The organism is Halomonas sp. BL6, from assembly GCF_006228115.1.
Classification (GTDB): domain Bacteria; phylum Pseudomonadota; class Gammaproteobacteria; order Pseudomonadales; family Halomonadaceae; genus Vreelandella; species Vreelandella piezotolerans.
Genome location: NZ_VDGL01000003.1, coordinates 573,433 through 629,667, shown reverse-complemented (window position 1 = coordinate 629,667; position 56,235 = coordinate 573,433). Strand labels below are relative to the sequence as shown.

The following is a 56,235-nucleotide window of genomic DNA, read 5'->3' as shown; positions in this document are numbered from 1 at the left end:
GTTGGCCGTTGCTGAGCGTAATGACCAGCGGGCTGCCTTGCGGGGCGTTATTAACACTCGCGCTGACGGTGATCGGCTCGCCTTCGGTGACGGCGCTCGGGGCGCTCAGCGTGATGGTGGTAGCGTCGGCGTCATCGTTGATGGTGACCGCGGCGGTGGCGTCACTGTCGAGGGCTTCGTAGTTGCCGCCTTCGGCGCTTTCGATGCTCAGGTTCAGCGTGTCGGTGCCTTGCTGGTAGACATCGTCAGCACGGCTCTCGAAGGTAACACTGCCGGTGGTCTCGCCCACGGCGATGGTGATCTGTTGGCCGTTGCTGAGCGTAATGACCAGCGGGCTGCCTTGCGGGGCGTTATTAACACTCGCGCTGACGGTGATCGGCTCGCCTTCGGTGACGGTTTCCGGAACGGTCAATGTAATGGTGGTGATGTCATTATCATCGCTAACGATCACATTGGCTTCAGAGGTGGTATCGATAGTGTCATATCCGCCTCCCGTGGTCGTATCAATGCCAATCGCAATTGATCCATCACCCTGCAAGTAAGCATCATCTGGACGGCTCTCGAACGTAACGCTGCCGGTGGTCTCACCAATGGCAATAGTGATCTGCTGCCCGTTGCTGAGCGTAATCACTAGCGGGCTGCCTTGTGGTGCAACACTGACAGTGGCAGTTATCGTAATCTGCTGACCTTCTGTCACCTGCTGAGGAGCCGTCAAAATAATCTCAACGTCAGCACCGGGCTCTGGAGCAGGGGTGGGAACAGTCACATCCTCCCCATCGTCAGCCGCAACGGCCCCACCATCAAATTCAACGAATTCGGCGCCTTCTAAGCCGCCTTCTGTACTAAAGCTAAGGGGGTCGGTCTCTTCGGCGATACGGGCAACACGTACGAAGCTGTTGCCACCACCGCCGCCACCGCCGGCACCCGCACCTGCGGCTGTCGCGTCTAGGATATCGAGCAGGTCACCATCTTCGTCATCGAGCGCGGCGAGGAGTGCCTCTAGATCGTCATCTTGCGCACTGGCATCGGTGGCGACGATCAAATCGCTGACAAGGTCCGGCGTGACCGCCACTTCCTGGCCGCCTTCGACGACGTTGGCTCCCGTGCCGTCAGCAAAGTCGAGTTCGACACGGCCGTCGGCAGAGGTAATGAGCGTTTCACCTTCTTGAAGGACATCCCCGATACGCAATTCGCGTAGGTTGCCGTCTTCGTCACGCGCCCATGCTTGACCTGTAATCGCGATAACCGTTGCCGTCGCCATGTGTCACTCCTCACTCGTTGTAGGTTGCCGCCCGCTAGTACGTTGGGACTAGATAGATCGGTGGCATATACAGCGAGATTAGGAGGGTATGGAACAAAAAAGTATTGTACCGATGGACAAAAAAACGAGGCCCTTTAGACCTCGTGGTGGTAAACGTATATATGGGAGATTGTCACGTTTTCGGCAGTCGAGCTACATATCTGCCTGCTCTGCTACTGGCGCTAATTTGAGGATCAATTGCAACCGATCACGCACCTCCAACTTCTTGAAAATAGCACTCAAATGCGCTTTCACCGTTCGCTCGGTGATATCCAACTGGCGGGCCGCTTCCTTGTTGGTAGCACCGCGCGCAACCGCGAGTGCAACACCGCGCTCTCGCTCGGTCAGCAGCCCTAAGTAATCGCTATGCTGGTAGCGGTCATGATCAACACGCTGCTGAAGAGCCTTGAACGTACCGCCAAGTACTTTAGCCAGTAACTCTTGACCTACCCAGACTCCCTGGTTCGTAACGACCAGCGCCACTTGGTTGAGCACATCGGCGGCGGCCAGAGTGTGCACATAGCCTCTTGCGCCCAGATCCAGTGCACTAAGCGCTTCTCGGTCATCAGGGGTGTAGCTAAGCACCACGACAATGGCACCCTGTTCGACTAATTTAGGCAGTAGTGAGGGCCAGCTCTCGACGGTCGTCGAGAGCCAAGCGAGATCGTTGGGTGATATCTGATGCTCGTAGGTGGCTGGCGTCGAAGCCCCTACATTCTGGAACGCTTTTTTCCACCGCGCCTTTAAACTGCCATCTGTTGTGATAAACCAGTGTTTCATCAGCGCTCCCCCATGGAATCTCGCCACGCCCTTAAAACAGGTTTCAGCATAAACTGCATCACCGTTCGCTTACCGGTGACGATATCGACCTGCGCCGTCATGCCCGGTATTACCTGCAGCCGGTCGGCTACGTTTTCATTCTCTAAGCTGCGCACTCGCACCAGATAAAACGTGTTGCCGTCATCATCGGTGATAGTATCGGCACTGATGTGCTCAAGCTCTGCCTGTAGACCGCCGTAGATGGCATAGTCGTAGGCGGTGAGCTTGATGGTGGCTGGCTGGCCTGGGTGAAGGAAGGCGATGTCTTGAGGCGCAATCCGTGCTTCCACGAGCAGTTGATCATCGGTAGGCACGATTTCCACCACTTCCTGGCCAGGCTGGGCAACACCGCCAATGGTATTGATGTGAATACGCTGCACGATGCCATCCACCGGCGAGCGAATTTCCGTCAGTCGCACTCTATCCTGAAGCCCCGTGCCAGACTGCTGTAGTGCGTTGAGCTCGCCCAGCGCTTGCGCGAGGTCGTTACGCCACTCGCTTCGACGCTCGGCATCCAGCTCTCGCAGCTGCGTTTGCGCCTCCTCGACGGCTGCTTGCAGGCGAGCAACCGCCGCATCGGCCTGACTCCTCTCACCAGATGCTCGTGAAACTTCCCGCTGTAAACGCAGCACCTCGACTTCAGAAACCGCTCCCGAGGCCAGCAGTGGCCGCGTCAGGTTCAGCTCCTGGCTGGCCATGCTAGCCTCACGCGCAGCGGTATCCCGTCGTGACTCTGCCTCACGCAACTCCTGCTCGCGCTGGCGAACGCGATCTTCTAACACGTTCTTTTGCTCGCGCAGCTCTTCGCGTCGGCTCTCGTATACCTCACGCTCTTGCATGACGATGTTGGGCACTTCCTGGCGTAGCTCTTCGGAGGGCTCGAAAGCCGTACCGGTCGCCAGCGCACGCAGACGTTCAGCGCGGGCTTCCAGAGCGAATCGCTGGGCGCGATTTTCACGAAAATCCGAGACGAACCGGGTCGGGTCTATCTGCATCAGCACCTCACCGGCGCTCACCATCTGCCCCTCCCGCACCATAATCTGTTCGATCACCCCGCCGTCAAAGGACTGGATACGCTGAAGTTGGCTGGCAGGAATCACCCGTCCAGACCCGCGGGTCACTTCATCAATAGCGGCAAAGTAAGACCATATCAGCAGCGCCACGATCGCCAACAGAACCGTATAAAGAAACAGCCGCGCCCGAATGGGCTCTTGCTGCATTCGCGCCCAGTCGGTGTCGCTCGCCCAGTCACGATTGAGGTGCGCGGAGGTCACTCGTTTGGCAAACAGGCGATCCATAAAGGGTCGAAACGGTTTTTGGCCCTTTTCAGAGAAGCGCCCAATCGCTTCAAAGCCTTTTTGTTCGGATGTCGAGGAGGATTTACGCGCCATTACGAAGCCCTCCCGATTTGGCCTTTGCGCAGCGCTTCCACCACGGTATCCCGCGGACCGTCGGCGACGACTTTACCTGCATCCATGACGATGATGCGATCCACCAGAGAGAGTAGCGAGGTACGATGCGTTACGACGAGAATGGTTTTGCCTGCTGCGACGTTTTTTAGATTGGCTTTGAACGTCTCTTCACTGGCGTTATCCATAGAGCTGGTAGGCTCGTCCAGTAATAAGATGGGCGGGTCTTGAACCAACGCGCGGGCAATGGCAACCGACTGTTTCTGCCCACCCGATAGCGCTTGGCCGCGCTCGCCTACCTGCAGATCGACGCCATGAGGATGGCTGTTGACCAAGCTTTCCAGCCCCGCTAGCTCGATGGCCCGCAGCAGCGCATCGTCATCCACTCGGTCACTACCACCCCCTGCCACGATATTGTCACGCAGCGAGCCTGAAAATAGGCTGACATCCTGAGGCACATAGCCTATGTGGCGGCGTAGTTGTAACGGGTCGAGCTGACGAATATCGACATTATCGACCAGCACCGCCCCGGCGGTGGGCTGATAAAAACCTAGCACGAGTTTATTGAGCGACGATTTTCCACAGCCAATGCGCCCCAGGAGCGCCACTTTTTCGCCCGCTTTGACCGTGACAGAGACATCCTTCAAGGCGTCGCGCTCTTCATTGGGATAGCGTAACGTCACTTTTTCAAGGCGAATATTGCCTGCAAAGCTGGGCTTTTCTACGTACGCCTTGCCTTCGTGCCGCTCTACCTTTTTATTCATGACCGCATTCAATGACTCTAATGCGGTGGAGGATTGATGATACTGAGCCAGCAGTGCGGCGGCTTGGCTGATAGGCGCCATGGCTCGCGAAGAGAGCATATAGGCAGCGATCAGGCCACCCTGAGTCAGATTCCCCTGGATGATTTGATACACCCCGACGATGATGACGCAAACGGCCACGCTATGCTGTGCCCACTGAGCGACGTTAGAGACCGACGTGCTGACCATTTTCAATTGCGCGCCGGTCTTGGATAGAAAGGCCGACGCTTTTTCCCAATGACGCTGGATGCGACTTTCGGCCCGTAACGCTTTGACGTTTTCCAACTGGGAGATGGACTCGACCAAGAGCGAGTTACGCTGCGCGCCGACCTCCCAGGTCGTTTGCGAAAGTTCGTGGAGCTTTCCTTGAGCCGCCAAGGCGTAGAGCAATACGAATACGATCCCAACCAGTACAGGGAGCACGAGCCAGGGGTTGATCAGCGCAATAATGGCGGCAAACATAAGCACGAACGGTAAGTCCACGATGCCTAGGATGGTTGCAGAACCGATAAAGGCACGCACTGATTCGAACGACTGAAGCGTGGAGGTGAAGGACCCCGTCGAGGCGGGCCGCTCTTCCAAACGCAGCCCCAGTGATTTGGCCATGATACTTGATGAGAGCTTGACGTCTGCCCGGCTGGCGGCCAAGTCGACAAAGCTGCTTCGCATTAGCCTTAGGGCCAAGTCGAAGCAGAGAACGATAAAAATACCGACGGCGAGCACCCAAAGCGTTTCTGTTGCTTGGTTAGGCACGACACGATCGTAAACATTGAGAACGAATAGGGGCATGGCGATGGCGAATACGTTAATCGCCACCGACCCCAGAACGATATCGCGGTAAAGCCGACGATTTTCACGAATAACGCCCCAAAACCAGTGCTGGTCACGGCGTTTTTTAACGCCCGGCTCGGATGCGTTATCAGCTAAAAACTTTGGGCGAACGTAAATAGCCTCGCCACTATAACCCGCGTAAAGCTCGTCGAGAGAAATGTCGACGTCCGACTCTGAGAGTTCGGGAAAAATGACGCGGGCTCTTTTCTGCTTAAGATCCAGCCCCAACAAGACACAGGCTCGGCCGGGTTCGAGCAGAAGAATCACCGGGAATAGCGCTGGATTCAGTCCAGACAGCCGACTTTTAGTAATTCTAGCCGTCAAACCCGCCCGTGAGGCAGCTCGCCCAAACACCGAGGGCGTCAATTTGCCCTGTTCCAACGGCAGGCCTGCCCGAAGTGCTTCCGATGACACTTCATGTTGATGAAAAGAAGCGATTACCTTGAGGCACTCAAGCAGCTCATCACGCCCCTCTAGTTCATTGGGGCTGATTTCATCCGATCGCGAATGGGGAGCCTCCGCCCTACTCAGGTTTGGTTGTGTCACAAAGACCTCATTACCCTAAAACGCATTAAGCGACTCGTATTACACACCCAATGGGTAGTGCTTGCCTGCCGCCCTGCGCGGCAGGCTCAGAGGATGGCTAGTTACTCATAGACGCTTGATGCTAACCATTGGTGACAAAGGCATCACCATACCCCATTCGTTGTAGCGTTTGCTGTAGCGCCTGAGCATCACTGAACGAGGCCACCGGCCCCAGTTGAACGCGATAATTTCCCGCCGACGCATACACCCGTGACTGGCTCGTTAGCTGCTCTCCTAACTCAACGCTTAACTGTTGAGCGCGCTCAGCGGCACTTAGCGAGGCGACTTGAATGTAGAGACTGCTCTCGATGGCCTCAGGCTCAACCGCTGCGTTGGCGTACACAGGCGCATCGATTGGCATCACGACTGGCTCACTCGGCTCGTTGTAGGCGGTGGTGAGCGTGTCGCTGGACAACGACGAAGCGGAAATGCCACGGGTGAAATCTTCCAGAGTGAAGCCACGCGGGCCATCGGTAGCGCAGGCCATCTCAGGGTCTTGCGCTAAATCTTCGTAGCCCAACTCTGCCAAGGTGGGAATGTCTTCACGGACGACTTCCAGCGTTTGCATGAGCTGCCCCATGGCGGCCAGCGTCCGCGCCTGGGCCAGTGTCAGGTCGAATTCCGCATTGGCATAGGCGCGGCTGGCCTCGAAGTACTCATTCTCACTGTCCAGCACGTCCAAAAGGGTGCGCTGGCCAATATCGAACTGCTGCTGATAAGCGCCACGCACGCGGTCGATGGATTGGCGGTGGTCGTTGAGATAGCGCAACTGCTCATTAAGACGCTGCGTATCGTTGTAGGCGATTTGGGTCGTCTGACGGACATTGGTACACGCCACTTCACGCTGATTGACGGCCTGCTCGATGCGCGTCGTGGCCGCTTCGAACGCGGCGCTGTCAGAACCACCGCGATAGAGGTTCATGCTTGCCACGAGCTGAATGCTATGCTCATCGCTGCGACCAGCGATCGAGTCGTCTTGGTTATTGGTACCGGTACGGCCTTGAATATCCAGACGTGGCATGAAGGCAGCACGAGCGGCATTTTGCTCAGCACGCTGAACGGCGATGTTCTCAATGGCCGCATGGAAATCGGGATTGCCCTCAAAGGCCATTCGCACTGCTTCACTGACATCGCTGGGTAGCTCGTCGGCCAGCGAGGGTGCAGGCGACATATTTTGCGGTGGTAGCTCACCGACGATCCGCTGGTAACGTGCCGTCACATCATGCAGGTTCGAAGCTTCGGTCATCAAATTGGATTCGGCCAGCGCCAAACGACCGCTGATTTGCTCCAGATCCACTCCACGCCCAGCACCAGACAGTGCACGCTCTTCGATCTGGGAGAAAACACGCTGGTGTTCGCGATAGTTATCTTGCGCCAAGCGGACCATTTCTCGGAATCGCAAGACATCTAGATAGGTTTCAAACGCTTCCAGCGCTACCGTTTCGCTGGCCCCCAGCAACTCGAAGTAAGCGATGAGGCGCGTACGATCCAAGCGCTCTACTTCGCTGCGTGTCGCAAAGCCATCGAATACCATTTGCGTCAGGGTGAGCTCGGCAAAGTCACTGCTGTAACTGCCACGTCCATCGTTTTGCTGGTCTTGGCGCCCCACCCCGGCCGTCACGTCGATCGACGGCAGGTAGTTACCCTGAGCCACGCGCACATCACTTCCCGCCGCGCTAAAATTGTTCCAAGCTGCATTGACCTGCGGGTTACTCACGATCGTTTGCTGAATTGTGGTATTGAGATCGGTCATACCAGGCGCGTACAGCGTAGAAGGCAGCTGCTGGGCAAGCGCCGTCAGCGGTAAACAGGCAAGCGTGGTCAGTGTCCAGGGTCGGACAGCGCGCTGAAGTGAGAGAGGTGTGCGTTTCGTTGTAACGTTGTCTTTCATGGCCAGAGATCCCTAATGAACGTTTTCGCTACCGATGAGCAAGTCGCCTTTCCTTCGTAACAACGCACGACGCATTGTCACCCCCTGGGCTGCTTACCCCGACTAAAAACTGCCAGATCAACATGAAGCTGGCTATCGTCGCTGGTGATATTGTCTTAGTTAAATCACCCTAACGGGATGATATTAGCTTAAATTAATCGTATTAGCGGCAGTGACAAGCTATAAAAACAAAAGTCACAAAAATTTACAATAAGCGGCCAAAAAAACACACTACAGCGCTGGCTCACGCCGTGCTTGGGGAATCTGTTGAATCGCCAACCCGCACAGAATCAGTATTAAACCCACTAAGGTAGACAGCCGCATTGGCTCACCGACGACCAAGAACAGCAGCAAAAGGGAGACAGGCGGCGACAAGAAGATCAGATTAGAGACCTTGGCAGTTCGTGAAACGCTCTGCACGGCCATTTGCCAAAGCACGAACGCAACGCCCATTTCGAAGAGGCCGACATACGCACCAGCCCCAAGCGCAGACCACCCGTGCCACTGCAGGCCAGGGCCAAAAAGTAACAATAGTGTTAAAACAGGTAACCCAACACTGAAATTCTGCCACTGCCCTACCAACGGCTGCCGCGCGTCTTTCGCATTGAGCAGCCAGTAAAGCGCCCATACCAGTGTCGATGCCAACGCGAAAACGACCCCCAAAGGATCTTCGAAAGCAACGTTGAAGACCTCTCCTCGGGTAGCAATGACCCAAACGCCGCTGTAAGCCACCAAACCAGCCCCTACATCCGAGCGGGTGAGACGATGTCCCAGCAGCGGCACTGCCAAAAAAGCCATTGCCAGTGCCCATGTATAGTTGAGCGCCATGGCCTCTTGGCCAGGTAGCCGGTCATAGGCAGCAAATAGCAACAAGTAGTAAGCCACGGGGTTCATTAACCCAGCCCAAAGCGCCGTCCCCCACCCCCAGCGTAGCGCAACGCGCATATGCCCTTGCTTGACGACAATGGCACCCATTAGCGTCCAGGACACCAGAGCGGACAACCACATGAGTTCAAGCGGGCTCATCCAGGCCAGGGCGACTTTGAATGCCGTCGCCACGGTCGACCAAAGCGCGACGGCGCCCAAGCCATACAGTACTGCCTGCTGATCTTGCGTCATCGGTCGATATGCCCCAGGTCTTGGGCAGGATCGATCTGGTCGCGCACCTGCTGTTTGAGCGTTTTAATGTCGGGAAACCCACCATCTCGCTTACGCTCCCAGAGAAGCGAGTCATCACACCAGATCTCGAAAGTACCGCCGTGAGAGGGTGAGAGCGCGACTTCTGTCAACTGCTCACCAAACGTAGAGAGAAGTTCTTGCGCATACCAAGCGCTGCGTAGCAGCCACTGACACTGTGTGCAGTAGCGAATATGAATGCGGGCCATTGTGCAAATCCTTATCGATCGGTTCCTTTTACTGCGCAGCGGCGCTGACTAACCCCTTTTGCCAGCATTATGTGGCATCCTGAGGGTATTCTGTCATCTTGTATGAGTAAACCGCCAAGGAACCGATGATGGCCCAACCGGATGTTTCACAAACGCAGCTTTATGAGTGGCTTACTGGCGATGACGACAGCCGGATGTGCGACGACATTCCTGACGGCGCTTGTCAGGAACAGCCGCGCAACTTTTTTCTTCACCTGTTGGCATCGCTGGGCAATAAACTCGCCGACGAACTCTCGAGCGCTCGTCTGGTCCTGCCCTGGCTGCTGGGCATCATCGGCGCACCGGTCTGGATGGTGGGGTTACTCGTTCCCATCCGCGAGGCAGGCGCCCTGCTCCCCCAACTGTTCATCGCCGGCTTCATTCGTTTGAAGCCCCAGCGTAAATGGGTGTGGGTCGCGGGGGCCACACTTCAGGCCGTGGCCGCCGCCCTGTTAGCACTGCTTGCCTTGATCGGCCACGGAGCACTTGGCGGCGGGCTGGTGCTGGCCGTACTCGTCATGCTGTCATTAGCGCGCGGACTCTCGTCAATTGCTACGAAAGACGTGCTCGGCAAAACCATTGCCAAACGCCGCCGCGGTACGCTGATGGGTTGGAGTGGCAGCATCGCCGGTGCCGCCACGCTCATAGCCGGGGGTGTCTTAGTCCTCTTTGGCGACCGTCCCGGGAATATTGCCTTAGCCATTCTGCTAAGCGTGGCCGCAGCGGGGTGGCTGATCAACGCGCTGTGCGCTGCGCGCATCAAAGAGGTGCCAGGCGCCGTGGAAGGCGGTGAAAACGCCTGGGATAGCATCAAACTCGGCATGTCTCTGATGCGCGAAGACACTACGTTTCTTCACTTCAACGTGGCGCGTGCGCTGCTGCTCTCTAGCGCGCTCGCCCTGCCCTACCTGGCACTGCTGGGGCAGCAGCAAAGTGGCACCGAGCTAGGCGGGCTGGGCATTTTGGTAGTGGTGTCGGGATTGGCCGCGATGGTGGCAAGCCCCATCTGGGGAAAAAGAGCGGACCGCTCCAGCCGTCGGGTCATGCGCGACGCGGCCATCGGAACGGCTATGTGTTGCCTGCTGGCAGCTCTGATTGCCTGGTTGCCAGGCAGTTGGACGCAGAGCGTGCTGCCTTATGCGGGTGTCTACGCTCTATTGGTGGTGGTTCACCACGGCGTGCGCTTGGGGCGCAAAACGTATTTGGTCGACATCGCTAACCAAGACAATAGAGCGCTATACGTTGCGCTTTCCAATACCTTTACTGGTGTGCTAATGCTCATCGTTGGTGGCATGATTGGCGCATTGGCACAGTGGTTAGGCAGCGCTATGCTGCTGGTGATTTTGGCGTTGATAGCCCTCGGCGCCATGCTTAGCGCGCACCGACTCCCCGAAGCGGAGTGATATTGCCGATTGCAAAGCCGATCGACGCTCGCCATGATGGTCAGCAAATCACGGTGGCTAGCTGTTTTTTTGCTATCCTATTTTTGTTTGATGGTGTTAAAGACGGCATCGTCCTGCACTAAAGAGCGCCCCGCGCTGACGCACAGCGCCATGGCGGAGAAAGACGAGAAGCAACAGGAACCCATTGATGAAACGATCTCCCTTGATAAGCCCGGAGTTACTCGAACGCATTGTTGACGCTTCTGAAGATGGCATTGTCGTTGCAGAGCAGGAAGGTGACGAAAACATTCTGATTTACGTGAACAAAGGCTTCGAGCGTTTGACGGGCTACAGTGCAGACGAAATCCTCTATCGCGACTGCCGCTTTCTACAAAACGAAGATCGCGATCAGGATGCGCTCATGTCGATACGTGAGGCGCTGCAGGATGGCCGACCCTCCCGCGAAGTGCTACGTAACTACCGTAAAGATGGCACGATGTTTTGGAACGAACTCTCCATCACCCCGGTATACGATGAAGCCGATAAGCTGATGTACTACATCGGGGTGCAAAAGGACGTAACGGAGCGTGTCGAAGCGCAGCTAGCCCTGGCAGAATTGAAAAAGCAGCAGGAGCACGCAGAGTAACGTCTCACTGTCATCGCACCGACAAGAATAAGTAATACTCAGACGATTAGAGACCGCTCCCACGCCACAATCATGACACATGCGTCAAAAACGCTTGAACTTCCAACCCAGTGGCGCTATATAGCGCCTAGGCGCTTAATGAGCGTTAGGCGCTTTTTACGCATTTTCCTATAGCGTAAGAAGCCGTTGTGATGCCGGTGCGCCGGCTTGGGTTGGAGGGCATACCATGAGCCGTGACCCCTTAAATCGTGACACCTATACCAACGACGGTCTTGACGCAGACGATTTCGATACTGTGGATGCCGTCAACGACGACCACTACGGTAAAAGCAAACCCAGTAAAGCGGATACCCTGCGTGCACGTCGCCAAGTAGAAGCGTGGCTGGAAGAGCGTCGCCTGCAGCGGGCGATCGAAGACGACTGGGACGAAGAAGAGTAATGACGACCCGGAGGGCACCTAGACGTGCCCTTCTTTTTGGGCGCCTCTTGCAACGCGGGTTTACTGGCCTTTAGCCGCGCTGGGCACTATCATCTGTGCACCAAGCCAGCCTCTTGCTGGTCTCGCTTTTACTACAACCTAACGGATTTCCATGGCGCAATACGTATTCACCATGAACCGGGTCGGCAAAGTCGTGCCGCCCAAAAAGCAAATTCTCAAGGATATTTCGCTCTCGTTCTTCCCCGGCGCCAAAATTGGCGTGCTGGGTTTGAACGGTGCCGGTAAATCCACGCTGCTGCGCATTATGGCCGGTGTCGATAAAGAGTTTGAAGGTGAAGCTCGTCCGATGCCCGGTATCAATGTGGGCTATTTGCCCCAGGAGCCGCAGCTAGATGACGAGAAAAACGTCCGTGATACCGTCGAAGAAGCGCTGGGTGCCATCAAAGAAGCACAGGAAAAGCTCGATGCGGTATACGCCGCTTACGCTGAACCTGACGCGGACTTCGATGCCCTCGCCAGCGAGCAAGCACGTTTAGAGAACATCATCGAAGCGGCAGACGCGCATAATATCGAGCGCAAACTAGAAGTGGCCGCCGAAGCCCTACGCCTGCCGCCGTGGGAGGCCAAAGTCGGCAACCTCTCTGGCGGTGAGCGTCGCCGTGTGGCGCTCTGTCGTCTGCTGCTCTCCAGCCCTGACATGCTGTTACTCGACGAGCCCACCAACCACCTGGATGCAGAGTCCGTGGCTTGGCTGGAGCGCTTTTTGCACGACTACAATGGCACCGTCGTGGCAATCACCCACGACCGCTACTTCTTGGACAACGTTGCGGGCTGGATTCTCGAGCTTGACCGTGGGCAGGGCATTCCATTCGAAGGCAACTACTCCCAGTGGCTGGAGCAGAAAGAGCAGCGCCTGACCCAAGAGGCGAAGCAAGAAGCGTCTCGTCAGAAAGCCATCAAGCAAGAGCTCGAATGGGTGCGCAGCAATGCCAAAGGCCGCCAGGCGAAGAGTAAAGCGCGCCTTAACCGCTTCGAAGAAATGCAGTCTGGCGACTTCCAGAAGCGTAACGAGACCAACGAGATCTACATTCCGCCTGGCCCGCGCCTGGGTGACAAGGTGATCGAGTTCCACAACGTCACCAAGCGCTTCGACGACAAGCTGCTCTACCAAGACCTCTCCTTCACCATCCCCCCTGGCGCCATCGTCGGGATCGTGGGTGGTAACGGCGCGGGTAAATCGACGCTGTTCAAGCTGGTCACCGGTAAAGAACAGCCGGATGCCGGTGAGGTGGTGATCGGTGAAACCGTCGACATCGCTTACGTCGAGCAGTTGCGCGATGCGCTAGACGATAAACAGACCGTTTGGGAAGCCGTGTCAGACGGGCAGGACATTCTCAATATCAACGGCTATGAAGTCTCCTCACGCGCCTACGTGGGCCGTTTCAACTTCAAGGGCAACGACCAACAAAAACGTTTGGATGAGCTGTCCGGCGGTGAGCGGGGTCGCCTGCAGCTAGCGCAGACCCTGAAACAGGGGGCTAACGTACTGTTGCTGGATGAGCCCTCGAATGACCTGGACATCGAAACGCTGCGCGCTCTGGAAGAGGCGTTGCTCGCCTTCCCCGGCTGCGCGATGGTGATCTCTCACGACCGTTGGTTCCTGGATCGTATCGCCACGCACATTTTGGCGTTCGAAGGTGATTCCGAAGTGGTGTTCTTCGACGGTAACTACACCGAGTACGAAGAGGACCACAAAAAACGCGTCGGTAACGACACGCCGAAGCGCATGAAGTACAAGCGTATCGACGCCTAACGTCGTGCTCCTCGGTGCAAAAAGCCCTGCTCATGCAGGGCTTTTTTTATGACGATGGGAACGTGTCTGACGAATGTCTCATCCCGCGGGCCAAGTAAACTCACGCCCGCCCAGTAGATGCATATGAATATGATAGACGGTCTGCCCACCCATCTCATTGCAGTTCATCACCACTCGATAACCGTCTTCCGCGAAGCCTTGTTGTTTGGCGAGCTGTGCCGCGGTGTGCTGTAAGCGACCTACGAGCGCCACGTCGTCTGCTTCGATATCGTTTAGCGTTGGGATGTGCTTTTTAGGAATGATGAGCTGATGCGTTGGCGCCTGGGGGTTAATATCGTTGAACGCCAGTACGTGCTCATCCTCGAACACGATGTCTGCCGGAATCTCGCGGTTAATGATTTTACAGAATAGGCACTCCATCGCAGCCTCCTTACGTTTGGCGCGTTTATGGTCGGTCGAGCAGCGCCGCCTTAGCGAAAACGGCGCTGCGATAGCAGGTGGCGAACCAGCGGTGCGAGTATCAGCTCCATCGCCAAGGACATACGAGCACCGGGCACCACCAGGGTATGCGGACGGGTCATAAAAGAATCTTGGATCATCGCCAGCAGCCATGGAAAATCTACCGTCGACGGGTCACGAAAACGAATCACCACGAACGACTCGGCATCGGTGGGAATATCCTGCACTTCGAAGGGGTTGGAGGTATCGACCGTGGGCACCCGCTGGAAATTGATGTGGGTACGCGAAAACTGCGGCTGAATATAGCGCACGTAATCATCCATACGCCCCAAAATGGTATCAATGACCGCTTCCTGAGAGTAGCCGCGCAGTTTGGTGTCACGGTCGATCTTTTGAATCCACTCGAGGTTCATCGTCGGTGCCACGCCGACCAGCAAATCAACGTGACGGGCAATATCGTACTCTTGCGTCACCAAGCCGCCATGCAACCCTTCATAAAAGAGCAGATCGGTACCGCAGGGCAGTGACTGCCACTCGGTGAAAGTGCCTACGCGATAACCCGCCTCGATTTTCTGCTTGTCTTCCGCGTGAATGTAGTGCCGAAACGTGCCGGTACCGTGCTCTCCGTACTCGATGAACAGGCCTTCCAAGCGGTCGAGCAGGTTGGCCTCGACGGCAAAATGAGACAGCTCGTCCTTACGCTCCGGCTCTTCGCGGAAAATACGTTTGAGATCATCGCGGGTATAGCGGTGGAAAGCGTCGCCATCCACCATGGCCGCATGCACGTCTTCACGGAGGAACATGCGCTCGAAACTGCGGCGGACGGTCGTGGTCCCCGCCCCTGACGAGCCCGTCACCGCGATGATGGGATATTCTCGCGACATTTATCCCCCCCGGGCATCCGCCAGCGTTTGCTTTAGCGCATCGGGAATCGCCACCGGCCGACCCACCGCCAGGTCCAGTAGCAGCTTGTTGACTCGCGCGGTCGCTACGACATCGCCTGTATCTGCCTTGATGACCCGCTGATAGATCGTCAACGCTTTGCCCTCGGGCTCGGGCACCGCCGTTTCGATGACCAGCGCGTCAGGAAAGCGCGCCTCCTGTTGATACTGCACGGCGAGATCCACGACCACGCTGGGGTAGCCGTGCATATCCCACTCCGGAAGATCCAAGGCCATAAAGGCCTTCGCCCGCGCTTCATGAAGCAGCGACACCAGGGCATCGTGCCCCAAGTGGCGGCCATAATTCATATCCGTCACCCGCACCGTCAGCGAATGGCGATGAATGACCGCTGCCAAAGGGAAGTCCAGCGAGACACGCTCCATTGCTTTACTCCTTGTCGGGTGACGATATGACCGGGAAAAGTCGCTTTTACTGCTCCCGCGCAATGGCGCGGAAGGCGATATCACGGCGGAATTCGACGCCTTCCCAATGAATCGCGCTAACCCCTCGATACGCCTGCTGCTGAGCCGCCGAGACGCTGTCGCCCAAGGCCGTGACACACAGCACGCGCCCACCGGCCGTAGTGATCTCACCTTCTGCATTTTGCGCTGTCCCCGCGTGGAAGACCTTGCACTGCGCCCGCTCGGCATCGTCCAAGCCGTGAATCACGTCGCCTTTACGATAGCTACCGGGATACCCACCCGCGGCCAGCACCACGCCCACGGCGGCACGGGAATCCCACGTACACTGCTTTCCGGCCAGCTCGCCTTTTGCGCCAGCCAAACAGAGCGCCGCCAAATCGGAGGTAAGACGCATCATGATCGGCTGGGTTTCCGGGTCACCAAATCGGCAGTTGTACTCGATGACTTTGGGATTGCCTTGCGCATCGATCATCAGCCCCGCATACAGGAAGCCGGTATACGCGTTCCCCTCCGCGGCCATACCGCGCACGGTGGGGAGAATGACCTGCTCCATGATCCGCGCATCGACGTCGGGCGTGACGACCGGCGCAGGGGAGTAGGCGCCCATGCCGCCCGTGTTGGGGCCCGTGTCGCCATCGTAGGCGCGCTTGTGATCCTGACTGGTCGCCATCGGAACGACGTTTTCGCCATCTACCATGACGATGAAGCTCGCTTCTTCGCCGTCGAGAAACTCTTCGATGACGACACGCGCGCCCGCATCACCAAAGGCATTGGCTTCGAGCATATCGCGAATCGCCGCCTCGGCTTCCGCTTCGCTCATGGCCACGATGACCCCTTTACCCGCCGCTAAGCCGTCGGCTTTGATCACGATCGGCGCGCCCATCTCAGCCAAATACGCTAGCGCAGGCTCTACGGCCGTAAACGTCTGGTAGGCCGCGGTGGGAATGTCATGACGGGCCAGAAAGTCCTTGGTGAACGACTTGGAGCCTTCGAGCTGGGCGGCGCGCTGGCTGGGGCCAAAAATCGTCAAACCGGCGGCTTGGAATCGGTCGACGACACCTTCGACGAGCGGCGCTTCTGGGCCAACGACGGTCAGGGCAATCTGCTCTTGCTGAGCAAACGCGACCAGTGCCTCTAGGTCGGTGACACCAATGGCCACATTGGTCAGCTTGGGCTCCGTTGCGGTCCCTGCGTTGCCAGGCGCGACGAAGACTTGCTCGACATCACTGGACTGGGCGAGTTTCCACGCCAGGGCATGTTCGCGGCCACCGCCACCGATCATCAAAACTTTCATGGGTATCCTTCTTAAACGGGAGAGCGTCGATGGGCGGCATTATGCCACAACGTACCACCCCGTGGCCTTAGGAACGCTTGTCCGATGTCTCGTCATCGTCCGTCTGGGTAGGCTGGTTGAGCGCGTTTTGCCAAAACCGCATGTTCTCTTCGGCCAATTCACGCATGAACTCGATCGGCGAGTGGCGCATGGCCTGCTGCCACTGGGTCTGCATCCGCTTTTGCTGCTCTAGCATTAGCTGCGTGCCCTGCTCCAAGTAGCGTGCCAGCGGCAGTGGCGAGGACATATCGTACACACGAATCAGCTGCGCCAGCAGGTCATTAGAAAACACTTCGGCTTCACTATCCGCCTGTTCTTGTTCGATAATGATCGATAGCAGGATGGTGCGCGTTAGATCTTCACCGCTTTTCGCATCCTCGACGCGAAACGGCTCTTCTTCAATGATCAAACGGCGCAGGTCCTCGAGCGTGACATAACGGCTCTGCTGGGTGTCGTACAACCTGCGGTTGGCATATTTACGAATTACGCGCACAGCGCATCTCCTTAAACGCGATAAAGGCTTTTGTCGCCGTTGCTGCTATTGTGCCTGCAACACGCGCCCATGCAAGCCAGCTTAGCGGATTCGTGGTGTTAAGCACGCCTTTCCTTGGACCAATAGACGACGACTATGAATTTGATACTGTTAGACCCAAGCGAGGTCGACGCTCACCACGCGCGCATTACCGATGCGCGGCGCTTGACCCATTTACACGACGTACACCGTGCCCAACAGGGCGACCGCTTGACGGTGGGCATTCAGGGCGGCGCCATGGGTAAAGCCTCGCTGATAACACTCAGTCGACACGAAGCGCTCTTTGCGCTGGAGGATCTTTGTGAATCGGCGCCCCCCGCCCTGCCCGTTCACCTCGTGCTGGCCTTGCCGCGCCCCCGTATGTTAGCGCGAACGCTAGAGCACGTGACGGCGCTGGGCGTCAAAGAGATCACCTTGCTGCATACTAAACGGGTAGAAAAGAGCTATTGGCAATCACCGGAGCTAAGGGCTGACAAGATTCATCAACATTTAGTGCTGGGCCTCGAGCAAGCACGAGATACCCTGCTGCCCAATGTGACGCTGTGCAAGGGCTTCAAAGCGTTTCTAGAAGGCCAGCTCCCGCAACTACTGAGCGAACGTCGCGGGCTAGTCGCTCACCCGGGAATGGAAAACGCCTGCCCACGCGACGTGGATGAACCCACTCTGCTACTGGTCGGTCCTGAAGGTGGTTTCATTCCTTGGGAGGTGGAGCAACTGATTCAGGCAGGCTGCGAGGGCATGCACTTGGGACCGCGCATCCTACGCGTCGAAACAGCCGTCACCGCGCTGCTGTCACGGCTGTTTTGAGTGCTACCTGACTAATAAAGGATCAAGACTGGTCGTCTTCTGGGTCGTGGGGAACGTACGCAGCGTTTTCTCCACACTCGGGTTCCTGTAGAAACGTATTGCGTACGTCTAGCAAGCCCAGGTGGCTGATGGTACGACGCCCCAATAGTAGCGGATAGATCATCTCTTCTCGGTCACGCAGGCTAAACTGCTCCTCGTAGATGGTATCCCCCATGCACACGTCCATCAGCACCACCGGGCGCTCGTCACGCCCCCCGGCGCCGCGCACGGTTTGCTCGCGATAGAGAGGACGCTCGATTTGGTCGCTAAAGGTGTCACCGCTCTCTTGATCTTCCAGCTTCAAACGAAAGCGCACCCACTCCTCACCCTCTTTCTCGAACATTTCAATGTCTCGGGCATCCAGAGAAGAGGTCAACGCCCCGCTGTCCAGCTTGGCTTTGACCGCGATGCCCCAGGGCTCGATATAGGCGTTTTCGACCCAGCCGAAGACGTTGTCTTGCGTTTGAGCGTCCTCTGCCTGTGCAGTCGCTCCCAACAGTAGCGTGCTGGCCAGCACGCTGGCACCCCATACTCCTAAGCCAGTTTTTACCATCTCGACTCATCCTTGGTGAAACATCGACGATTGAACATTAACGTAACCGCTCCAGCAGCGATTGAGTGGCGAAGCCATCGGGAACGATCCCCTGGTCGCGCTGGAAAGCCCTCAAACCCGCCTGGGTATTCGGCCCCATGATGCCATCCGCGACACCTACCGAGTAACCGGCATCGTTCAAGCGCTGCTGGAGCGTTCTGACATCGTCACGCGTCAAAGGTGCCTCATCCCGGGGCCATGACTGCGCGATGCCATCGCGTCCGGCAATGGCATCGGCCAGCGTCGCCACGGCTAGTGCATAGCTCGTTGCATTGTTATAGCGCAGAATCGCGCGGAAATTGGGACCAACGATGAACGCAGGGCCACTCGCCCCAGCCGGGACGATGACCGCAGCGCTATCGAAAGAGGGAAGCTCACCCCGAACGGCACGCACACCTTGTGCAGCCCATTCGGCGCTGCTCTTACGGTCGGTTTGCGAGTAGTCAAAGTCGTCGGGTAACCTGACCTCAGCACCCCAGGGTTGGCCTGCCTGCCAACCAGCGCGCGCAAGATAGTTCGCCGTCGACGCCATGACATCGGGAATACTGCCCCAAATATCGCGCCGCCCGTCGTCATCGCCATCCACCGCGTAGGCTTCGAAACTGCTGGGGATAAATTGGGTATGCCCCATCGCCCCCGCCCAGGAGCCTTTCATCTGTTCGGCGGCAATGTCCCCTTGGTCGATGATGCGCAGGGCCGCCAGCAGCTCACCCCGGGCGAACTCTCGTCGGCGGCCATCGTAGGCCAGCGTCGCGAGGGATTCGAGTGTCGAGAAATCGCCAAAATTGCTGCCGTAATTACTCTCCACGCCCCAAATCGCTACGATGATCTCGGCGGGGACACCGTAGCGCTGCTGCATCATATGCGCTGTCTCGCGGTGCTGCGCCAGCGTCTCTCGTCCATTGTCGATACGCGTTGGCGACACAGCACTATCTAAATATTGCCAAATGGCACGGACGAATTCTGGCTGGTAACGATCTAGCTCGATGACCCGCTCCCGGTAACGAATCCCATCGAACGCCGACGCAAGCGTGGCCTCACTGATACCTTGGCTGGCGGCATAGCGGCGGAACTCGCCGAGCCACTCATTGAAGTTGCCATAGCGCACCTGCTCTGCGGCGCGGGCGTCGACTTCCGTCATGAGCTGGGGGCTTGCCGTCACAGCAGGGACGTATAAAGTAACAGCGGCCAACAGTGGCCACAGCAGGTGGCGGCGGGTACGTATCGAACCATTACGTTTCAATGACCTGGGGCGTGACGTCATAGTATTCATCTCTTGGCAATCCTTAGCGTGAGGCTGATGATGGCTCAGAAATAAACGAGTTACCAGCCTCAGAGAGACAAGCGCCCCAAAACCACAAAATGGAGCATCACCACACTCACCGTTAGCACACAGCGCAGGATCAGATACCACTTGGGAAAGCCTTCGCGCCCTTCCCGGCTAATATCGTAGCCTCCCATCAACAGAAACCCTGCCAACAACACCCAAAGCCCGGTCACCGTGTTGAATAGCAAAGCGGGCCACGCTATCAGGCTAGGCACCATGGCCAGTACTAGCCGCCGTACGTTGTTGTCACGGGGCACTTGAAGCGCACTGCCCCAATGAATGCCCCCTAAAAACGACAAAATCACGGCGCTGTAGTAAGTAAAGCCATAGATGGCACTGACCTGCCAGACAGGCGGTGCCCACCAAGCGGCGAGTCCGCCGCCCATGAACGGCAGCAGACCGGCCAAGCCTAAGCTCCATGCCAAGCGCTTTTCAGACTCCATTCGCGCCATCGTTACTCATCCGTTTCTTCGAATTCGGTAGCAGCAATCAACCAGCGCTGCCACTCGTCCGGCAACACGCAAGGCTGCTTGAATTGAGAAGGTGCCACACGCCAGGGCTGGTGGCGCTCCAATCCATAAGGCAACGATTCGAGAGCAGGCAACCAGTAGGCCACGTAAAGCCCTTTCGGGTCGTAGTGGCCTGCCTGCTTCAATACGTTGAAGTAGCGATCCTGCCGCGGATCGCGTCCCACTCCGGCAATGTAGCGCCAGTTCCCCCAGTTACTGGCCACGTCATAATCGATCAAGCAGTGTTCGAACCACCAAGCCCCTAACCGCCAGTCGACCTGAAGATCTTTGACTAGAAAGCTCGCGACGTTTTGTCGAGCCCGATTAGAGATCCAGCCAGTACGCCTGAGTTCGAGCATGGCAGCGTCAATGAAGGGGACACCGGTGTCGGCGTTACGCCACGTATCGAAAGCCGCATTCGCAGCGGGCAGCGAATCACGGCCGAACAGGGACGCACCTTCAAGCTGCGCAGCGCGATGAAAATAGTCGCGCCATAAAAGTTCGAAGACGATCCAGTAGCTTGATTCACAGCTACCGAACTCGGCCTCCCACGCTTTTACTTCGTGATTCACTTGGCGGGCTGATAGGCAGCCACGGGAAAGCCACGGAGAAAAGCGCGTGGAGAAGTTGGCGCCTAGCAGGCCATTGCGCGTTTTCTTATAAGACTCCGCGCCGTTTTGACGCCATAAGTAGTGCTGCAAACGATCGTTCGCTGCCGACTCGCCGCCCACGAATACGAACCCCTGACGATTATCGGGTTGCCAAGCGGCGCTGGTTTCACACACCGACTTCAACGGTGGGAAACCGCGTGGCGCACCGTCAGGCCAGCCTGGCAGGGTGACCGGCGCGGGCAAGGGAGGCGGTATCTCACACTGTTTTTCTACACTGCGACGAAACGCAGAAAAACTGGATGGCAATGCGTCCAATTCGAACGGCAGCGCAGCAGCGTCGATCAAATAACCGCTATCTGCACGGTAAAGTCGGCAACTAGCGGGCAAACCGGCAGCCGCGCGAGTGACGTTCTCCGACTCTTCGCATCCTGAGTGTTCCGCCACTCGGACTTCACGCGCACCAAGCGAGGTGGCCAGTTCGACGACGACCGCTGCCGGGTCACCAATGCGCACCAACAGGTCGCTACCTCGGCGCAACAATTCTCCGCGAAGCTCCATCAAGCTTTGCCATAAAAAGCGCAAACGCGCTGGCCCTAGCCTGGGCGTCTTTTCACCCGGCACGGCCGCCTGGAGCCAACGCTGGTCGAGCACGTAAAGGCAAAGTAGCTGATCCGGGCTGTGTTCGAAATGTAATAAGGGGTTGTCGGCGACACGCAGATTATCCTGCAGCCAGACAATGTCAGTCGTGCTGTTCATGCTCTTGCCTCCTCGGCGTGCTGTGCTGCTTGGCCTCGCGACGGCAACGTTCGCTGCAGAAGCGCACCTCGTCCCAGCAGCGCGCCCATTTTTTCCGCCAAGTAAATGGGCGCTGGCATTGAACGCAGTCTTTTTGCGGTAAATCGTGTTTCCGTTTCATCTATCCATCTCGCTGCGTGCTGGCTATGCCACGCTACGCCGTAATACATGGACATAATAACTTATACAGTACAATTATTGTATATAAATTGATACCTCGACTTTGCCATAACACGCACCTACCCTCTTTTAAGTCGCGCATAAAAAAAGCCACCCAACCTGGGTGGCTTCTATTAATTACGGTGACGCCTAACGTTAGTCGGGATCGGTATTGCGAGGGTGGCGCTTCGCGTTTTCTTGCGTCTCCATACCGCTTTTCAGCTCATGGGTGAGCGGGTCGTAGTTAGGGCGCAGCTCATCTTTGACCGTGCCGCTCCAAAGCCGAGAGCCCACAAAGTAACCGGCTCGGCCAATCACGTGGGCGGCAATAGGCGCGGTGATCAAAATGAACACGATAATGGCTAACGAACGCGCGACGACCCCTACCTCGGCAAAATGCATGGCCGAGGCCAACATGATCAGAATCACACCCAGCGCGGCGGCTTTGGTGGTGGCATGCATGCGTGTCAGTAGATCGGGCAAGCGAAGGAGCCCTACGGCGGCTAGCAGCATAAAACTCGCGCCGACCAGCAGCATGGCGCCTTTGATGGCATCAATCATCCCGAGGCCCTCCCCGTTCCAAGAAGCGTGCAAAGCCAATCGCGGCCAAAAACCCCATCAACGCAATGACGATGGCCGCATCCAAAAAGCTGGAGACGCCCGATTGAATGGCATACACACCGACCAACCCCACGACCGTCGTCGAGAACAGTTCTAGGGCCACTACGCGATCTGGCAGACTAGGTCCACGCACCACGCGAACGAAGGTCAGCACGAGCGCCAAGCCCATGATCACCTGACTAATTAAAATCACGGTTTCCATTAACGAAATAACTCCAGTGCCCTGTGTTCCATCTCTTTCAAATTGCGCCGAAGCTCCTCTTCGTCGTCCAGGAACATCGCATGGATATACAACACTTTACGGTCATCGGACACGTCTAGGCTCAGGGTACCCGGTGTGAGCGAAATCAAATTCGCCACCAGGGTGATCTCCATTTCGGTGCGTGCCGACAGCGGTAAGGCAATGACCCCCGGCTGCATGTGCCAAGGCGGCGTCAGGATATCGAATGCCACGCGTAAGTTGGCCTGAACCAACTCTTTGATGAAAAAGCCGAGAAAGCCGATGAAGCGCGGCACACGAGCAGGATAGCCTTTCAACCCATCGACTTGAGGCTCGATCAGCAGCAACGCGATATAGCCAAAAATCATCCCTACCAACAAATTCAACCCGGAGAAGTCGCCGCTCAGCAGCACCCAGGCCAAACCAAGCAAGAGGTTCCAAATGGCGCCTGTCATGGTGTTTCCTCCAAGCGGTCATCGACACGTTCGGCCTGTATCTCAAGGGGATCCAGTAGCGCTGCTTCCGCGCTTGCGGAGGCACCGAGTACCGCTTCGATATAGCCTGAAGGCGTCATCAATTGATCGCCTATTTGGTTCATCACCAGCATGATGGGTTCGGCAAACACGCCAATGAGCAGGGACATCATGGCCAGCACCACGACAGGCAGATACATCATCCACAGGCTGGGCTTCAGCAACCGGCCGTCATCGCCTGTCGGTGTCGGTGTTTCGGGCACCTGGTTTTCTTCAGGTAGCGCCTTCCAGAACACTTCATTCCAGATCTTCACCATGGAGTAGAGCGTCATCAAACCCACGGCCAGAGCGATGCCGGTCGCCACGTAAGCCTCTGCCTCAAAGCCCGCCCGCACCAGCACGAACTTCGCAAAAAACCCCGAGAGCGGTGGGATACCCGCCAGAGAAAACGCGCTGATAAAAAACGCGACGGCCAGCCAAGGCCGCTCACGATAGAGCCCACCCATTTTTTTGAGCTGGTACGTCCCTTGGAGGCGATGCGTAATGCCGCTGATCAAGAACAGGTTCGTCTTGACGATGATATTGTGCATGATCGCGAACACACCGCCGGCAATGGCCAGCGGCGTATAGAGCGCCAGTCCCAATATCATGTAACCAATCTGACTGACGATATGAAACGAGAGGATACGACGAAATTCATACTGAGCGGCGGCGCCTAACACGCCGGTCACCATGGTCAATACTGCTCCCCACAGCATGATGTCTTGGAGGTAGCCCATGGTTTGATCAAAGATCAGCGTAAATACCCGAAACAGCGAGTAAACGCCCACCTTGGTGAGCAGTCCCGCAAACAACGCCGATACCGCCACCGGCGGCGTATGATAGGACGCAGGCAGCCAAAAAAATAGCGGAAACGCGGCGGCTTTGATACCAAAGGCCACCATGAACATCACCGCCAGCACTTCGACCATACCGCTGTGCTCGGCCTCATCCATGCGCAGCGCAATATCGGCCATATTGAGCGTTCCCACCGTGCCGTAGAGCAACCCCACCGCGCTGAGAAAAATCACCGAAGCCAGCAGGTTGAGCGTGACGTACTTGATGGCGCCCTCCATCTGGGCGCGCTCGCCACCGAGCGTGAGGAGCGCAAACGAGGCCACCAGCATCACTTCGAACCAGACATAGAGGTTGAAGATATCGCCCGTTAAAAAGGCGCCCGCCACCCCCGCCAGTAGCAAATGCATCAGCGGGTAGTAGCCAAATTTTTCGTGGCCGCGGCCAGTCGTCGCCAGGGAGTAAATCCCCATGGCCAAGCCGATGATGCCGGTGAGCAGTATCATCACAGCGCTGAGCATGTCAGCGACGAGCGTTATCCCAAACGGTGCTGGCCAGCTGCCCATTTGAATGGTGATGTAGCCATCTTCCAAGACCGCAACGAACAGCCACAGGCTGACGACGAATAGCGCGACGTTGCCCGCCACGGCAATAAAACGCTGCATCGGGCGCGAACGCCAAAACATCAGCGAAATGGCCCCAGAAAGTAGCGGCAGTAAAACGGGGAGTGCGACTTCAGGCCTCACGTGTCGGTATCCTTCATCTTGTCCAAGTCATCCGCCTTGACGATTTCATAAGCGCGGCGAATCAGCACCACCGCAAACGCCAATACACCAAAGGCAATCACGATAGCCGTCAATACCACTGCTTGCGGCAAGGGGTCGGCAACGCCACCCAATGGCTGCATCATGCCTTCGGGGATCAGGGGGGGCGCACCCCGCGTCATACCGGCCGTGGTAAAAATTAACAGGTTAGCGGCGTTGGACAGCAGCAGCAGACCAATCACCAGTTTGACGATAGAGCGACGCAACATCATGAATATGGCGGTCGCGTAGAGCAGGCCTATGACGAGGGCCATTAACGGTTCCATCGGCAACCTCCCGATTCGATGAGTCTAAGGGACTTATGGCTCATCCTTATCCACCTCCATTAATGCCATGACCATACCCATGACGGAGCCCAGTACCGCCAGATAGACGCCAATATCGAAAATCAGCGGCGTCGAGGCTTTGAAGTCGATCACCGGAATCGTCCACCACTGAGCAGTCAGAAAAGGCTGCCCCATGAACCAAGCGGGCACTACCGAGATCATCCCAAAAAAGAGTCCTGCGCCGATCAAGTCTCGCGGGTCGACCATGCGCAGTACCTCTTTCGTGGCGCTTACGCCAAAGGCAAATAAATACAAAGTGAACGCGCCCGCTGCCACGAGCCCAGCAATGAATCCTCCCCCGGGCTCATCATGCCCCCGCAGCAGCAGGAAGACCGAGAACATGAGCTGCAGCGGCATGAGAAAGCGCGCTGCGGTGTTTAAAATGATCGTGCCTGATTTAACCATCGTAGGGCTCCTTCACGCTGGCTTTTTCGCCACTATTTGTCCTACCCTCCGTTTCGCCGTGGCGAAGCTTGAGCATGGCAATCACGCCAATGGCGGCCAACGCTAGCACGAACATCTCACCCAAGGTGTCGAGGGCACGGTAATCGACCAGGATGACATTGACGATATTTCGACCATGGGCAAGCGGCGCACTGTTCTCGACCATGTAGGTCGAGATGCTTTCGAACTGATCGATACTCCACGCCGTCATGATCAATAAGAACATCAGCACGCCCATGGTCGCTGCAACCGACCCATCGCGAATGCGCTCCAGATTCGTGGAGAGGTTGGAGAAGCGAGGCAGCCGGAAGAGCACCAGGACTAGCAGAATCACCGTCATGGTTTCAACGAGCAGTTGGGTAATGCCTAAGTCCGGCGCGCTGAACAGAATGAAGATCAGCGCAATGGAGAAGCCCATGATGCCGACCGAGACAACGGCTCCCAACCGAGAGCGCGAAATCGTGGCGAACAGAGCCCCCATCGCCATGGTGCCCACCACGATCACTTCGTGAAAGCGCACGTCTAGCTCGAGCGCTAGCTGGGGGGAATGGCGCAACAAAATGGAGTTGCCGATTAGCGCAATCAGCACGACCAGCATCACCAATATATAGTTACGCATATAGCCGTTTTGCAGGAGTCGAGTTTGCCACTCGGAAAAGCGCACGATGCCATTCATCAGGCCCTCGTAGCCTGCTTCGGGCCCATAGCGCATCACGGGGGTCAGTCTGGCCAACTGGCCACGTACACTGTCCCAACGCTTGAAGAGAAAGAAACCGAGCAGTAGGCTCACCACGGACATGATCAACGCCATGTTGACGCCATACCACAGCGACAGCGAGATCGGCAGCGCCTCCCCCGCCACTGCCGTGGCCGCCGACGTCAATAACGCATCGGCTCCCAACATGGTGGGCGCTAAGCCAAGCGCGAGCGATCCAAGGGCCAATAGGCCTGGGCCGATCAGCATGCTTAGCGGTGCTTCATGGGGCGTTTTAGGAGTTTCATGGCGTGCGCCATAAAAAGGTCGCAGCGCGATGATGGACGCCACCGCAATGGTCAACACGGCCGCCATAAAGGCGAACACCACCAATATTGACCGGACACGCTCGGCGCCTAGCGCTGCTTCGAGCATTAGCTCTTTACCGATAAAGCCAAGTAACGGTGGCACACCCGCCAAGGAAAGCGCTGCTATCAGTGCAATGGTCGCCGTCACGGGCATCACGCTGCGCAGTCCCCCCATGGCCGTGACATCCTTGGTACCGGTTTCGTGATCAAGAATCCCCGCCACCATGAACAGGGCGCCTTTGTACAGTGAGTGGGCCAGCAAGAACGTCACGAACGCTGTCATGGCATACTCGGAGCCAATGCCTAACAGCATGGTCAGCGTACCCAGCGCCATGACCGTCGAGTACGCCAGCAACTTCTTGATGTTGGTGTGATGAATCGCCAGAAAAGCGCCGGTCAGCATGGTGGTCGCTCCGACCACGGAGAGTATCGTCATCCATAGGGCAGTGCCACCCAGCTCGGGCTGCAGCCGTGCCAATAAGTAAATGCCCGCCTTCACCATGGTGGCGGAGTGCAGATAGGCGGACACGGGCGTTGGCGCTGCCATGGCGTTGGGCAACCAGAAATGGAAAGGGAACTGCGCCGATTTGGTAAACGCACCCAGCAACAAACAGATCAACATGGGGGTATAGAGCGCGTGTTGGCGAAGGTCCTCATCGGCGCGCAGAATGTCATGGAGAGACCAGCTACCGCTTGCTACACCCAGCAGCACTAGCCCTGCCATCAGTGCCAACCCACCGGCGACCGTCACGAACAAACCTTGACGTGCCGATTTACGCGCCTCGATATCCTGGTGATTGAAGCCAATCAGGAGGTAGGAGGTGATGCTGGTCAGTTCCCAAAAAATGAATAGCGTAAGCAGGCCATCGGCGAGCACGAGCCCCAGCATGGAGGCCATAAACGCGACCAGAGCCAAATGGAAACGGGCCATATCCTGATGACCTTTCAAATAGCCACCTGCATAGACCAAGACGCAGGTGCCGATCACCGTAATCAGCAAGCCAAACAGCAGCGACAGGCCATCGAGCAAAAAGCTCAAGCTGATACCCAATGACGGCACCCACGACCACGCCAATAGCTGAGGGCCCTCATGGAGAACCAACGGCGCTTGGCTTAACAACCAAGCGGCCAAAAGTGCCGGAAATAGCGCAAGCAGCAGGCTTGCTCGCTCCCCAAACCAGCGGTTGAGCAGCGGTGACAGCGCTGCCAACACGAAGCCCATTAATACGGCAAATTGCATCCGGCGCCTTCTCCCTAATTGCGTGCATTCACCTCAAAACGGCCGCTTGTCGACACGTCAGCAGCCGTTCGAGCGTTGAATAAGTGTGATTTTATATCCACAAACCTTATACCAACCCTTCCCACTTTTCTAGGAAAGTCGGTCTCAATAAAAAACCGCCTAGCGCAATACGCTAGGCGGTTTTATGCACCGCCATATGACGTTACGTTGTTGGTAACCAACCCGATAATTCGTTATTCACTACCGCCAATAGTGCATCGATATGGTCATCGCGATCGTTCAAGCAAGGGATGTAGCTAAAGGTTTCACCACCCGCTTCCATGAAACTATCGTGGATCTCCTCTTTGATCTCTTCGAGGGTCTCGACACAATCAGAGGAAAAGGCTGGCGAAAGAATCGCAATGTGCTTGTGCCCTTGTTTCGCCAGTTCGGCAACATGGTCGACCGTTTGCGGACCGACCCACTTTTCAGGACCGAACTGCGACTGAAACGCAGTATCGACCTCCTCTTTGCTCAACCCCAGCTTTTCACGCAGTAGGCGCGTCGTTTTCTGACACTGGCAGTGGTAGGGGTCACCCTCCATCAGATAACGCTCCGGCACGCCGTGATAGCTCGCCACGAGTTTGGTGGGACGACTATCGAAGCCGTCGTACGCCTCTTGTACCGAGTTAGCCAACGCCTGGATATACGTCGGATGCTCGAAATAGGCCGGTACGGTACGGATATAGGGCTGCCACTTCATTTTCATCAGCGTACGAAACGCTTGATCATTGGCAGTAGCGGTAGTGGGCGAGCCGTACTGCGGATAGAGCGGGAAGAAGACGATGCGCTCACAACCCTTCTCTTTCATGCGTTTGAGCACGCTGTCCGTTGAAGGATTGCCGTAGCGCATACAGAAATCGACCTCGACATCGTCGCCGTAAAGCGCTTTCAGGCGCTCGGTCATTTTTTCCGTTTGTGCACGGGTGATGGTCAGCAACGGGCTTTCGTTCTTCTCGTTATTCCAGATGCTTTTGTACGCGTTGCCCGAGGAGAACGGACGCTTGGTCAGGATGATGAGCTGCAAAAGAGGCTGCCATTTCCATCCGGCGTAATCTACGACTCGTTTATCGGACAAGAACTCGCTGAGATAGCGACGCATGGACCAGTAATCGGTGGCATCGGGCGTTCCCAGATTCGCTAGAACGACGCCCACCTTGGCGCGGGGAACGGCAGGGTGGCTGCTGGGCGCGTGGGCCAAGCGCCCCTCACCGGGTTGATCCTTCACGATGCTATCGGCCATCTCGCTAACTCCTCGGGTGTACGTAATGGGCAAAATCTTAACACTTTTCGGCAAAGTCGCGGCATAAAGTTATACTATCAACATTATTTGTATAACTGCAGGCCAACTCATGTCCAAGCCGTTACTCCTGGTACTGGGTGATCAGCTCACGCTGACGCTGCCAACCCTTCGCGAAGCGCCTTCCAATGCGGTGGTGGCGATGTGCGAAGTGGCCGAAGAGGCACGCTACGTGCCTCACCATCTGCATAAGATCGGTCTTTTCATGGCCGCCATGCGCCACTTTGCCGACGCCTTGAGAGACAAAGGCTATACGGTGCATTACAGCCGCATCAATGATGGCGATAACACCCAGTCGCTGATAGAAGAAGCCGAGCGGCTCGCCAAGCAGTACGGCTGTGATGAAATTCGCGTTACCCGCCCCGGCGAGTGGCGGCTGTGGAACGACATGCAGCAGCGCCAACACAACGCCCTCCCCTGGCAGCTGTGGGAAGATGACCGCTTCTTCACCACACCGGACGACTTTTCACGCTGGGCAGAGGGCCGCAAACAGCTGCGCCTGGAGTATTTCTACCGCGAGCAGCGCAAGCGTACCGGCCTGCTCATGGAGGGCGACACGCCCAGCGGCGGCCAGTGGAATTACGACCACGACAACCGCGAGCCCATCGATACCTCGCTGAGCTTTCCTGCGCTGCCCAACCACGGCCAGGATGACGTGACAAAAGCAGCTCTTAAGGACGCCGCTGACCATTTCGCTGATCACATGGGAACGATGGAGACCTTCAACTTGCCGGTCACCCGGCGGCAGGCACTGGTCGATTTGAACCACTTCATCGAACACGGGCTAGCAGACTTTGGCCGCTACCAAGATGCCATTAGTGACCGAGAACCCTTTTTGTATCACTCACGCCTGTCTGCGGCGATGAACATTGGCCTGCTCTCGCCGATCGAAGTGTGTGACGCCGCCGAGGCGCACTACCATGCGGGCAAAGCGCCTATCAATGCGGTAGAGGGTTTCATCCGCCAAATACTCGGCTGGCGCGAATACGTGCGCGGGCTCTACTGGACGCACATGCCCGGGTACAAACAGGAGAACCAGCTAGGCTTCACCCGCGAGCTGCCCGCGTTTTATTGGGACGCCAACACCGACATGCGCTGCCTGCAGCGCGCCATTCAAATGACCATCGACAACAGCTATGCGCACCACATCCAGCGACTCATGGTCACCGGCAACTTTGCCCTGCTGTGCGGCGTCAAGCCCGAAGCGCTGTGCGACTGGTACCTCGCCGTCTACGCCGATGCCTGCGAGTGGGTCGAACTGCCTAATACCCTCGGGATGGTACTGCACGCCGATGGCGGTTTGATGGGCTCCAAGCCTTACTGCGCTTCGGGTAAATACATCGATAAGATGTCTGATCACTGTCAGCACTGTCGCTACTCGCCCAAACAGATGACCGGCCCCAAAGCCTGCCCTTTCAACAGTCTTTACTGGCACTTTTTGGAAACCAATGCGGAACGGCTCAACCGTAATCCACGAATGAAGCTCATTTATGGCTCGTTAGGACGCATGAAAGAGGAGAAGCGCGAGGCCATTCGCCAGCAGGCCGAGCAATTCCTTGCCAAACTGCCGACCAGTAAAGGCTACGGCCAACCGGCGCATACGAAGGGCTATGCCTCTGCTGCCCAACACGCTTCCTCTACATCTGACTCGGAGAACCGCTCATGAGCCGTTTCGCAGCGCTGGATGCCCAGGCTCCGGTCACGCTCTACCATGACGGGGACTGCCCCTTTTGCCGAGTGGAAGTCGCTTGGCTCGCCAAACACCGCCATCGGTCTCGCGTTCGGCTGGTCGATATTCAGAGCAGCGAGTTCAAGCCAGACGAGGTCGGTCGCAGTTTCGACGCCATGATGGGCCAACTGCATTTGCAAGATCAAGAAGGGAGGTGGTTCATCGGGATGGACGCCAGCCGGGCCCTCTATGCGGTGTTGGGCTACCGGCGGCTAGTAAAGCTATCTTGCTTACCGGGCCTGCGCAGCATGATGGATGCAGGCTACCGTTTCTTTGCCCGTCGCCGTATTCGGCTGGGGCGATGGTGGGAAAAACGACAGGGTAAAACCGTCAGCTAATACAGCGGCTGGATCAAAAGACGAGCGGCATACGCGAGGTCAGCGGCGCACTATAATGAGCGTCGCGGCCAATCACCTCATCTTGAGGCACGTGCTGCACTAAGTAGGCGCGATGGATACCCGCACGCTTGAGCTCTAGATAAACGTCATCCAGTGAGCGAAACAGCATCGGTTTACCGCGCTGCATCAACATGTGGCGCTCACCTTCTACATTTTCAAGCTCGACTTGGTAAAAACGACTACCCGAATGGGTAATCACACGGATTTCAAAATTGTCGTGATTCACGACGAACTGTTTCAGCGCTTTCAGTTCCATGGTTCCCTCCTGTTATTGGTCATCGTCATGGAACACAGCATGAAGCGGCTCCATGACAATCATATTACCTTGGCACTAACTGCCTAAGACGGCAATAACAGGGAAGAGTTCCTGTCTCAATCGTCAACTAACGGTCGACTTATTGATACTCGGAGGGGTCGATTGCTTTGCCCAGCGAGTTACGATCGATCCAGTTCCCACCTTTGGTCTCTTTATAGCGAAACACCACTTTGTCGCCTACCACGACGGGGAGTTCAGCATCTTCGGTTTGGTAGCTGTACTTCTCCCCCTCCACCACCAAAAAGTAGCGATAGAGATCGGGCATGCCCAGCCACTCTTTGAAAGGGCCTTCGCGCTCTAGCGACTGGAGTTCACCACGGCCTTCCAGTTTCGGAAGACGTTTGCGGTTACCGCGCCTAAAACCACCTGCCATTTGTTACTCCTGTCTCTCTATCTGCTCGAGGCGAACTGCTCATGAGGGTGCGCATTATACGTTCTCCCCCATGACGCTCAAGTTAATCGCCAAACGCCTCGCCATAGCTATCGGGCGCCAAATCCTCGAAGCGCGTGTATTTACCAATGAAAGCCATGTGAACGGTGCCAATCGGCCCGTTACGCTGCTTACCGATGATGAGCTCCGCAATGCCCTGGTTATCTGGGTTGTCGGGGTTATACACCTCATCCCGGTAAACGAAGGCAATGACGTCCGCATCCTGCTCGATCGCGCCCGACTCCCTCAAATCCGACATCACGGGGCGCTTGTTGGGGCGCTGTTCGAGCGAGCGGTTAAGCTGCGAAAGCGCCACGACCGGGCAGTTGAACTCCTTTGCCAAACCTTTCAGAGAGCGTGAGATCTCAGAGATTTCCCCCGTGCGGTTTTCGGAAAAGCCAGGGATCTGCATCAACTGAAGATAGTCAATCATGATCAGCGCCATGTTGCCGTGCTCACGCACGATACGGCGCAGTCGCGAGCGCATCTCATTGGGCGAGAGCGCGGCGGTATCATCGATGAACAGCTGTTTGTCTTTGAGAAGGTTGACAGCCGATGTGAGCCTTGGCCAATCCTCATCTTCCAGCTGGCCCGAGCGAACGCGCGTCTGGTCGATGCGCCCCAGTGAAGAGAGCATCCGTAGCATCAGCGACTCTGCGGGCATCTCCATGGAGAACACCATGACCGGCTTGTCGCTAGAGATGACCGCATGCTCGACCAAGTTCATGGCGAATGTCGTCTTACCCATCGATGGACGCCCAGCGATGATCACCAAGTCGGAGGGCTGCAGACCCGAGGTCATCTCGTCCAGATCGCGGAAACCGGTGGAGAGACCAGTCATCTCGCCTTTGAGGTTGAATAGCTCATCAATGCGGTCGACCGCTTTGGTGAGCAGATCGCTCATACCGATAGGTCCACCGGTTTTGGGGCGCTCTTCGGCAATTTGAAACACCAGCCGCTCGGCTTCGTTCAACAGCTCATCGGCGGGTCGTCCCTGCGGTGAGAACGCCCCTTCGGCGATTTGGTTGGCGGCACGAATCAGCTTGCGCAGCGTGGCGCGTTCGCGAACGATATCCGCGTAGGCGCGTATGTTGCTGGCCGAGGGCGTATTGCGGGCAAGCTCCGCCAGAAACCCTAGCCCGCCGACGGTATCCAACTGGTCCCGCGCTTCCAGCGCTTCGGACAGCGTGACCACATCGAGCGGCTGCCCTGATTCCGCCAAGTGAATCATCACGTTGAACACCAAACGGTGCTCATAGCGATAGAAATCGTCGGCGACCAAGCGCTCGGACACGTTATCCCAGGCTTGATTGTCTAGCATGAGCCCGCCTAACACCGACTGCTCCGCCTCTAGCGAGTGCGGCGGCAGCTTTAGCGCCGCCGTTTCCTGATCAGCAGAGGGCTGGTCCTGCATAGCGAGCTCCTTAAATGTAACGCGTTGCCAACGGCGCTTATCTTAGCCGGGCAGCTTCCTTCACACCACTGGCCGAATCACACTCGTCAGCGGTTCATAAAAGACAAAGGGCGCGGGAGATCCCGCGCCCTTTGAGGCGTTAGCGTTGGCGAGCGAGATTACTCGGCGACAACGACCACGCGTACAACGGCGTCCACTTCTGCATGCAGGTGGAGGTCGATGTCGTATTCGCCCGTTTGGCGAATCGGGCCCTGCGGCATACGCACTTCGCTCTTGGCAACTTCGATGCCAGCAGAGGAGATGGCGTCGGCCAGGTCACGCGGACCGATAGAGCCGAACAGCTTGCCTTCGTCACCGGCTTTGGACACCAACGACAGTTCGATGTCGTTGAGCTGCTCAGCGCGTGCTTGGGCTTCGGCTTTACGCTCAGCGGCTTGTGCTTCGAGCTCGGCACGCTGCGCTTCGAACGCTTCTACGTTCTCTTTGGTGGCCGGTACGGCTAAACCGTAGGGTACCAAGTAGTTACGACCATAACCGGGCTTGACAGTGACTTTGTCACCCAGGCCGCCCAGCTTACCAATGTTGTCGAGCAGAATGACTTCCATCTCGTAAACCTCTTGTCAATTGCTGCGGGCAAGGCGTGCGCGAACGTTCGCGAATGTATCGATCAGCCCCAACAGCAGCACAATGAGAATCGTGGGCCAGGTCGTGATCAGCAGCACATAGAATGCTACCAGCCACAGCCCGTTCATCCCCTTTATTCCAATAAACCCGTGCACTAACGCAATACCGGCGATCAGCAGCGGAATCCAACTCAGCATGGCCAGCGCCTGCGCTCCCAGCACCATGCCTGCCACCCCAAGCCCCACTAAGATAGCGAGCTCCTTGGGTGTCAAACGCAAGGCATGAAACTCATCACGAAAGCCACCTGGGTTATAAAGCCCAGCCTGCCAGCTGCGTGCTAGCGCCAGACATGCGATGGCCGCTAACAGCACAACCAACCCCGTGACGCCGCCAATGACCATGGCGGCCAGAGTCGTCGTATCGATGCCTTGGTTGGCAAACTCCGTGAGCATGCGGTCGATCTCTTGCGAGCTCTCGCGCAGTTGCTCCAGCATGAGTTCGGTGCCACCCGGCGGGCTGAAGATGCCAAGCTGAACCATGACCGCGGCCGCTAAGGTGCCAACGATCAAAGCTTCGCTCCAGCGCATCCTTTCGCGCAATATGACCGCCATTAGCGAGACGAGTAGTACGCTCGCCAGCGGAATCACATCGCCCTGCGCCCACCAGAAACCAGCTGGTAATGCCGCAGCGATAATCACCGGTAGCGCGGGAGCAAAGCCCTTGCGCAAGGTCACTAACGCTGCGATGGCCGCACCCAACCAAAACAGCCAGGGCACTAACGCTGCTAGCGCTGCCCCGCCTGCGGCATAGGGCGTGCCACGCATCAGCCATCTTGCGAGTGCCAGCATCACGTCAAACGCTTACTGGTGGCTATCGGAGTAGGGCAGCAGTGCCAGGTAGCGTGAACGCTTGATAGCGGTCGCCAGCTGACGCTGATAGCGTGCTTTGGTGCCGGTGATGCGGCTCGGAACGATCTTGCCGGTTTCGGTGATGTAAGCCTTCAGCGTGTCGAGATCTTTGTAGTCGATCTGCTTGACGCCTTCAGCGGTGAAGCGGCAAAACTTACGGCGACGGAAAAAACGTGCCATGGACTAGCTCCTTAAAACGTGCGGTGGATAAAATCAGGCAGTTTCTTCAGCTTCAGCGCGCGGTTTTTCTTCGCGACGCGGACGCTTCTCTTCTGCCGGCTTCATCATCGGAGACGCTTCGGTGATCGCTTCTTTGCAGCGAACGACCAGGCTGCGGATGATGGCGTCGTTGAAACGGAAGATGTTCTCGATCTCTTCGAGAGTCTCACCGGTGCACTCGACGTTCATCAGCACGTAGTGGGCTTTGTGGATCTTGTTGATCGGGTAAGCCAGGTGACGACGGCCCCAATCTTCCAGGCGATGCACAGTACCAGCGTTTTCGGTAACGATGCTGGTGTAGCGCTCGACCATAGCCGGCACTTGCTCGCTCTGATCCGGGTGGACCATAAACACGATTTCGTAATGACGCATGGAATCTCCTTGCGGTTTGGCAGCTTCCGATGCGCGCTGGGGCAGATGCCTCAACGGCGACAGGGAAGCAAGGAGTTAACTGAAATGCCCTTTCTAGGCCGCGAACAGCCGAGATAGCGCATCAAGCAGAACTGTTAATCGTACGGATGAGTTATCCATACGAACGCCCGCTTATGAATAAACGGGCGCAAGCATTCTAGTGGGCTGGCCGCTAACTTGCAAGCTGCCGCTGGCGAACGGCTTCGAACAGGCAGATACCGGTGGCCACCGAGACGTTCAAGCTCGACACTTGCCCGGCCATGGGCAGCTTGGCGAGATTATCGCAGGCTTCGCGGGTCAACCGGCGCATGCCCTTGCCTTCGGCGCCCATCACCAGCGCGGTAGGACCCGTCATGTCGATCTCGAACACGCTGGTCACTGCTTCACCGGCAGTACCGGTAATCCAGACACCCGCATCTTTGAGCTTGGCCAACGTGCGCGATAGATTCGTGACCTGATAGACCGGCACGACTTCCGCCGCCCCACAGGCCACCTTTCTGACCGTGGCATTGAGCGGTGCGGCTTTGTCTTTCGCCACGATCACGCCGTGGGCCCCGGCGGCATCGGCACTGCGTAGGCAGGCACCGAAATTATGCACATCGGTGACGCCATCGAGCACCAGTAGCAGGGGCGGTGTGGATGCCTGCCAGGCGCGCAATTTCAACCACAGCGACTCTTCGCCTTCTGGCATCAAGGGAGCGCAAAACGCCACCACGCCTTGGTGCGTCGCACCCTGGGTGAGCTGGTCGAGCACATCACGGGGCTGTTCTTTGATTCGTGCGCCGCCAGACTGAGCACTGGCGACTAGTTCTTTCAAGCGGTTACCCGCCCCCTGCTGCACCCATAGCTCGCGGGGCGTCTCTCCACGCTCGAGCAGACTCTCGAGCGCGTGAACGCCGTAGACGTGATCCAGGCCATCCGGCGTACGGATGGCCTTTGGCGGGTGACGTCGAGACGACGATTTCATGCTCATCCCTTTTTCGCTGATGGTTTGCGCGAGCCGCTGCGCGTGCGGCGCGGGCCGCGACGCGCTGCCGGTTTATCGGTGGCGGCGGCCGCTTTGGGGCCACCCTCTTCGCCACGACGCTTACGGGGCTGACGACGCGGGCGCGGCTTGTCGTCGGCCAAACCAAAGTCGATTTTCCGATCGTCCATATCGACACGCGCCACTTGAACGGTCAGACCGTCGCCCAAGCGGTAGGTAGTCCCCGTGCGCTCCCCTTTCAGGCGATGTTTCTCGGCTTCGTAGTGGTAGTAGTCCGAGGGCAGCGACGTTACGTGTACCAACCCTTCGACATAGAAGTCATCGAGGCGCACGAACAGGCCGAACTGAGTCACCGAGGCAATCGTGCCTTCGAACGTCTCCCCAAGCTTATCGGACATGAACTCACACTTGAGCCAGCTCTCGACATCGCGAGTCGCTTCATCCGCGCGTCGCTCGGTCATCGAGCAGTGCTCGCCCAGTTCCAGCATTTGCTCGAAGGTATAGGGGCACCACTTGCTCGGCGGCTCTACCGGTGCCCCTTCTACCCGCACGACTGTATTGGTCTGGCGCGGCCCGCGAATGACCGAACGAATAGCGCGGTGAACCAAGAGATCGGGATAGCGGCGAATCGGTGACGTAAAGTGCGCATACGCCTGGTACGCCAAACCGAAGTGTCCTTCGTTCTGAGGCGAATAGACGGCCTGATTCATCGAGCGCAGCATGACCGTTTGAATGATATCGGCATCCGGTCGGTCAGCGATGGCTTCACGCAGCGCTTGATAGTCTTGCGGCGTGGGTTCGTCGCCCCCACCCACGGAAAGCCCCAGCTCACTCAAGAACAGGCGCAGCTTGTCTAAACGCTCGGGCGTGGGCCGCTCATGAATACGGTAAAGCGCAGGCAGGTCATGCTTATCCAAGAAGCGCGCCGTGGCTACGTTGGCGGCCAGCATGCACTCCTCGATGAGCTTGTGAGCGTCGTTACGCGTTCGCGGCACGATTTTTTCGATCTTGCGCTCATCGTTGAAGATGATCGCCGTTTCCGTAGTATCGAAATCGATCGCGCCACGCTCTTCCCGAGCAGAGCGCAGCAGGCCATACAGCTCGTGCAGGTTTTTGAGCGGCTTGACTAATTCCGCATGCTCACGGCGCAGCGCCTCACCCTCTTCGCTCTCGCTGTCCAGCATGGCCGCCACCTTGTTATAGGTCAGGCGTGCATGGGAGTTCATCACGGCTTCATAGAACGAGTAGCGACTAATGGCGCCGGTTTTGGAGATGTTCATCTCGCACACCATCACCAGGCGGTCGACATGCGGATTCAGCGAACAGAGGCCATTGGAGAGCAGCTCCGGCAACATCGGGACGACTTGACCGGGGAAATAAACCGAGTTCCCACGCGTACGCGCTTCATCATCCAGCGCAGTGCCGGGTCGAACATAGTGCGACACATCGGCAATCGCTACCAGCAGCTTCCAACTACCGGATTTGGTCTTCCAAGCGCAGACAGCATCGTCGAAATCTTTGGCAGATTCGTCATCAATGGTGACAAGCGGAATATCACGCAGATCGACGCGATGCTTTTTATCCTCCTCCAAGACCTCGGCAGAGATTTCGCTGGTTTGATCCAGTACCTCTGGCGGAAACTCGGCGGGGATATCGTAGCTGCGAATGGCAATGTCGATCTCCATGCCAGGATCCATACGCTCACCTAGCACTTCGATGACTTCACCCACCGGCTGCACCCGCGTGGCGGGCTGCTGCACGATCTTGGCCGAAATGACCTGGCCGTCTTTGGCACCCCCACAGGCGGTATGTGGGATGATCACTTCTTGCGTAATACGCGGGTTTTCAGGAATCAGCACGCCAAATTCCGGCGTGTTACTACGGTATACACCGACAATGGTTTGAGTATTGCGGGCAATCACATCGGCAATGGTCGCTTCGTCACGACCGCGACGGTCACGACCACTAATGCGTACCAGCACGTGATCCCCGTGAAACACACGCCGCATTTGACGAGGCGGCAGGACGAGATCCGGCTTTTTGCCATCATCTCTGAGTACGAAGCCAAAACCATCGCGATGCCCAAGCACCTTACCTTTAATCAGGTCGAGCTTATCGATCAGCGCGTAAGCACCTCGTCGATCACGCAGCACTTGCCCGTCGCGCTCCATAGCGGCCATGCGCCGACGCACGGCTTCGAGATGATCTTCATCCTCGATGCCCAACATGCGGCTCATGTTTTCATGGGTGATGGGCTTGCCGTAGCTCTCTAAGGCAGCCAACAGATATTCGCGGCTGGGCGCAGGGTTGTCGTACTTTTGCGCCTCGCGCTCGGCGTGCGGATCATCACTTAACGTCCAGTACTTCATGCGATCAACATCCTTGATGGCGTTTGCGGGAGGCGGACAGTTGGCGCAGCGCCATGGCACTGCGGGCGGGAATCACTATCGACGCAACTGGCGTCGGCATCAGCGACTAATGAGCTGACGCATGGCATGTTTTGTTTGGTCATGGGCGCAGTATAGCGCTGCCCGCTCAATCACCCAACCACCTAACGTCCCATTAATGGTATTTCAGCGTTAAAAAATCCGCCTAAGGGCTTGCATTTAGCGGCGACCCGGGTATCATACGCGCCACTTGCCCAGATGGCGGAATTGGTAGACGCGCTAGCTTCAGGTGCTAGTGACCGTATGGTCGTGGAGGTTCAAGTCCTCTTCTGGGCACCACTTGACATCATGTTACCCCCTTTTCATGACGTCACGATGGTGCAGCGGCAAGTCAGTAGCAAAGGCTACGGCAGTGAGTTCGTGTTCGCCCAGGTGGCGGAATTGGTAGACGCGCTAGCTTCAGGTGCTAGTGACCGTATGGTCGTGGAGGTTCAAGTCCTCTCCTGGGCACCATGCGAATACGAACGTTGCGCTGTGACCACAAACGAAAAGATGATGCGCCCAGGTGGCGGAATTGGTAGACGCGCTAGCTTCAGGTGCTAGTGTCCGTACGGACGTGGAGGTTCAAGTCCTCTCCTGGGCACCATGATGGGTTCCCATCCGCATCACTCTCTCATATCTCTTATCCTCTTTGTTCTTACGCCTCTTTCTCGTCAGTGCGAAACGTCGATGCACTTCTTCTTTTTATTTGACCCATTCCTCTCTGCGAGTGTTGATTTGTCGCGCCTGAACCCTACTACGGTGATACACGACGACGAGCGAAAATCAAACGACTCTCGCCCGCCGACTTACTGGTAACGCCCCGGCCGACGCGCCACCTCTTCCAGTGCCCAGCCTTGGGTGCGTAACTCGCCCTCAAGCACCGCCTCCATCGCAGGCGTTAAGTCTGGAAAGAAATTGAGCCCCGTTCGCGCCTCGACCTCATCGATGGTGACGAGATAATCATCCAGCGGCTCGTTACCTCTTACCTCTTGGGGCATGATGAACGCTAGCGCCAAGGGCGCTTCCTCGTGGGGGGCGACGATGATTTTATAAAACGCTATCGGCACTTCCACGAAGCCCACGCGATTGAACACGTTATCCATGAAGCGCTCCGGGTAAATGGGCCCGGTGATCACCTGCAAGCGCTCGAAACGAGGTGCAAAGTGGTCCATCACCGACTCTTCCAAACGCTGCCACAGCTGACGGTTCAAGTTAGGTCGTTGAGGCGCCATGTTGCTCATCAAGAAAGTATCGATTTGCGCACGGCGGCCATGCACCGCAGCAATGGCGTAGTTGGGAGCTAGGTGTCCGCGATCATAGCCACTGCCTGAGTAGCTGTCGGTGCCCACGGGCCAAAGCGTTCTCCAGTCTGCTTGAAAATTGGGTCGGCCACCGATGCGCGTGTCGTCCGGCACGGCAGCGACTTGATAGCTCACCCATAGCGCACCGACACGCACATCCGACCACCCCGCCAAAAATCCGTCGTTACGCAACACCCGATGAATGGTGGTAGGCCTAAACGTTTCCCAGGTAGGCACGCCTTTCCAGGTGTATGCCTCTTGATGTTGCCGTCCTTGGAACTCCCACAGACCGGTACCCACCATGACAAACAGCACAGCAATGCCCAGACGCCGCCCTTGACGGCGCCAGCGCACAAATGAATTCCCCAACGACGTCACTCCCCTGCACTTTCTTTTGAGTCACTTCTTTTATGTATTTATGAGCTACTGTTTCACTGGCCTGCACTACCAGCCAAGCGAAAACATGGTTTCCAGGTCGTGACGAGAGTGTACTTGCATGGCGTTCAACGTTTCGGTATCGCTGATCCCTTCTACCGCATTGAGCCGCTCGGTCACCAGCTCGGCGAGGCTCTCGAAGTCGCGGGTTCGAGCAATGGCCACCAAGTCGTAACGACCACAAGTTGAGTAGACTTCACTGATCCCTTCTACATCGGCTAGGCGCTCGGAAACGGCTTTTACCTGGCCTTTTTCGGTATTGATCAAGATCACTGCGTTTTGCATGGCGCCCTCGCTGCTCATGAAGTGTGGTTATCACGCTACGGGGCGAGTATAGCAGCCTGTAAGGCTCGGCCAAGCGCTGGTGCCCGGCGTGGCTAATTGTCGCGCTATTTATAAGGTTATTCGCACTAATTTTGAGCATGCGCTAGCATGTACCTTAGACCTCCGATTTATAAGAATTGTCGGAGTTTTAAGAGGTGGACCACCACCCGATCACCGTAGTAAAACGTCAGACCGTGACGATAAGGAGACACCATGGCTAATCAGAGCCGTCGTAAGTTCATGCGTAACAGCGTGCTTGGCCTCGCCGCCCTGCCGTTTGGTGCTGGAATCCTGTCTAAGAGTGCTTTTGCCCAGGAACTCCCGCGCTTGGATCCGTCCTCTCCTACTGCTCAGGCGCTCAACTACGTTGAAGAAGCTAGCGATGCGAGTGACCATCCCGCTTATGAAGAGGGCGAACTCTGCTCTAACTGCATGTTCTTCAATGCAGACACCGAGGGTTGCCAGCTCTTCCCCGAAAATAGCGTTGCCCCAGAAGGCTGGTGCCAATCCTGGACCGCAAAAGCGTAAGCTGCTTTTTGGCAATGCCAACGACATTACCCCGCGCACTGCGCGGGGTAATGGTTTTTTGGGCGAAGAACCCATTACTTGGCTGAATACCTATCATCAACCCGCTTCTTTGCTCTCCTCTTCGACGGGCCAACGGTAACGACGCGTGACTTTTCCCTCTTCCATTGATATCAAGTGGACAGGAAAGCCCCAGAGTTCCTGTAAATGACGAATCACAGGGTAGACGCTTCTGCCTAGAGGACGGCGATTATCCTGAATGTGGTGCAGCGTTAGCGAACGATCTCCACGAATGGCGGCTTCCACCACCTGAATATTGGGTTCGCGAACGGACAGCGCATACTGGCTCGCGAGCGCTTCGCGAACGCGCTTATAGCCACGGTCGTCGTGAATGGCAGCGACTTCCAGGGTCTCCGCATGATCGTCATCGACGATCAAAAAGAGTTTTAGATCGCGAATAACCTTGGGCGATAGAAACTGCTGGATGAACGACTCATCCTTGAAATTTCGCATCGCAAACTCTAAGGTCTCCCGCCAGGCGCTGCCCGCCATGTCGGGGAACCACTCCCGGTCTTCTGCGGTCGGCGCATCGCATATCCGTTTGATGTCCATGAAGATGGCAAAGCCCAGTGCGTACGGGTTCAGCCCGCTGTAATAGGGGCTATCGAACCCCGGCTGATTGATGACCGCCGCGTGGGACTGCAAGAACTCCAGCATCAGCCCTTCATCGACCTTACCCTCATCGTAAAGCCGATTCATTAGCGTGTAGTGCCAGAAGCACGCCCACCCCTCGTTCATGACCTGGGTTTGCCGCTGTGGGTAAAAGTACTGGGCCAACTTACGCACGATACGCACGATTTCACGCTGCCAAGGGGCCAGCAGCGGGGCATTCTTTTCGATGAAGTAGAGCAGGTTCTCCTGGGGCTCGGAGGGGTAGCGACCCCCCGTATGCAGCCCTAAGGGGTCATCGTCGCTGTGCAGGCTTCCCGGGAGCGGCGCGACGCCAGCTGGCGGCTCGGGGATCGTTCGCCACAACATGTTGACCTGGGTTTGCAGGTACGCTTCGCGCTCGTCTTGGCGTTTGGCCTCCTCCTCCGCCGAGATGGGTGATGGCCGCTTGTAGCGGTCTACCCCGTAGTTTTGTAGCGCATGACAGGCATCCAAAAGTTGCTCGACGGCGTGCACGCCGTGGCGCTCTTCACACTGCGCGATGTATTTGCGGGCGAACACGAGGTAATCGACGATGGATTCCGCATCGGTCCACGTGCGGAATAGGTAGTTGCCCTTGAAGAAGGAGTTATGACCGTAGCAGGCATGAGCAATGACCAGCACCTGCATCATCAAGGTATTCTCCTCCATCAAGTAGGCAATGCAGGGGTTGGAGTTGATGACCAGCTCGTAAGCCAATCCCATTTGTCCGCGTTTGTAGGCCTGCTCGACAGCGAGAAACTGCTTACCGAATGACCAGTGGTGATACCCCACTGGCATACCGACGCTGGCATAAGCATCCATCATCTGCTCGGTGGTGATGACTTCGATCTGATTGGGGTAGGTATCCAGCCGATACTCATCGGCGAGCCTAGCAAGCTCCTCATCGAAGCGCTCCAGCACGCTGAAATTCCAGTCCGACCCAGTGGCGATGGGCTTGCGGTTTACACTCATGGCGCACTCCTCGACTCGCACTACCGCTCTTGGCTCATGCGGCGCTTGAATAGCTCACGAAAAACGGGGTAGATATCGCCCGCATCGACGATCTGGCGCATGGCGAAACGCTCGGGAAACTGCGCCGCCACGGCTTCGTACTCGTGCCACAGTGATTGATGGTCGTGCGGGGTAATTTCCACGTAGGCGTAATACTGCAGTTGGGGCATCAACTGTTTCACCAACAGATCACGGCAGATATTGGAATCATCGTCCCAGTTGTCACCATCGGAGGCCTGGGCCACGTAGAGATTCCACTGGCCAGCGGGGTAGCGTTTTTCGATGATCTTATTGACCAGGTTCAGCGCGCTGGAGACGATAGTGCCGCCGGTTTCTCGTGAGTAAAAGAACTCCTCTTCATTCACCTCTCTAGCAGCCGTATGGTGGCGCACGAACACTAGCTCGACTTTCTCGTAATGCTTTTCTAAAAAAAGATAGAGCAGTAAGAAAAACCGTTTGGCGATGTCTTTATGGTTCTGCGTCATGGAGCCCGACACGTCCATGACACAAAACATCACCGCTTGGCTCGATGGTTGCGGCTGGGCGGCGAGCTGGTGATAGCGCAAATCGTAGGTATCGATGAAGGGAATGGCGTCGATACGTTTTTCCAGCCGTTCGATCTCGGCCTTGAGCTCCCCGACGCGAGCAGGATTACGCAGTACCGGGTCTTTACGCTCCTCGGCCGCCAGCGCCTCTTGCGCCTCCTTCAAGGCACGCTTGATGGGTGCCCGCATGGCGATTCGCCGTGCATAAGCCTCGCGCATCGATCGGGTAATACTGATACGTGACGGCACCCCATCTCGCGCCAGTCCTGCCCGCACCATTTTGATCTCTTCCAACGACTTGAGCGGCTTGCGTTGTAAATGGGGAAGCTCCAAACCGTCGAAGACGAACTCCAGAAACTCCTCGCGGCTAAGGGTGAACGCAAACTCGTCGCTCCCCTCTCCTTGGTTGGAAGCGCCACCTTCCCCGGCGCCGCCACCACCCCCTTGGCCGCTAGGTCGACGGATTTTGTCACCTTCCAAAAACTCCTTATTACCCGGCGAGACGATGTTGCGTGCCCCACCCGGGCCGTGCTGAAACACGGGTTCGGAAATGTCCTTGGTGGGAATCGATATTTTCTCGCCGCGCTCCATGTCGGTGATGGAGCGGCGGTTGACCGCCTCCTCCACCGAGCGCTTGATGTGCTTGCGGTAACGCTCCAAAAAGCGCTGCCGATTGACCGCGCTTTTATGCTTAGCGTTGGGTCTGCGATCAATAAAGTAGGTCATTCGACCTCCTCAACACCTCGATCTTGAGCGCCGAATCGTGGCGCTCTTGTATGCGGGCCAAGCAGCCCGCTACTGAGACTTACGCACGCGCAGATACCACTCTGAAAGCAGCCGCACCTGTTTCTCGGTATAGCCACGGTCGACCATGCGCGCCACGAAATCCTCATGCTTTTTCTGATCCGACTTCGACGCTTTGGCGTTGAAGGAAATCACCGGCAAAAGCTCTTCGGTGTTGGCAAACATCTTGTGTTCGATGACGCCTTTCAGCTTCTCGTAAGACTGCCAGCTGGGATTCATACCGTTGTTTTGCGCCCGCGCCCGCAGTACGAAGTTCACCACTTCATGGCGGAAGTCTTTCGGGTTGGAGATGCCTGCTGGCTTCTCGATCTTCTCGAGCTCTTCGTTCAGCGATTGGCGGTTGAGCAGCTCGCCGGTTTCGGGATCACGATACTCCTGATCTTGAATCCAGAAATCGGCGTAGGTGACATAGCGATCGAAGATGTTCTGACCGTACTCGCTGTAGGACTCGAGATAGGCGGTTTGAATCTCCTTGCCAATAAAGTCCACGTAACGCGGGGCCAAAAATTCCTTGATGAAGCCCAGGTAGCGCTCGAACACTTCCGAGGGCAGCTGTTCGCGCTCCAGCGCCTGCTCCAGCACGTAAAGCAGATGGACCGGGTTAGCCGCGACCTCCGTACTGTCGAAGTTGAACACTTTCGACAGAATCTTGAAGGCAAAGCGGGTCGAAAGCCCCTGCATGCCCTCGTCTACGCCTGCCGCATCGCGGTACTCCTGAATCGATTTGGCGCGCGGATCGGTGTCCTTCAGGTTCTCCCCGTCATACACCCGCATCTTGGAGTAGATGCTGGAGTTCTCCGGCACCTTGAGCCGCGACAGCACTGAGAACTGCGCCAGCATGCGCAGCGTATCCGGCGCGCAGGGCGCGGCGCTGAGGGAGGAGTCTTCCAACAGCTTTTGATAGATCTTGATCTCTTCCGACACCCGCAGGCAGTAGGGTACTTTGACGATATAGACACGATCCAGAAACGCCTCGTTATTGCGGTTGTTACGAAACGCCTGCCATTCGGACTCGTTGGAGTGGGCCAGAATCACGCCATCGAAAGGAATCGCGCCCATGCCCTCGGTAGGGTTGTAGTTGCCCTCTTGGGTAGCGGTCAGCAGCGGGTGCAGCACCTTGATGGGAGCCTTGAACATCTCCACGAACTCCATCAGCCCCTGGTTGGCACGGCACAGCCCGCCGGAGAAGCTGTAGGCATCCGGATCGTCTTGGGAGTAAAGCTCCAACTGGCGGATGTCCACTTTACCTACCAGCGACGAGATATCTTGATTGTTCTCATCCCCCGGCTCGGTTTTGGAGATGGCGATTTGGTTGAGACGCGACGGATAAAGGCGCACGACTCGGAACTGAGAAATATCGCCGCCGGCCTCTTTCAAGCGCTTAGCGGCCCATGGCGACATGACGCTACGCAGGTAGCGCCCAGGTATGCCGTACTCCTGCTCTAGCAGCTCACCATCCTCTTCCGGTGAGAACAGTCCAAGCGGCGATTCATAGACCGGCGATCCTTTGATGGCATAGAAGGGAATGCGCTCCATCAATAGCTTCAGGCGCTCGGCCAGCGAAGATTTACCGCCGCCGACCGGGCCCAACAAATAAAGAATCTGTTTACGCTCTTCGAGCCCCTGGGCCGCGTGACGGAAGTAAGCCACGATCTGCTCGATGGCCTCTTCCATACCGTGAAACTCGGCAAAAGCGGGATAGCGGCGAATCACCTTGTTCGAAAAAATGCGTGATAGACGCGGGTCTTTCGCCGTGTCGATCACTTCAGGTTCGCCTATCGCTTCCAGCATGCGCTCGGCGGCGCTGGCATACACCTTGGGGTCGCGGCGACAAAGCGCCAGGTACTCCTCGAGGCTCATGTCCTCTTGCTGAACGCGGGCAAAACGGTCTTGAACGTGATCAAAGATGCTCATGGAACTCTCCTGTGGCCCATCCCCCAGCGCAACCGCCAAGCCAATACCCCAGACGGCGTGCTATTCGAGGTGTCGCTCTATCAGCGTAGTCAGCATTAGCAAAAAGTGATGACACTATCTTCAACGCAGCTCATGTGTCCGCTGAGATACCCTTATGAGCGAATGAGGAGAGGTTTAGTTGCGTTGAATCCAACTCGGCGCTACAACGCAACACGCCACCTTTTAGGTGGCGTGTAAGCAGTGCTCTAGCCGCTTGGCCAGGCTATCCTAGTACCTCTTTCACATCGGCCAATAGCTGATCGAGTAATTCAACGGTGGTGTTCCAAGCGCAGACGAACCGCGCTCCGCCAGCACCGATGAAGGTATAAAAGGTCCATCCTTTGGCTTTCAACGCTTCGATGGCGTGAGGCGGCAATTCAACGAACACGCTGTTCGCCTGGGTGGGGAACATCAGCGAGACACCCGGCAGCGCCTGCAGCCCTTCCGATAGATAACGCGCCATGGCGTTGGCATGCTCGGCGTTGGTCAGCCAGGCCCCGCTCTCCAGCAAGCCCAACCACGGCGCAGAGACATAGCGCATTTTCGACGCCAGCTGCCCCGCCTGCTTGCATCGGTAGGAGAAGTCTTCCGCCAATTCGCGATTGAAGAATAGGATCGCCTCACCAAACGCCAAGCCGTTCTTGGTGCCCGAGAAGCACAGTGCATCGACGCCCACTTGCCACGTCAGCTCTGCTGGCGATGCATTGAGGCTTGCGCAAGCGTTGGCAAAGCGTGCACCGTCCATGTGCAGCCGAAGGTCATGCTTATCTGCCATGGCGCGAATGGCCAGCAGCTCTTCGCGAGAATAGACGGTACCCACTTCGGTGGCCTGGGTGAGCGAAACGACTTTCGGTTTCGGATAGTGAATGTCGCTACGCTTGGTGACCAGCGCTTCGATCCCCTTGGGCGTCAACTTGCCATTTGCCCCCGGTGAGGTGAGCAACTTCGCACCGTTGGAAAAGAACTCAGGGCCGCCACACTCGTCGGTCTCGATATGTGCCAGCTCATGACAAATCACGCTGTGGTAGCTGCGCCCCATCGCGGAGAGCGCCAGTGAATTGGCTGCAGTGCCGTTGAACACGAAAAACACGTCGCAGTCGTAGTCGAACATTTCCCGAAAACGGTCGGCGGCACGGGCGGTCCAGCGGTCATTGCCGTAGGCGAGGTCATCCGCCTGATTGGCTTCGAGTAAGTACTGCATCGCCTCCGGGCAGATACCGGAGGTGTTGTCACTGGCTAGAAATCGTGGGGTACACTCCGAGGGCATGACGATAATCCTTATGTCTGACGGTCGTGCGGCGCAGGCTGGGTGCCACCCGCGCCTTAAATCCCTAACGTGGCTTAGTAGTTAGGGTGATTCATCAGTCTATCGCCATTGTGCCGTTAACGTCACGCTCTCGATGCGCGTTACAGCGCTGCCGCCAACCGCGTGCCTTGATCGATGGCACGTTTGGCATCCAACTCGGCCGCTTCTGCTGCGCCACCAATGACATGCACGCGGCCACCTACCTGGGTGAGCGGCGCTATCAAATCGCGCACGGACTCCTGCCCTGCACACACTACGACGGTGTCCACCTCGATCACTTGCTCCTGTCCGTCGCGACGAATATGCAACCCGGCATCATCGATACGCACGTATTCGCAGCCGGTGAGCGTCTGCACACCCCGCTGCTTTAGAGAAGCACGATGTACCCAGCCCGTGGTTTTGCCTAAGTTTTTGCCTGGCTTGGAGCTTTTACGCTGCAGCATGACGATACTGCGCGGTGAGCGCGGCGGCTGTGGCGCTTTCAAGCCGCCTCGCTCGCCCACTGCCAAATCCACGCCCCATTCATCGCACCACGCGTCGATATCCGTAGCAGGGTGGCCTTCGTGAGACAGCAGCTCAGACACATCGAAGCCAATTCCGCCTGCCCCAATGACCGCCACGCGTTGCCCCACCCGCTCGGGCTGCTCGATCGCCTCGGCATAGCTCAACACACAGGGATGGTCGGCGCCCAACAGCGCCAGTTCACGGGGCATTACTCCAGTGGCCACCACGATCTCATCGAAATCCGCCAATGCGTCTACGGTGGCCTCGGTATTCAGACGCACATCCACGGCGTGTTTCTCCAGCATCACACGGAAGTAACGCAGCGTTTCGTTGAACTCTTCCTTTCCAGGAATTTTACGAGCGTAATTGAACTGTCCGCCCAGCTCGCTGCGCCGCTCGAACAGCACCACGGCGTGGCCACGGCTAGCCGCCGCCACGGCCGTCGCCAACCCCGCCGGGCCGCCGCCAACGACCGCGACCCGCTTGGGCGTTTGCGTCGGTGTCAGGGTAATCTCGGTTTCGTGGCAAGCGCGGGGATTGACCAAGCAAGAGGTCAGCTTACCCATGAAGGTGTGGTCCAGGCAGGCTTGGTTACAGGCAATGCAGGTATTGATCTCATCCGCTAAGCCTGCCTGCGCTTTGCGTACCCACTCAGGATCTGCCAAAAACGGGCGCGCCATCGACACCATGTCCGCATGGCCTTCTGCCAGCACCCGCTCGGCCACCTCGGGCATATTGATACGGTTGGTGGTGATCAACGGAATCGACAGGGCCGCACGCATGCGCCGAGACACCTCGGTAAACGCGGCCCGGGGCACGCTGGTCACGATGGTCGGCACCCGCGCCTCGTGCCAGCCAATACCTGTATTGATGACGTTGGCACCAGCGGCTTCGATGGCCTGGCCCAGCTGCACAACCTCGTCCCAGGAACTGCCCTCTTCGACCAAATCGATCATCGAGAGCCGGAAGATCAGCAGGAAGCGCTCGCCCACGGCTTGGCGAATACGCTTGACGATCTCGACGGGGAAACGCATGCGCCGCTCGAAATCTCCCCCCCAGTCGTCATCACGCTGGTTGGTGCGCCGGCAGATGAACTGGTTGATCAAGTAGCCTTCCGATCCCATCACCTCGACGCCATCGTAGCCCGCCTGTTTCGCCAGGATGGCGCAGCGAACGTAGTCGTCGATTTGCTGCTCGACGTCGTTGCTAGCGAGCGCCCGGGGCGTAAAGGGGTTGATCGGTGCCTGCAGCGCTGAAGGAGCGACCAACTCTGGAGAGTAGGCGTAGCGCCCCGCATGCAGAATCTGCATACATAAATGGCCGCCTTCGGCGTGAACCGCCTCGACCACCTGGCGGTGCGCCGCGATCTGCGAGGCGTCCGTCAGCGCATTGGCTCCCTGAAAGACGGCGCCTTCGGCGTTCGGCGCGATGCCTCCCGTCACGATAAGGCTGACCCCCGCCCGCGCCCGCTCTGCATAGAACGCAGCCAAACGTTCGAAACCGTTCGGCGCCTCTTCCAAATTAGTGTGCATGGACCCCATCAAAACGCGATTGGGCAGCGTCAAATGACCGACGGTCAGCGGTCGAAACAGGTGCGGATAAGCTGGCGCTGGGTGCATCACGGCGCTCCTTTAATGTTATCGATGTGGCTAGCCTCTCATATTCAAACAAGCGTATGACATGGCGCGTTCAACGTACAGCCTTTTAGGCGGCTCGTTGACCTGCTCTTTGGTCTACCACGAAACGCCGCTGCCCCTTGCTCATCGTAGCAAAGCGCGTCACATTAACCGGCTAACGATAAGGGACCGAGTTAAGGGAAGCCGCTATGCCGTTGATGTACTTTTTACCCCCGCTGGCCACGGTTTTGATCTGGTCGGGCAACATGACCATCAACCAGCTGACCGTTGGGGCGATTGCCCCCAGCAGCATCGCCTTTTTGCGCTGGCTGCTGGCGCTGCTGGTCATGACGCCCTTCGTGCTGCCTGCCGCTCTGCGCCACCGTGAGGAAATAGTGCGTAACTGGCCGAAACTGGCGCTGCTGGGGCTACTGGGCATGGGGCTGTGGCAAGGGCTGGCCTACGTGGCTGCAGAGACCACCACCGCGACCAACATGGGCATTTTAGCCGCCATGGTGCCGCTCCTGACGGTGCTACTCAGCGCCTTGATTCTCAAGGAACCCCCAACGCTGGGCGGTGTCGTAGGCGGCGTGCTCGCCTTTATCGGCGTCACCGTGCTGCTGGGCCGCGGCAACCCACTTTCTCTGCTGCAGTTAGAGGTGGCGCAGGGCGACGCGTTAATGGTGGTCGCCGCCACTTGCTATGCGCTTTATGGCGTGATGCTCAAACGCTGGGCGATGAATCTGCCTCCTTGGGTCATGCTCTATGCCCAGGTCTGTTTTGCCGTGTTGTTCTTGCTGCCGCCCTATCTCATGGGCCCCATGACACCGGTGGATGGGCAGAACGTTTGGCTGATCCTGTACGCGGGCATTCCCGCCTCGGTCATCACCACGTTTTTATGGATGCGCGCCGTACGTCAGATCGGTGCCAATCAATCGAGTATTTTCATCAACCTCATGCCATTATTTAGTGCGCTGATTGCCATGGCGCTATTGGGTGAGCAGGTATCGGGCTTCCACTTCATTGGCGGCCTGCTGATTCTCGCCGGGGTGATCATGGCCCAAACGCTGACGCGCCCGCTGGTTCGCGCCGCCGCGCCGCATAAAACGCGCAGCGCCCAGCAGTGATACACTAGGCTATCTCCATTCGACGACTGGGTACCCCTGAACTATGTCCCTAGAAGACCTGCACCTCAATCTGCGTAACCTCGCCAGCGACGACTACGATCAGTTGAAGTCGCTGATGGACGCGGTGTATCACGACATTGGTGGCGCTTGGCCCAAGCACACCATCGATAAGCTGATCCAAGAATTTCCTGATGGCCAAATCGCCATCGAGGACGATGGCGTGCTGGTCGGCGTGGCGCTCACCGTGCAGGTGGATTACGACGAGTTCTCCAACCCGCACAAATACGACGACCTGATCGGCCATCGTGAAATCATCCTGAACGATCCGGAAGGCGATGCCATGTACGGGCTGGATGTACTGATCCACCCAGACTATCGCGGCTACCGCCTGGGCCGCCGCCTGTACGAAGCGCGTAAAGAGCTGTGCCGTTCGCTCAACCTGCGGGCTATTTTAGCGGGCGGACGTATTCCCGAGTATCACCAGCACGCCGTCGAGCTAACGCCTGCCCAGTACATCGACAAAGTCTCCCGCAAAGAGATTTACGATCCGATTCTGTCGTTCCAGCTTGCCAACGACTTCCAGGTCAAACGTCTGTTACGCAAGTACCTGCCGGAAGATGAGCAGTCCCGAGGCTACGCCACGCTGTTGGAGTGGAACAACATTCTGTTCGAGCCCGCTGAAAACGTGCTGGACACTCGCCCCACTCAGGTACGAGTGGGCGCGGTGCAGTGGCAAATGCGTGAGTTCGCCTCCGTGGAGGCTGCGCTGCAGCAAATCGAGTATTTCGTCGATGCGTTGTCGGATTATCAGAGCGACTTTGCCGTTTTCCCGGAGCTGTTCACCACGCCACTCATGGGGCTTCAGGACCGGGCTGCCCAAAAAGACCAAACGGCGGCCATTCGCTTTTTGGCGGGCTTTACCGACCGCTTCAAGAGCGAGCTTTCCCGCATGGCGGTCTCTTACAACATCAATATCATCGGTGGCTCGATGATCGAGGTGGGCGAAGACGACCGTCTTTATAACGTAGCGTACCTGTTCCACCGCGATGGCGAGGTCGAGAAGCAGCTCAAGCTACATATCACCCCGCAGGAGCGCCGCGACTGGGTGATCGAAGGGGGCGACAATCTGCAGGTCTTCGACACCGACGCGGGCCGAGTGGGCATTCTCATCTGCTACGACGTGGAATTCCCGGAGCTGGGCCGCCTGCTGGCCGATCAGGACATGGACATTCTCTTCGTGCCGTTCTGGGTCGATACCAAAAACGGCTACCTGCGGGTACGCCACTGCGCCCAGGCCCGCGCCATCGAAAACGAGTGCTACGTGGTGATTTGCGGCAGTGTCGGCAACCTGCCGTCCATCGAGAACCTGGATATCCAATACGCGCAGTCGGCGGTGTTCACGCCCTCCGACTTCGCGTTCCCCCACGATGCGGTGCTGGCCGAAACCACGCCCAACACGGAGATGATCTTCTTCTCCGACTTGGACCTCACCCGCCTCACCGTGGTGCGCGCCGAAGGCTCGGTCACCAACCTCAAAGACCGCCGCAAGGATCTCTTCGACCTACGCTGGCGCGACTGGTCGTGGAAGTCCGGCAGTAAGCAGGAAGACTGACGGCCAAGCCGCCAATCCATCCCGCAAAAAAAACGCCGCCCACCGGGCGGCGTTTTGCCATTCACAACTCGCCATTCACACCTTTCTATTCACACCTCTCCATTCACCACTTACAAATCACCACTCACCACAAAGCTACTCATCCGGCCAAACGAGGTGGCGCGGCACGCGGCCTTTGGCATCGAACGCGACGCCCTCGGCACGCAGCTTTTCGTGCTGGCGTGCCGCGCCGCCGTGGTCAGCCAGTTTGAGTGACGCGGCAATGACACGATGCCAGGGTAGCTGATGCCCCTCGGGCAAGTGGCGCATGGCCGACCCCACCATGCGCGGCGTGGCCCCTTCGGTCATCTTGGCGATGCGCCCATAGGTCGTGACTCGCCCTGCCGGAATCTGATCGACGATGGTGTAGATCTGTTCGAGCAGTTCGGGGCGTGGCATGGCGACCTCGTAGGTGACGATTTTAGAGTGCTTCGACGAGCTGATCGATGGCTTGGAAGGCTTCTTTCAGCGCGGCATCGCGGTGAGCATCGCCCATATTCAGGCCTTCTGCAAACACCACCTCCACATCGCTGATACCCATCAGGCCTAGCATGGTTGTCAGGTGCGGCGTTTGGCTATCGAACTCGGTGCCTGCGTACTGACCCCCACGCGCGGCCAGAATGATGGCCCGTTTGCCTTCGATCAGCCCCTGAGGGCCGTTTTCGGTGTAGCGGAACGTTTCACCGGCGCGCAGCACGCGGTCGAACCAGGCTTTCAACTGGGAAGGAATGCCCAGGTTATACATCGGTACCGCCAACACCAGCACATCGTTAGCGCGCAGCTCTGCCAGCAGCTCATCCGAGTGGGCGGCCAGCGCCTGCTGCTCGGCGGTGCGCTCGTCAGCAGGCGTTTGCCACGCGCCCAACTCTTCGATGGCCAGGTGCGGCAGCGCGTTGGCAACGACATCGCGATGGGTCACCTTGACACCCTCGCGTGCCGCGGCCTGCTGTTGAAAATGGCTCGCCAACGCATTGGACTGGCCGTTATCACCCAAAATGGAAGACCTCACTAATAGGGCATGGGTGGTCATGAAAACTCCTTAAAAATCAGTGGGAAGGTTAGGCGCTATTCTACGTCGCTTTTCGGTGAGCAAAAGCGCAACGTTTTCCGAGTTACATTCGACAAAATCGAACTATCCACCCATGAAAAAGCCCCACGCGATGCTGCTTTTATCGCAGCATCGCGTGGGGCGGATGACGCCTAGCAGGCTAATGCGTGGCTATTTCTTAGTCGGCCAGGCGTTCGGATCTACTTTGTTCGCCAGTTTCGGAAACTGGTTGGGGTCGAAGACCGGCTCTTTACCCGCTTTGAGCTGGATGTCGTAATCTTTGAACAGCGCAAAAGCGATGGGCGATAGCAGCAGGATCGCCACGAGGTTGATGATCGCCATCATGCCCATGGAGAGATCGGCAAAATTCCAGATGGCCCCCAGGCTTGCCACCGAACCGACCATGATCATGCCCAGCACGGCGACGCGATACACCATCACCGCCAGGGGCGCACGACGGCCTGCCAAGTACTCGATATTGGATTCGCCGTAGGAGTAGTTGGCAATTACCGAGGTGAAGGCAAACAGTAAAATGGCGATGGCAATGAACATACCGCCCCAGTCACCCACATGGCTAGACAGCGCCATTTGCGTGAGCTGTATGCCGTTATTCTCTTCACCCGCCAGAAGCTCAGGGCCTGCCATGATGATGATGGCCGCCGTCGCGGTACAGATCACCAGGGTGTCCAGAAAAACGCCCAGCATTTGAATGAAGCCCTGAGCCGCCGGGTGATCCGGACGGGTGCTGGCGGTCGCTGCCGCGTTAGGCGCCGAGCCCATGCCCGCTTCATTGGAGAACAGTCCGCGCTGAATCCCGTTCATGATCGCCTGAGAAATCGCATAGCCAACCGCTCCACCTGCTGCCTGCTCGATACCAAACGCGCTCTGCACGATCGTCATGATGGCCGCGGGCAGGTCGCTGATATTGAGCGCCACCACGACCAGCGCCAAGATCAGGTACAGCAGCGCCATCAGCGGCACCACCAGCTCGGCGACTTTGGCAATCGATTTCAGACCACCGAAGATGATCGGCGCAACGATGGCCATCAAGACGAGCCCCATGGCCCAGGTGGGAATGGCAAACGCCTGCTCCATGGCCTGCGCGATGGAGTTGGCCTGCACGCTGTTGAACGCCAACCCAAACGCAATGATCAGGCAGATCGAAAACAGCACCGCTAACCAGCGCAGGCCCAAACCGCGCTCGATATAGCGCGCCGGGCCACCGCGGAAAGTATTGTCGCCATGGTCGGTCTTGTACGCCTGGGCCAGCGTGGACTCCACGAAGCTGGTCGCCATGCCGACCATGGCCGTCATCCACATCCAAAAAATAGCCCCTGGGCCGCCAAAATAGATGGCGACCGCCACACCCGCCAAATTGCCCGTACCGACGCGGGCAGCCAGACTGGTCGAGAGCGCCTGAAACGACGAGATCCCGCCGTTGGCTTGCCGCGAGCCGCGCAGCAGCTTGAACATATGACCGAAATAGCGAATCTGAATGGCGCGGGTCATGACCGTAAAATAGAGGCCAGCGCCGATGAGCAGGTAAATCAGTACACTGCCCCATAACAGCCCGTTGCCGCGATCCACCATCGCGGTCAACAGAGGAGGAAGAGTAACATCCATACGAAACACGCCTTTTTGAAACAATGAAGGCGCATCATTCTTCACGGCTGCACCAAAATGGCAAGAAAAAGGGCAAATTTCTTGTCCAGCAGTCGTAACCACTGCTGGATGACTCAAGGCAACTCGCGAGACGCTGCCAGCCACGCCCAAACGTCTGCGGCTTCGTCGCTGACTTGGCGCTTGCTGGGCCGCACCAACCAGAAACGCTCATCGCTGGGTACACTCATATCGAAGGGGGCCACCAAATCCTCACGCTGCTCCAGCAGTCGGTGATGCGTGAGCGCCACCCCACCGCCCTGGCTAGCAAGCGCTAGCGTCATCACCTGATTATCGCAGGTGAGGGAGCGACATTCAGACTCTAGATGGGCTATTCCCGCCGCTTGTAGCCAACCAGGCCACCCAACGCCAAAGCCCACCGCGTGTAACAACGTATGCCCGGCCAAATCTGCAGGCACGTTGAGCGAGCGCGCCAGCGCAGGGGCGCACACGGGCAGCAAGTGCTCGTCGCCCAGCGGCAACATCTCGAGCCCACTCCACTCACCCCGACCATAGCGAATCTCGATGTCGGCCCCTTCGGGCCCAAAGTCGTCGGGCCAAATCGCGCTGACCAAGCGCAGC

At 57.4% G+C, this 56,235-nt stretch carries 55 protein-coding genes and 3 tRNA genes (1 of these 58 only partly in view); 13 read left to right on the top strand and 45 right to left on the bottom strand.

The annotated features are described in order from the left end of the window. From FHJ80_RS09605 to FHJ80_RS09575, 7 genes are all read right to left on the bottom strand, one after another. Positions 1-1,261, bottom strand: a 1,261-nt coding sequence (locus FHJ80_RS09605) for a retention module-containing protein (RefSeq protein WP_139526866.1), incomplete at its 3' end; no start/stop codon positions are given. Positions 1,262-1,453: 192 nt separating this feature from the next. Further along, a complete protein-coding gene (locus FHJ80_RS09600) occupies positions 1,454-2,080 on the bottom strand; it encodes a response regulator transcription factor (protein WP_044628520.1) in 627 nt (208 codons plus the stop codon). Next, positions 2,080-3,510, bottom strand: coding sequence for an HlyD family type I secretion periplasmic adaptor subunit (locus tag FHJ80_RS09595; RefSeq protein WP_139526864.1), 1,431 nt, complete (start codon positions 3,508-3,510; stop codon positions 2,080-2,082). The genes FHJ80_RS09600 and FHJ80_RS09595 overlap by 1 nt, the downstream gene beginning before the upstream one ends. Further along, positions 3,510-5,621 carry a type I secretion system permease/ATPase gene (locus tag FHJ80_RS09590; RefSeq protein ID WP_239286464.1) on the bottom strand — a complete coding sequence of 704 codons (2,112 nt, stop codon included), beginning with the start codon at positions 5,619-5,621 and terminating at the stop codon, positions 3,510-3,512. The genes FHJ80_RS09595 and FHJ80_RS09590 overlap by 1 nt, the downstream gene beginning before the upstream one ends. Before the next feature lie 208 nt (positions 5,622-5,829). Next, positions 5,830-7,638: a TolC family outer membrane protein gene (locus tag FHJ80_RS09585; protein ID WP_139526862.1), complete on the bottom strand. Its 1,809-nt coding sequence runs from the start codon at positions 7,636-7,638 to the stop codon at positions 5,830-5,832. 270 nt (positions 7,639-7,908) lie between these two features. After that, positions 7,909-8,796: a DMT family transporter gene (locus FHJ80_RS09580; RefSeq protein ID WP_139526859.1), complete on the bottom strand. Its 888-nt coding sequence runs from the start codon at positions 8,794-8,796 to the stop codon at positions 7,909-7,911. Continuing rightward, the gene (locus tag FHJ80_RS09575; RefSeq protein WP_139526857.1) at positions 8,793-9,062 is read right to left on the bottom strand and encodes a SelT/SelW/SelH family protein; all 270 of its coding nucleotides are present in this window, start codon (positions 9,060-9,062) and stop codon (positions 8,793-8,795) included. The genes FHJ80_RS09580 and FHJ80_RS09575 overlap by 4 nt, the downstream gene beginning before the upstream one ends. 128 nt (positions 9,063-9,190) lie before the next feature. Here FHJ80_RS09575 and FHJ80_RS09570 point away from each other — a divergent pair, with 128 nt between their 5' ends. The 4 genes from FHJ80_RS09570 to ettA all read left to right on the top strand — a co-directional run bounded on the left by FHJ80_RS09570 (position 9,191) and on the right by ettA (position 13,381). Continuing rightward, positions 9,191-10,504: an MFS transporter gene (locus FHJ80_RS09570; protein WP_139526855.1), complete on the top strand. Its 1,314-nt coding sequence runs from the start codon at positions 9,191-9,193 to the stop codon at positions 10,502-10,504. A 187-nt stretch (positions 10,505-10,691) separates the two neighbouring features. Next, positions 10,692-11,129: a PAS domain S-box protein gene (locus FHJ80_RS09565; RefSeq protein WP_139526853.1), complete on the top strand. Its 438-nt coding sequence runs from the start codon at positions 10,692-10,694 to the stop codon at positions 11,127-11,129. Positions 11,130-11,355: 226 nt separating this feature from the next. Then, the gene (locus FHJ80_RS09560) at positions 11,356-11,568 is read left to right on the top strand and encodes a PA3496 family putative envelope integrity protein (RefSeq protein ID WP_139526852.1); all 213 of its coding nucleotides are present in this window, start codon (positions 11,356-11,358) and stop codon (positions 11,566-11,568) included. 151 nt (positions 11,569-11,719) lie between these two features. Next, positions 11,720-13,381 carry an energy-dependent translational throttle protein EttA gene (gene ettA, locus FHJ80_RS09555; RefSeq protein ID WP_139526850.1) on the top strand — a complete coding sequence of 554 codons (1,662 nt, stop codon included), beginning with the start codon at positions 11,720-11,722 and terminating at the stop codon, positions 13,379-13,381. A gap of 78 nt (positions 13,382-13,459) precedes the next feature. Here ettA and FHJ80_RS09550 read toward each other — a convergent pair whose 3' ends face one another. From FHJ80_RS09550 to phaR, 5 genes are all read right to left on the bottom strand, one after another. Continuing rightward, positions 13,460-13,801, bottom strand: coding sequence for a histidine triad nucleotide-binding protein (locus FHJ80_RS09550; protein ID WP_139526848.1), 342 nt, complete (start codon positions 13,799-13,801; stop codon positions 13,460-13,462). Between the two features lie 50 nt (positions 13,802-13,851). Further along, the gene (locus FHJ80_RS09545) at positions 13,852-14,724 is read right to left on the bottom strand and encodes a phosphoribulokinase (protein ID WP_139526845.1); all 873 of its coding nucleotides are present in this window, start codon (positions 14,722-14,724) and stop codon (positions 13,852-13,854) included. Then, positions 14,725-15,165, bottom strand: a complete 441-nt coding sequence (locus FHJ80_RS09540; RefSeq protein ID WP_139526843.1) for a thioesterase family protein — start codon at positions 15,163-15,165, stop codon at positions 14,725-14,727. It lies immediately after the preceding gene. Between the two features lie 46 nt (positions 15,166-15,211). After that, on the bottom strand, positions 15,212-16,498 hold the full coding sequence (purD, locus tag FHJ80_RS09535) for a phosphoribosylamine--glycine ligase (RefSeq protein ID WP_139526841.1): 1,287 nt from the start codon (positions 16,496-16,498) through the stop codon (positions 15,212-15,214). 67 nt (positions 16,499-16,565) lie between these two features. Next, complete coding sequence (phaR, locus tag FHJ80_RS09530; RefSeq protein ID WP_139526839.1) at positions 16,566-17,030, bottom strand: polyhydroxyalkanoate synthesis repressor PhaR; 465 nt, start codon at positions 17,028-17,030, stop codon at positions 16,566-16,568. A gap of 135 nt (positions 17,031-17,165) precedes the next feature. Between phaR and FHJ80_RS09525 the strand changes: the two genes are divergently transcribed. After that, complete coding sequence (locus FHJ80_RS09525; RefSeq protein WP_139526837.1) at positions 17,166-17,876, top strand: 16S rRNA (uracil(1498)-N(3))-methyltransferase; 711 nt, start codon at positions 17,166-17,168, stop codon at positions 17,874-17,876. Between the two features lie 22 nt (positions 17,877-17,898). Here the strand turns inward: FHJ80_RS09525 and FHJ80_RS09520 are convergent, their stop codons facing one another. The 13 genes from FHJ80_RS09520 to hemH all read right to left on the bottom strand — a co-directional run bounded on the left by FHJ80_RS09520 (position 17,899) and on the right by hemH (position 29,234). Beyond that, entirely contained in the window at positions 17,899-18,468 is a 570-nt protein-coding gene (locus FHJ80_RS09520; protein ID WP_139526835.1) for an ATP-dependent zinc protease, read from the bottom strand. A gap of 37 nt (positions 18,469-18,505) precedes the next feature. Then, positions 18,506-19,780 (bottom strand): lytic murein transglycosylase, encoded by a 1,275-nt coding sequence (locus FHJ80_RS09515; protein WP_231125650.1) that lies wholly within the window; start codon positions 19,778-19,780, stop codon positions 18,506-18,508. A 59-nt stretch (positions 19,781-19,839) separates the two neighbouring features. Then, the gene (locus FHJ80_RS09510; protein ID WP_139526833.1) at positions 19,840-20,286 is read right to left on the bottom strand and encodes a DUF3429 domain-containing protein; all 447 of its coding nucleotides are present in this window, start codon (positions 20,284-20,286) and stop codon (positions 19,840-19,842) included. A 2-nt stretch (positions 20,287-20,288) separates the two neighbouring features. After that, on the bottom strand, positions 20,289-21,710 hold the full coding sequence (locus FHJ80_RS09505) for a DASH family cryptochrome (RefSeq protein ID WP_139526831.1): 1,422 nt from the start codon (positions 21,708-21,710) through the stop codon (positions 20,289-20,291). Beyond that, positions 21,694-21,870, bottom strand: a complete 177-nt coding sequence (locus FHJ80_RS09500) for a DUF2256 domain-containing protein (protein WP_139526829.1) — start codon at positions 21,868-21,870, stop codon at positions 21,694-21,696. Before FHJ80_RS09500 ends, FHJ80_RS09505 begins: the two co-directional genes overlap by 17 nt. Before the next feature lie 194 nt (positions 21,871-22,064). After that, positions 22,065-22,469: a monovalent cation/H(+) antiporter subunit G gene (mnhG, locus tag FHJ80_RS09495; RefSeq protein ID WP_139526827.1), complete on the bottom strand. Its 405-nt coding sequence runs from the start codon at positions 22,467-22,469 to the stop codon at positions 22,065-22,067. Next, positions 22,462-22,731 (bottom strand): monovalent cation/H+ antiporter complex subunit F, encoded by a 270-nt coding sequence (locus tag FHJ80_RS09490; protein WP_044628502.1) that lies wholly within the window; start codon positions 22,729-22,731, stop codon positions 22,462-22,464. Before FHJ80_RS09490 ends, mnhG begins: the two co-directional genes overlap by 8 nt. After that, the gene (locus tag FHJ80_RS09485; protein WP_044628501.1) at positions 22,731-23,204 is read right to left on the bottom strand and encodes a Na+/H+ antiporter subunit E; all 474 of its coding nucleotides are present in this window, start codon (positions 23,202-23,204) and stop codon (positions 22,731-22,733) included. The genes FHJ80_RS09490 and FHJ80_RS09485 overlap by 1 nt, the downstream gene beginning before the upstream one ends. Further along, positions 23,201-24,802: a Na+/H+ antiporter subunit D gene (locus FHJ80_RS09480; protein ID WP_139526825.1), complete on the bottom strand. Its 1,602-nt coding sequence runs from the start codon at positions 24,800-24,802 to the stop codon at positions 23,201-23,203. The genes FHJ80_RS09485 and FHJ80_RS09480 overlap by 4 nt, the downstream gene beginning before the upstream one ends. Next, positions 24,799-25,146 carry a Na+/H+ antiporter subunit C gene (locus tag FHJ80_RS09475; protein ID WP_139526823.1) on the bottom strand — a complete coding sequence of 116 codons (348 nt, stop codon included), beginning with the start codon at positions 25,144-25,146 and terminating at the stop codon, positions 24,799-24,801. Before FHJ80_RS09475 ends, FHJ80_RS09480 begins: the two co-directional genes overlap by 4 nt. Before the next feature lie 33 nt (positions 25,147-25,179). Next, entirely contained in the window at positions 25,180-25,611 is a 432-nt protein-coding gene (locus tag FHJ80_RS09470; RefSeq protein ID WP_044628498.1) for a Na+/H+ antiporter subunit B, read from the bottom strand. Beyond that, the gene (locus FHJ80_RS09465; protein ID WP_139526822.1) at positions 25,604-27,952 is read right to left on the bottom strand and encodes a putative monovalent cation/H+ antiporter subunit A; all 2,349 of its coding nucleotides are present in this window, start codon (positions 27,950-27,952) and stop codon (positions 25,604-25,606) included. The genes FHJ80_RS09470 and FHJ80_RS09465 overlap by 8 nt, the downstream gene beginning before the upstream one ends. 202 nt (positions 27,953-28,154) lie before the next feature. After that, complete coding sequence (gene hemH, locus FHJ80_RS09460) at positions 28,155-29,234, bottom strand: ferrochelatase (protein ID WP_139526820.1); 1,080 nt, start codon at positions 29,232-29,234, stop codon at positions 28,155-28,157. Positions 29,235-29,343: 109 nt separating this feature from the next. Between hemH and FHJ80_RS09455 the strand changes: the two genes are divergently transcribed. Both FHJ80_RS09455 and FHJ80_RS09450 read left to right on the top strand, forming a co-directional pair. Then, complete coding sequence (locus FHJ80_RS09455; protein WP_139526818.1) at positions 29,344-30,957, top strand: cryptochrome/photolyase family protein; 1,614 nt, start codon at positions 29,344-29,346, stop codon at positions 30,955-30,957. After that, positions 30,954-31,358: a thiol-disulfide oxidoreductase DCC family protein gene (locus FHJ80_RS09450; protein WP_139526816.1), complete on the top strand. Its 405-nt coding sequence runs from the start codon at positions 30,954-30,956 to the stop codon at positions 31,356-31,358. Before FHJ80_RS09455 ends, FHJ80_RS09450 begins: the two co-directional genes overlap by 4 nt. A gap of 13 nt (positions 31,359-31,371) precedes the next feature. Here FHJ80_RS09450 and FHJ80_RS09445 read toward each other — a convergent pair whose 3' ends face one another. The 9 genes from FHJ80_RS09445 to rnr all read right to left on the bottom strand — a co-directional run bounded on the left by FHJ80_RS09445 (position 31,372) and on the right by rnr (position 39,094). Further along, positions 31,372-31,674, bottom strand: coding sequence for a DUF6482 family protein (locus FHJ80_RS09445; protein WP_139526814.1), 303 nt, complete (start codon positions 31,672-31,674; stop codon positions 31,372-31,374). A 139-nt stretch (positions 31,675-31,813) separates the two neighbouring features. Next, a complete protein-coding gene (locus FHJ80_RS09440; protein WP_139526812.1) occupies positions 31,814-32,107 on the bottom strand; it encodes a hypothetical protein in 294 nt (97 codons plus the stop codon). Between the two features lie 82 nt (positions 32,108-32,189). Further along, the gene (gene dnaB / locus FHJ80_RS09435) at positions 32,190-33,578 is read right to left on the bottom strand and encodes a replicative DNA helicase (RefSeq protein ID WP_139526810.1); all 1,389 of its coding nucleotides are present in this window, start codon (positions 33,576-33,578) and stop codon (positions 32,190-32,192) included. A 158-nt stretch (positions 33,579-33,736) separates the two neighbouring features. Then, on the bottom strand, positions 33,737-34,183 hold the full coding sequence (gene rplI, locus FHJ80_RS09430) for a 50S ribosomal protein L9 (protein ID WP_044628492.1): 447 nt from the start codon (positions 34,181-34,183) through the stop codon (positions 33,737-33,739). A gap of 15 nt (positions 34,184-34,198) precedes the next feature. After that, positions 34,199-35,050, bottom strand: a complete 852-nt coding sequence (locus FHJ80_RS09425) for a hypothetical protein (RefSeq protein ID WP_139526938.1) — start codon at positions 35,048-35,050, stop codon at positions 34,199-34,201. Positions 35,051-35,062: 12 nt separating this feature from the next. Continuing rightward, positions 35,063-35,290 (bottom strand): 30S ribosomal protein S18, encoded by a 228-nt coding sequence (gene rpsR / locus FHJ80_RS09420; RefSeq protein ID WP_009097135.1) that lies wholly within the window; start codon positions 35,288-35,290, stop codon positions 35,063-35,065. 33 nt (positions 35,291-35,323) lie between these two features. After that, positions 35,324-35,701: a 30S ribosomal protein S6 gene (gene rpsF, locus FHJ80_RS09415; RefSeq protein ID WP_044628490.1), complete on the bottom strand. Its 378-nt coding sequence runs from the start codon at positions 35,699-35,701 to the stop codon at positions 35,324-35,326. A gap of 211 nt (positions 35,702-35,912) precedes the next feature. After that, positions 35,913-36,707, bottom strand: coding sequence for a 23S rRNA (guanosine(2251)-2'-O)-methyltransferase RlmB (gene rlmB, locus FHJ80_RS09410; protein WP_139526808.1), 795 nt, complete (start codon positions 36,705-36,707; stop codon positions 35,913-35,915). Positions 36,708-36,709: 2 nt separating this feature from the next. Then, positions 36,710-39,094 (bottom strand): ribonuclease R, encoded by a 2,385-nt coding sequence (gene rnr, locus FHJ80_RS09405; RefSeq protein ID WP_139526806.1) that lies wholly within the window; start codon positions 39,092-39,094, stop codon positions 36,710-36,712. Positions 39,095-39,364: 270 nt separating this feature from the next. Here rnr and FHJ80_RS09400 point away from each other — a divergent pair. From FHJ80_RS09400 to FHJ80_RS09390, 3 genes are all read left to right on the top strand, one after another. Then, positions 39,365-39,451 (top strand) — tRNA-Leu (locus FHJ80_RS09400). A gap of 87 nt (positions 39,452-39,538) precedes the next feature. Further along, positions 39,539-39,625: transfer RNA gene (locus FHJ80_RS09395), tRNA-Leu, on the top strand. A gap of 46 nt (positions 39,626-39,671) precedes the next feature. Beyond that, a tRNA-Leu gene (locus FHJ80_RS09390) sits at positions 39,672-39,758 on the top strand. Between the two features lie 202 nt (positions 39,759-39,960). Here the strand turns inward: FHJ80_RS09390 and FHJ80_RS09385 are convergent. Both FHJ80_RS09385 and FHJ80_RS09380 read right to left on the bottom strand, forming a co-directional pair. Next, positions 39,961-40,809 carry a DNA/RNA non-specific endonuclease gene (locus tag FHJ80_RS09385; RefSeq protein WP_139526804.1) on the bottom strand — a complete coding sequence of 283 codons (849 nt, stop codon included), beginning with the start codon at positions 40,807-40,809 and terminating at the stop codon, positions 39,961-39,963. A gap of 90 nt (positions 40,810-40,899) precedes the next feature. Then, entirely contained in the window at positions 40,900-41,175 is a 276-nt protein-coding gene (locus tag FHJ80_RS09380; RefSeq protein WP_139526801.1) for an Lrp/AsnC family transcriptional regulator, read from the bottom strand. A gap of 252 nt (positions 41,176-41,427) precedes the next feature. Here FHJ80_RS09380 and FHJ80_RS09375 point away from each other — a divergent pair, with 252 nt between their 5' ends. Then, positions 41,428-41,742, top strand: a complete 315-nt coding sequence (locus FHJ80_RS09375) for a high-potential iron-sulfur protein (protein WP_139526799.1) — start codon at positions 41,428-41,430, stop codon at positions 41,740-41,742. A gap of 96 nt (positions 41,743-41,838) precedes the next feature. Here FHJ80_RS09375 and FHJ80_RS09370 read toward each other — a convergent pair whose 3' ends face one another. The 5 genes from FHJ80_RS09370 to FHJ80_RS09350 all read right to left on the bottom strand — a co-directional run bounded on the left by FHJ80_RS09370 (position 41,839) and on the right by FHJ80_RS09350 (position 50,171). Continuing rightward, positions 41,839-43,401, bottom strand: a complete 1,563-nt coding sequence (locus FHJ80_RS09370; protein ID WP_139526797.1) for a SpoVR family protein — start codon at positions 43,399-43,401, stop codon at positions 41,839-41,841. A 20-nt stretch (positions 43,402-43,421) separates the two neighbouring features. Continuing rightward, complete coding sequence (locus FHJ80_RS09365) at positions 43,422-44,711, bottom strand: YeaH/YhbH family protein (protein WP_139526795.1); 1,290 nt, start codon at positions 44,709-44,711, stop codon at positions 43,422-43,424. Positions 44,712-44,780: 69 nt separating this feature from the next. Further along, positions 44,781-46,703, bottom strand: a complete 1,923-nt coding sequence (locus tag FHJ80_RS09360) for a PrkA family serine protein kinase (protein WP_139526794.1) — start codon at positions 46,701-46,703, stop codon at positions 44,781-44,783. Positions 46,704-46,965: 262 nt separating this feature from the next. Next, entirely contained in the window at positions 46,966-48,009 is a 1,044-nt protein-coding gene (locus tag FHJ80_RS09355) for a low specificity L-threonine aldolase (protein WP_139526792.1), read from the bottom strand. A 140-nt stretch (positions 48,010-48,149) separates the two neighbouring features. After that, on the bottom strand, positions 48,150-50,171 hold the full coding sequence (locus tag FHJ80_RS09350) for an NADPH-dependent 2,4-dienoyl-CoA reductase (RefSeq protein WP_139526791.1): 2,022 nt from the start codon (positions 50,169-50,171) through the stop codon (positions 48,150-48,152). A 206-nt stretch (positions 50,172-50,377) separates the two neighbouring features. Here FHJ80_RS09350 and FHJ80_RS09345 point away from each other — a divergent pair, with 206 nt between their 5' ends. Further along, on the top strand, positions 50,378-51,295 hold the full coding sequence (locus tag FHJ80_RS09345) for a DMT family transporter (protein WP_139526789.1): 918 nt from the start codon (positions 50,378-50,380) through the stop codon (positions 51,293-51,295). A 43-nt stretch (positions 51,296-51,338) separates the two neighbouring features. After that, a complete protein-coding gene (locus tag FHJ80_RS09340) occupies positions 51,339-52,907 on the top strand; it encodes a bifunctional GNAT family N-acetyltransferase/carbon-nitrogen hydrolase family protein (RefSeq protein ID WP_139526787.1) in 1,569 nt (522 codons plus the stop codon). A gap of 135 nt (positions 52,908-53,042) precedes the next feature. Here FHJ80_RS09340 and FHJ80_RS09335 read toward each other — a convergent pair whose 3' ends face one another. The 4 genes from FHJ80_RS09335 to FHJ80_RS09320 form a co-directional block, all read right to left on the bottom strand. Further along, a complete protein-coding gene (locus FHJ80_RS09335; RefSeq protein WP_139526785.1) occupies positions 53,043-53,345 on the bottom strand; it encodes an MGMT family protein in 303 nt (100 codons plus the stop codon). 22 nt (positions 53,346-53,367) lie between these two features. Then, a complete protein-coding gene (locus FHJ80_RS09330; RefSeq protein ID WP_139526782.1) occupies positions 53,368-53,976 on the bottom strand; it encodes an FMN-dependent NADH-azoreductase in 609 nt (202 codons plus the stop codon). Positions 53,977-54,165: 189 nt separating this feature from the next. Further along, on the bottom strand, positions 54,166-55,617 hold the full coding sequence (locus FHJ80_RS09325; protein ID WP_139526780.1) for a sodium:alanine symporter family protein: 1,452 nt from the start codon (positions 55,615-55,617) through the stop codon (positions 54,166-54,168). A 113-nt stretch (positions 55,618-55,730) separates the two neighbouring features. Beyond that, positions 55,731-56,235: the 3' portion of a LysR substrate-binding domain-containing protein gene (locus FHJ80_RS09320; RefSeq protein WP_139526779.1), read on the bottom strand. Its footprint extends 368 nt past the window's final position; only the last 505 of its 873 coding nucleotides appear in the window; its start codon lies beyond the right edge, outside the window; its stop codon occupies positions 55,731-55,733.

Excerpts from the sequence above, each read along its gene's own strand:
- FHJ80_RS09600 (WP_044628520.1), bottom strand. The coding sequence starts at position 2,080 with ATGAAACACTGGTTTATCACAACAGATGGCAGTTTAAAGGCGCGGTGG.
- FHJ80_RS09595 (WP_139526864.1), bottom strand. The coding sequence starts at position 3,510 with ATGGCGCGTAAATCCTCCTCGACATCCGAACAAAAAGGCTTTGAAGCG.
- FHJ80_RS09585 (WP_139526862.1), bottom strand. The coding sequence starts at position 7,638 with ATGAAAGACAACGTTACAACGAAACGCACACCTCTCTCACTTCAGCGC.
- FHJ80_RS09580 (WP_139526859.1), bottom strand. The coding sequence starts at position 8,796 with ATGACGCAAGATCAGCAGGCAGTACTGTATGGCTTGGGCGCCGTCGCG.
- FHJ80_RS09575 (WP_139526857.1), bottom strand. The coding sequence starts at position 9,062 with ATGGCCCGCATTCATATTCGCTACTGCACACAGTGTCAGTGGCTGCTA.
- FHJ80_RS09570 (WP_139526855.1), top strand. The coding sequence starts at position 9,191 with ATGGCCCAACCGGATGTTTCACAAACGCAGCTTTATGAGTGGCTTACT.
- FHJ80_RS09565 (WP_139526853.1), top strand. The coding sequence starts at position 10,692 with ATGAAACGATCTCCCTTGATAAGCCCGGAGTTACTCGAACGCATTGTT.
- FHJ80_RS09560 (WP_139526852.1), top strand. The coding sequence starts at position 11,356 with ATGAGCCGTGACCCCTTAAATCGTGACACCTATACCAACGACGGTCTT.
- ettA (WP_139526850.1), top strand. The coding sequence starts at position 11,720 with ATGGCGCAATACGTATTCACCATGAACCGGGTCGGCAAAGTCGTGCCG.
- FHJ80_RS09550 (WP_139526848.1), bottom strand. The coding sequence starts at position 13,801 with ATGGAGTGCCTATTCTGTAAAATCATTAACCGCGAGATTCCGGCAGAC.
- FHJ80_RS09545 (WP_139526845.1), bottom strand. The coding sequence starts at position 14,724 with ATGTCGCGAGAATATCCCATCATCGCGGTGACGGGCTCGTCAGGGGCG.
- FHJ80_RS09540 (WP_139526843.1), bottom strand. The coding sequence starts at position 15,165 with ATGGAGCGTGTCTCGCTGGACTTCCCTTTGGCAGCGGTCATTCATCGC.
- purD (WP_139526841.1), bottom strand. The coding sequence starts at position 16,498 with ATGAAAGTTTTGATGATCGGTGGCGGTGGCCGCGAACATGCCCTGGCG.
- FHJ80_RS09525 (WP_139526837.1), top strand. The coding sequence starts at position 17,166 with ATGAATTTGATACTGTTAGACCCAAGCGAGGTCGACGCTCACCACGCG.
- FHJ80_RS09520 (WP_139526835.1), bottom strand. The coding sequence starts at position 18,468 with ATGGTAAAAACTGGCTTAGGAGTATGGGGTGCCAGCGTGCTGGCCAGC.
- FHJ80_RS09515 (WP_231125650.1), bottom strand. The coding sequence starts at position 19,780 with ATGAATACTATGACGTCACGCCCCAGGTCATTGAAACGTAATGGTTCG.
- FHJ80_RS09510 (WP_139526833.1), bottom strand. The coding sequence starts at position 20,286 with ATGGCGCGAATGGAGTCTGAAAAGCGCTTGGCATGGAGCTTAGGCTTG.
- FHJ80_RS09505 (WP_139526831.1), bottom strand. The coding sequence starts at position 21,710 with ATGAACAGCACGACTGACATTGTCTGGCTGCAGGATAATCTGCGTGTC.
- FHJ80_RS09500 (WP_139526829.1), bottom strand. The coding sequence starts at position 21,870 with ATGAAACGGAAACACGATTTACCGCAAAAAGACTGCGTTCAATGCCAG.
- mnhG (WP_139526827.1), bottom strand. The coding sequence starts at position 22,469 with ATGATTGATGCCATCAAAGGCGCCATGCTGCTGGTCGGCGCGAGTTTT.
- FHJ80_RS09490 (WP_044628502.1), bottom strand. The coding sequence starts at position 22,731 with ATGGAAACCGTGATTTTAATTAGTCAGGTGATCATGGGCTTGGCGCTC.
- FHJ80_RS09485 (WP_044628501.1), bottom strand. The coding sequence starts at position 23,204 with ATGACAGGCGCCATTTGGAACCTCTTGCTTGGTTTGGCCTGGGTGCTG.
- FHJ80_RS09475 (WP_139526823.1), bottom strand. The coding sequence starts at position 25,146 with ATGGAACCGTTAATGGCCCTCGTCATAGGCCTGCTCTACGCGACCGCC.
- FHJ80_RS09470 (WP_044628498.1), bottom strand. The coding sequence starts at position 25,611 with ATGGTTAAATCAGGCACGATCATTTTAAACACCGCAGCGCGCTTTCTC.
- FHJ80_RS09465 (WP_139526822.1), bottom strand. The coding sequence starts at position 27,952 with ATGCAATTTGCCGTATTAATGGGCTTCGTGTTGGCAGCGCTGTCACCG.
- hemH (WP_139526820.1), bottom strand. The coding sequence starts at position 29,234 with ATGGCCGATAGCATCGTGAAGGATCAACCCGGTGAGGGGCGCTTGGCC.
- FHJ80_RS09455 (WP_139526818.1), top strand. The coding sequence starts at position 29,344 with ATGTCCAAGCCGTTACTCCTGGTACTGGGTGATCAGCTCACGCTGACG.
- FHJ80_RS09450 (WP_139526816.1), top strand. The coding sequence starts at position 30,954 with ATGAGCCGTTTCGCAGCGCTGGATGCCCAGGCTCCGGTCACGCTCTAC.
- FHJ80_RS09445 (WP_139526814.1), bottom strand. The coding sequence starts at position 31,674 with ATGGAACTGAAAGCGCTGAAACAGTTCGTCGTGAATCACGACAATTTT.
- FHJ80_RS09440 (WP_139526812.1), bottom strand. The coding sequence starts at position 32,107 with ATGGCAGGTGGTTTTAGGCGCGGTAACCGCAAACGTCTTCCGAAACTG.
- dnaB (WP_139526810.1), bottom strand. The coding sequence starts at position 33,578 with ATGCAGGACCAGCCCTCTGCTGATCAGGAAACGGCGGCGCTAAAGCTG.
- rplI (WP_044628492.1), bottom strand. The coding sequence starts at position 34,183 with ATGGAAGTCATTCTGCTCGACAACATTGGTAAGCTGGGCGGCCTGGGT.
- FHJ80_RS09425 (WP_139526938.1), bottom strand. The coding sequence starts at position 35,050 with ATGCTGGCACTCGCAAGATGGCTGATGCGTGGCACGCCCTATGCCGCA.
- rpsR (WP_009097135.1), bottom strand. The coding sequence starts at position 35,290 with ATGGCACGTTTTTTCCGTCGCCGTAAGTTTTGCCGCTTCACCGCTGAA.
- rpsF (WP_044628490.1), bottom strand. The coding sequence starts at position 35,701 with ATGCGTCATTACGAAATCGTGTTTATGGTCCACCCGGATCAGAGCGAG.
- rlmB (WP_139526808.1), bottom strand. The coding sequence starts at position 36,707 with ATGAAATCGTCGTCTCGACGTCACCCGCCAAAGGCCATCCGTACGCCG.
- rnr (WP_139526806.1), bottom strand. The coding sequence starts at position 39,094 with ATGAAGTACTGGACGTTAAGTGATGATCCGCACGCCGAGCGCGAGGCG.
- FHJ80_RS09380 (WP_139526801.1), bottom strand. The coding sequence starts at position 41,175 with ATGCAAAACGCAGTGATCTTGATCAATACCGAAAAAGGCCAGGTAAAA.
- FHJ80_RS09375 (WP_139526799.1), top strand. The coding sequence starts at position 41,428 with ATGGCTAATCAGAGCCGTCGTAAGTTCATGCGTAACAGCGTGCTTGGC.
- FHJ80_RS09370 (WP_139526797.1), bottom strand. The coding sequence starts at position 43,401 with ATGAGTGTAAACCGCAAGCCCATCGCCACTGGGTCGGACTGGAATTTC.
- FHJ80_RS09365 (WP_139526795.1), bottom strand. The coding sequence starts at position 44,711 with ATGACCTACTTTATTGATCGCAGACCCAACGCTAAGCATAAAAGCGCG.
- FHJ80_RS09360 (WP_139526794.1), bottom strand. The coding sequence starts at position 46,703 with ATGAGCATCTTTGATCACGTTCAAGACCGTTTTGCCCGCGTTCAGCAA.
- FHJ80_RS09355 (WP_139526792.1), bottom strand. The coding sequence starts at position 48,009 with ATGCCCTCGGAGTGTACCCCACGATTTCTAGCCAGTGACAACACCTCC.
- FHJ80_RS09350 (WP_139526791.1), bottom strand. The coding sequence starts at position 50,171 with ATGCACCCAGCGCCAGCTTATCCGCACCTGTTTCGACCGCTGACCGTC.
- FHJ80_RS09345 (WP_139526789.1), top strand. The coding sequence starts at position 50,378 with ATGCCGTTGATGTACTTTTTACCCCCGCTGGCCACGGTTTTGATCTGG.
- FHJ80_RS09340 (WP_139526787.1), top strand. The coding sequence starts at position 51,339 with ATGTCCCTAGAAGACCTGCACCTCAATCTGCGTAACCTCGCCAGCGAC.
- FHJ80_RS09335 (WP_139526785.1), bottom strand. The coding sequence starts at position 53,345 with ATGCCACGCCCCGAACTGCTCGAACAGATCTACACCATCGTCGATCAG.
- FHJ80_RS09330 (WP_139526782.1), bottom strand. The coding sequence starts at position 53,976 with ATGACCACCCATGCCCTATTAGTGAGGTCTTCCATTTTGGGTGATAAC.
- FHJ80_RS09325 (WP_139526780.1), bottom strand. The coding sequence starts at position 55,617 with ATGGATGTTACTCTTCCTCCTCTGTTGACCGCGATGGTGGATCGCGGC.